46 protein-coding genes are annotated in these 57,671 nt (G+C 45.1%); 18 read left to right on the plus strand and 28 right to left on the minus strand.

The genetic code is table 11. The features are described from left to right. Positions 1-37: 37 nt before the first annotated feature. Positions 38-583 (plus strand): acyloxyacyl hydrolase, encoded by a 546-nt coding sequence (locus tag ACX6CI_RS20110; RefSeq protein WP_458775446.1) that lies wholly within the window; start codon positions 38-40, stop codon positions 581-583. 37 nt (positions 584-620) lie between these two features. Here ACX6CI_RS20110 and ACX6CI_RS20115 read toward each other — a convergent pair whose 3' ends face one another. From ACX6CI_RS20115 to ACX6CI_RS20140, 6 genes are all read right to left on the minus strand, one after another. Continuing rightward, positions 621-3,353, minus strand: a complete 2,733-nt coding sequence (locus tag ACX6CI_RS20115; RefSeq protein WP_458775447.1) for an ABC transporter substrate binding protein — start codon at positions 3,351-3,353, stop codon at positions 621-623. Positions 3,354-3,461: 108 nt separating this feature from the next. Beyond that, the gene (locus tag ACX6CI_RS20120; protein WP_458775448.1) at positions 3,462-4,634 is read right to left on the minus strand and encodes an iron-containing alcohol dehydrogenase; all 1,173 of its coding nucleotides are present in this window, start codon (positions 4,632-4,634) and stop codon (positions 3,462-3,464) included. Between the two features lie 198 nt (positions 4,635-4,832). Beyond that, entirely contained in the window at positions 4,833-5,927 is a 1,095-nt protein-coding gene (locus ACX6CI_RS20125) for a hypothetical protein (protein ID WP_458775449.1), read from the minus strand. After that, entirely contained in the window at positions 5,924-7,051 is a 1,128-nt protein-coding gene (locus tag ACX6CI_RS20130) for a tetratricopeptide repeat protein (RefSeq protein ID WP_458775450.1), read from the minus strand. Before ACX6CI_RS20130 ends, ACX6CI_RS20125 begins: the two co-directional genes overlap by 4 nt. A gap of 6 nt (positions 7,052-7,057) precedes the next feature. Further along, positions 7,058-7,600, minus strand: a complete 543-nt coding sequence (locus tag ACX6CI_RS20135; RefSeq protein WP_458775451.1) for an RNA polymerase sigma factor — start codon at positions 7,598-7,600, stop codon at positions 7,058-7,060. Positions 7,601-7,715: 115 nt separating this feature from the next. Beyond that, the gene (locus tag ACX6CI_RS20140) at positions 7,716-8,735 is read right to left on the minus strand and encodes a tetratricopeptide repeat protein (RefSeq protein WP_458775452.1); all 1,020 of its coding nucleotides are present in this window, start codon (positions 8,733-8,735) and stop codon (positions 7,716-7,718) included. Between the two features lie 572 nt (positions 8,736-9,307). On the opposite strand from ACX6CI_RS20140, the gene ilvB reads away from it, so the two are divergent. Both ilvB and ilvN read left to right on the plus strand, forming a co-directional pair. Continuing rightward, a complete protein-coding gene (gene ilvB / locus ACX6CI_RS20145) occupies positions 9,308-10,999 on the plus strand; it encodes an acetolactate synthase large subunit (RefSeq protein WP_458775453.1) in 1,692 nt (563 codons plus the stop codon). A gap of 10 nt (positions 11,000-11,009) precedes the next feature. Continuing rightward, complete coding sequence (gene ilvN / locus ACX6CI_RS20150; RefSeq protein ID WP_458775454.1) at positions 11,010-11,303, plus strand: acetolactate synthase small subunit; 294 nt, start codon at positions 11,010-11,012, stop codon at positions 11,301-11,303. 22 nt (positions 11,304-11,325) lie between these two features. Here ilvN and ACX6CI_RS20155 read toward each other — a convergent pair whose 3' ends face one another. Further along, positions 11,326-12,330 (minus strand): GNAT family N-acetyltransferase, encoded by a 1,005-nt coding sequence (locus ACX6CI_RS20155; protein ID WP_458775455.1) that lies wholly within the window; start codon positions 12,328-12,330, stop codon positions 11,326-11,328. Positions 12,331-12,392: 62 nt separating this feature from the next. Further along, positions 12,393-13,751, minus strand: coding sequence for a Na+/H+ antiporter NhaA (gene nhaA / locus ACX6CI_RS20160; RefSeq protein ID WP_458775456.1), 1,359 nt, complete (start codon positions 13,749-13,751; stop codon positions 12,393-12,395). A gap of 551 nt (positions 13,752-14,302) precedes the next feature. Between nhaA and ACX6CI_RS20165 the strand changes: the two genes are divergently transcribed. Genes ACX6CI_RS20165 through ACX6CI_RS20195 form a run of 7 tightly spaced genes read left to right on the plus strand, consistent with a single transcriptional unit; the run spans position 14,303 to position 22,584 of the window. Beyond that, positions 14,303-15,343, plus strand: a complete 1,041-nt coding sequence (locus tag ACX6CI_RS20165; RefSeq protein WP_458778495.1) for an AAA family ATPase — start codon at positions 14,303-14,305, stop codon at positions 15,341-15,343. Between the two features lie 14 nt (positions 15,344-15,357). Then, positions 15,358-16,269, plus strand: coding sequence for a DUF58 domain-containing protein (locus ACX6CI_RS20170; RefSeq protein ID WP_458775457.1), 912 nt, complete (start codon positions 15,358-15,360; stop codon positions 16,267-16,269). Then, the gene (locus tag ACX6CI_RS20175; protein WP_458775458.1) at positions 16,266-17,015 is read left to right on the plus strand and encodes a hypothetical protein; all 750 of its coding nucleotides are present in this window, start codon (positions 16,266-16,268) and stop codon (positions 17,013-17,015) included. Before ACX6CI_RS20170 ends, ACX6CI_RS20175 begins: the two co-directional genes overlap by 4 nt. Beyond that, positions 17,012-17,998, plus strand: a complete 987-nt coding sequence (locus ACX6CI_RS20180) for a vWA domain-containing protein (protein WP_458775459.1) — start codon at positions 17,012-17,014, stop codon at positions 17,996-17,998. Before ACX6CI_RS20175 ends, ACX6CI_RS20180 begins: the two co-directional genes overlap by 4 nt. 10 nt (positions 17,999-18,008) lie before the next feature. Further along, positions 18,009-19,985 carry a VWA domain-containing protein gene (locus tag ACX6CI_RS20185; protein ID WP_458775460.1) on the plus strand — a complete coding sequence of 659 codons (1,977 nt, stop codon included), beginning with the start codon at positions 18,009-18,011 and terminating at the stop codon, positions 19,983-19,985. Beyond that, positions 19,985-21,838, plus strand: a complete 1,854-nt coding sequence (locus tag ACX6CI_RS20190; protein ID WP_458775461.1) for a BatD family protein — start codon at positions 19,985-19,987, stop codon at positions 21,836-21,838. Before ACX6CI_RS20185 ends, ACX6CI_RS20190 begins: the two co-directional genes overlap by 1 nt. Continuing rightward, positions 21,835-22,584: a tetratricopeptide repeat protein gene (locus tag ACX6CI_RS20195; RefSeq protein WP_458775462.1), complete on the plus strand. Its 750-nt coding sequence runs from the start codon at positions 21,835-21,837 to the stop codon at positions 22,582-22,584. Before ACX6CI_RS20190 ends, ACX6CI_RS20195 begins: the two co-directional genes overlap by 4 nt. Positions 22,585-22,677: 93 nt before the next feature. Here ACX6CI_RS20195 and sqr read toward each other — a convergent pair whose 3' ends face one another. From sqr to ACX6CI_RS20210, 3 genes are all read right to left on the minus strand, one after another. Next, positions 22,678-23,904 (minus strand): type III sulfide quinone reductase, selenoprotein subtype, encoded by a 1,227-nt coding sequence (gene sqr / locus ACX6CI_RS20200; protein WP_458775463.1) that lies wholly within the window; start codon positions 23,902-23,904, stop codon positions 22,678-22,680. Between the two features lie 78 nt (positions 23,905-23,982). After that, a complete protein-coding gene (locus tag ACX6CI_RS20205) occupies positions 23,983-24,942 on the minus strand; it encodes a DUF1641 domain-containing protein (protein ID WP_458775464.1) in 960 nt (319 codons plus the stop codon). Positions 24,943-25,621: 679 nt separating this feature from the next. Next, positions 25,622-26,926, minus strand: coding sequence for an ATP-dependent 6-phosphofructokinase (locus ACX6CI_RS20210; protein WP_458775465.1), 1,305 nt, complete (start codon positions 26,924-26,926; stop codon positions 25,622-25,624). A 362-nt stretch (positions 26,927-27,288) separates the two neighbouring features. Here ACX6CI_RS20210 and glk point away from each other — a divergent pair, with 362 nt between their 5' ends. The 3 genes from glk (at position 27,289) to ACX6CI_RS20225 (ending at position 31,178) form a co-directional block, all read left to right on the plus strand. Beyond that, a complete protein-coding gene (gene glk, locus ACX6CI_RS20215) occupies positions 27,289-28,272 on the plus strand; it encodes a glucokinase (RefSeq protein WP_458775466.1) in 984 nt (327 codons plus the stop codon). A gap of 456 nt (positions 28,273-28,728) precedes the next feature. After that, positions 28,729-30,021 carry a B12-binding domain-containing radical SAM protein gene (locus ACX6CI_RS20220; RefSeq protein WP_458775467.1) on the plus strand — a complete coding sequence of 431 codons (1,293 nt, stop codon included), beginning with the start codon at positions 28,729-28,731 and terminating at the stop codon, positions 30,019-30,021. Positions 30,022-30,029: 8 nt separating this feature from the next. Then, a complete protein-coding gene (locus ACX6CI_RS20225) occupies positions 30,030-31,178 on the plus strand; it encodes a beta-ketoacyl-ACP synthase III (protein ID WP_458775468.1) in 1,149 nt (382 codons plus the stop codon). A gap of 86 nt (positions 31,179-31,264) precedes the next feature. Here ACX6CI_RS20225 and ACX6CI_RS20230 read toward each other — a convergent pair whose 3' ends face one another. From ACX6CI_RS20230 to ACX6CI_RS20270, 9 genes are all read right to left on the minus strand, one after another. Further along, entirely contained in the window at positions 31,265-31,804 is a 540-nt protein-coding gene (locus ACX6CI_RS20230; RefSeq protein WP_458775469.1) for a GNAT family N-acetyltransferase, read from the minus strand. Positions 31,805-31,904: 100 nt separating this feature from the next. Beyond that, a complete protein-coding gene (locus ACX6CI_RS20235; protein WP_458775470.1) occupies positions 31,905-32,342 on the minus strand; it encodes an Lcl C-terminal domain-containing protein in 438 nt (145 codons plus the stop codon). Positions 32,343-32,435: 93 nt separating this feature from the next. After that, the gene (locus ACX6CI_RS20240; RefSeq protein ID WP_458775471.1) at positions 32,436-33,719 is read right to left on the minus strand and encodes a glycosyltransferase; all 1,284 of its coding nucleotides are present in this window, start codon (positions 33,717-33,719) and stop codon (positions 32,436-32,438) included. Positions 33,720-34,010: 291 nt separating this feature from the next. Next, complete coding sequence (locus ACX6CI_RS20245; protein ID WP_458775472.1) at positions 34,011-37,265, minus strand: efflux RND transporter permease subunit; 3,255 nt, start codon at positions 37,263-37,265, stop codon at positions 34,011-34,013. Further along, entirely contained in the window at positions 37,262-38,401 is a 1,140-nt protein-coding gene (locus ACX6CI_RS20250) for an efflux RND transporter periplasmic adaptor subunit (protein ID WP_458775473.1), read from the minus strand. Before ACX6CI_RS20250 ends, ACX6CI_RS20245 begins: the two co-directional genes overlap by 4 nt. A gap of 17 nt (positions 38,402-38,418) precedes the next feature. Next, positions 38,419-38,598, minus strand: a complete 180-nt coding sequence (locus ACX6CI_RS20255; protein WP_458775474.1) for a hypothetical protein — start codon at positions 38,596-38,598, stop codon at positions 38,419-38,421. Continuing rightward, positions 38,595-38,858 carry a hypothetical protein gene (locus tag ACX6CI_RS20260; protein ID WP_458775475.1) on the minus strand — a complete coding sequence of 88 codons (264 nt, stop codon included), beginning with the start codon at positions 38,856-38,858 and terminating at the stop codon, positions 38,595-38,597. Before ACX6CI_RS20260 ends, ACX6CI_RS20255 begins: the two co-directional genes overlap by 4 nt. 280 nt (positions 38,859-39,138) lie before the next feature. Then, the gene (locus tag ACX6CI_RS20265; RefSeq protein ID WP_458775476.1) at positions 39,139-41,793 is read right to left on the minus strand and encodes a LuxR C-terminal-related transcriptional regulator; all 2,655 of its coding nucleotides are present in this window, start codon (positions 41,791-41,793) and stop codon (positions 39,139-39,141) included. 426 nt (positions 41,794-42,219) lie between these two features. Continuing rightward, a complete protein-coding gene (locus tag ACX6CI_RS20270; protein ID WP_458775477.1) occupies positions 42,220-43,059 on the minus strand; it encodes a class I SAM-dependent methyltransferase in 840 nt (279 codons plus the stop codon). 482 nt (positions 43,060-43,541) lie between these two features. Between ACX6CI_RS20270 and ACX6CI_RS20275 the strand changes: the two genes are divergently transcribed. Continuing rightward, a complete protein-coding gene (locus ACX6CI_RS20275) occupies positions 43,542-43,916 on the plus strand; it encodes a hypothetical protein (protein ID WP_458775478.1) in 375 nt (124 codons plus the stop codon). 121 nt (positions 43,917-44,037) lie between these two features. On the opposite strand, the gene ACX6CI_RS20280 is transcribed toward ACX6CI_RS20275, so the two are convergent. Together ACX6CI_RS20280 and ACX6CI_RS20285 are read right to left on the minus strand one after the other, a co-directional pair. Then, positions 44,038-46,191 carry an ATP-binding protein gene (locus ACX6CI_RS20280; protein ID WP_458775479.1) on the minus strand — a complete coding sequence of 718 codons (2,154 nt, stop codon included), beginning with the start codon at positions 46,189-46,191 and terminating at the stop codon, positions 44,038-44,040. Positions 46,192-46,193: 2 nt separating this feature from the next. After that, a complete protein-coding gene (locus ACX6CI_RS20285) occupies positions 46,194-46,904 on the minus strand; it encodes a response regulator (RefSeq protein ID WP_458778496.1) in 711 nt (236 codons plus the stop codon). 196 nt (positions 46,905-47,100) lie between these two features. On the opposite strand from ACX6CI_RS20285, the gene ACX6CI_RS20290 reads away from it, so the two are divergent. The 3 genes from ACX6CI_RS20290 to ACX6CI_RS20300 all read left to right on the plus strand — a co-directional run bounded on the left by ACX6CI_RS20290 (position 47,101) and on the right by ACX6CI_RS20300 (position 50,325). Then, positions 47,101-49,221 carry a marine proteobacterial sortase target protein gene (locus ACX6CI_RS20290; RefSeq protein ID WP_458775480.1) on the plus strand — a complete coding sequence of 707 codons (2,121 nt, stop codon included), beginning with the start codon at positions 47,101-47,103 and terminating at the stop codon, positions 49,219-49,221. Continuing rightward, positions 49,206-49,772, plus strand: a complete 567-nt coding sequence (locus tag ACX6CI_RS20295) for a class GN sortase (RefSeq protein WP_458775481.1) — start codon at positions 49,206-49,208, stop codon at positions 49,770-49,772. Before ACX6CI_RS20290 ends, ACX6CI_RS20295 begins: the two co-directional genes overlap by 16 nt. An 88-nt stretch (positions 49,773-49,860) precedes the next feature. Further along, entirely contained in the window at positions 49,861-50,325 is a 465-nt protein-coding gene (locus ACX6CI_RS20300) for a hotdog fold domain-containing protein (protein ID WP_458775482.1), read from the plus strand. Between the two features lie 110 nt (positions 50,326-50,435). On the opposite strand, the gene ACX6CI_RS20305 is transcribed toward ACX6CI_RS20300, so the two are convergent. Next, positions 50,436-51,752: an APC family permease gene (locus ACX6CI_RS20305; protein WP_458775483.1), complete on the minus strand. Its 1,317-nt coding sequence runs from the start codon at positions 51,750-51,752 to the stop codon at positions 50,436-50,438. Positions 51,753-52,004: 252 nt separating this feature from the next. Here ACX6CI_RS20305 and hpt point away from each other — a divergent pair, with 252 nt between their 5' ends. After that, entirely contained in the window at positions 52,005-52,538 is a 534-nt protein-coding gene (gene hpt / locus ACX6CI_RS20310; protein ID WP_458775484.1) for a hypoxanthine phosphoribosyltransferase, read from the plus strand. A 125-nt stretch (positions 52,539-52,663) separates the two neighbouring features. Here hpt and ACX6CI_RS20315 read toward each other — a convergent pair whose 3' ends face one another. From ACX6CI_RS20315 to ACX6CI_RS20335, 5 genes are all read right to left on the minus strand, one after another. Further along, on the minus strand, positions 52,664-53,929 hold the full coding sequence (locus ACX6CI_RS20315; protein WP_458775485.1) for a TRAP transporter large permease: 1,266 nt from the start codon (positions 53,927-53,929) through the stop codon (positions 52,664-52,666). Beyond that, a complete protein-coding gene (locus ACX6CI_RS20320) occupies positions 53,929-54,480 on the minus strand; it encodes a TRAP transporter small permease (RefSeq protein ID WP_458775486.1) in 552 nt (183 codons plus the stop codon). Before ACX6CI_RS20320 ends, ACX6CI_RS20315 begins: the two co-directional genes overlap by 1 nt. Beyond that, positions 54,467-55,477, minus strand: coding sequence for a TRAP transporter substrate-binding protein (locus ACX6CI_RS20325; protein WP_458775487.1), 1,011 nt, complete (start codon positions 55,475-55,477; stop codon positions 54,467-54,469). The genes ACX6CI_RS20320 and ACX6CI_RS20325 overlap by 14 nt, the downstream gene beginning before the upstream one ends. 106 nt (positions 55,478-55,583) lie before the next feature. Then, positions 55,584-56,480 (minus strand): TRAP transporter TatT component family protein, encoded by an 897-nt coding sequence (locus ACX6CI_RS20330; protein ID WP_458775488.1) that lies wholly within the window; start codon positions 56,478-56,480, stop codon positions 55,584-55,586. Between the two features lie 213 nt (positions 56,481-56,693). After that, complete coding sequence (locus tag ACX6CI_RS20335) at positions 56,694-57,659, minus strand: hypothetical protein (RefSeq protein WP_458775489.1); 966 nt, start codon at positions 57,657-57,659, stop codon at positions 56,694-56,696. Positions 57,660-57,671: the final 12 nt, after the last annotated feature.

Here is a 57,671-nt window from a genome sequence, read left to right on the forward strand (position 1 = left end):
CCTGCGCAGAATAATATTTTATAGAGATGGTGGGGCCGTGAATATCAATAAAATCCGACTAATTATCGTTTGTGGTACTTTTTTGCTGTTTCTTGGCTACTCTATTACCTATGCTGGGGTAGGACATCAGCTCGGGGTTGGTTATGGAAAAGAGTTCAGGGGAAATACGGATTTGTCCCAGATAGAGCTATACTATCGTATGCCCCTGTCATATCAAAAAGACCTTGGTGATGCCTGGAAGCTTTCAACTGATGTAGAGTTTGCCGGTGCAATCATAGATGATAATGATTCTGAGACCTCATCCACAGGTAGATTGTCTCTTATGCCGCAGATGGTTCTCTGTCCAAATGATTCAGTTCATTTTCTGTTTGGTGTAGGGCTCGGCTTTATGATGGGGGAGACTAACTTTGATGATCACAACCTCGGTGGTCCGTTTTTTTTGTCCTCCAAATTTGGGATTCAGTTTACTCTTTGGGACCATTTAGGCCTTGAGTATAATTTTTATCACCAGTCAAATGCCGGAATATATGACTATAACGCCAGCCTCAATATGAATTACGTTGGCCTCTCATATGCATTTTAATATTGTCGCCATAGAACGTGCATCAATGAACTACTTTTTATAGAAGGGGGAGGCGTATGGTAAATGTTGAGCCTTCCCCGTCACGGCTATCGACCTGAAGTGTGCCTCCATGCTTTTCTGTTACGATGGAGTGAGCAATAGCTAATCCTTGACCTGTACCTTTACCTGGCTCTTTTGTAGTGAAAAACGGATCAAATATCCGTTCTTTTAAAGATTCAGGAACACCTCCGCCATTATCTGAGATGGTGATCTCCACAACATCACTATTTTTCCTGGTTGAAATTGATATTGCCCCCGTGATTCCATCACTCTTGTGGAAGCCTGCAATCGCCTGGGCTGCATTGACAATGATATTGAGAAAAACCTGGTTGAGCTCGGAACGATGACAAGAAACCATTGGAAGCTGTTCATCTAGGTCAAATGACATTTCAGCACAGTATTTCCATTCATTTCGACAGACTGTTGCTGTATTTTTCAGAGCATCGTTGAGATCGGTATCTGTTTTTGTATCTTCACCTGGGTGGGCAAACTGTTTCATTGAACGTACGATGTTTGAGATCTGAGTGACACCTTCAGAAGACTGTTGGATGGCTAAAGGGAGTTCTTCTAGGAGGTATTCAACATCATACTTTTCATACATTTCCTCTGCCTGGGCCTTATCAACACCCTTATATACTTCAGTTATAAAGCTGGTGAGATCGGGCAGGGAATCGCTGATAAAATCGAGGTTTGTGCTGACAAACTGCACAGGAGTGTTGATTTCATGGGCAATTCCACCTGCGAGAGTTCCCATGGCTTCAAGTTTTTGGGCTTGGCGTAGATGTTTTTCAAGTTCGACTTCATGGGTGATGTCTCTTTGCACTCCAATGTAGTTGATCAGCTCTCCCTGCTGGTCCCGAATAGGAGAGATGGTTACTTCTGCAATGTAGTAGCTACCATCCTTTCTACGATTAACAAATTTACCCCGCCAAACGTTACCAGCTTTCAGCTCACTCCATAGGTGCTTATAGTAATCTGCATCCTGCTTTCCACTTTTGAGTATACGAGGATTGCATCCCTTGACCTCGCTGAGACTGTATCCGGTTACTGTTTCAAAAGCTGGATTGGCATATTGAATATTCCCACCTATATCGGTGATTATGATAAGGTCGTCGGTCTGCTCAACTGCTGTAGTGAGTCTGGTTTGCTCTTGTTCGATGATTTTTCGCTCTGTAATATCTGTTATTATCCCATCAAGGTAGAGACATTTTCCGTTATCATCGTACACCGCCATTCCCTGTTCCCAGACCCACTTGACTGTTTTGTCTTTAGATATAATTCTATATTCTATGGTGAAATGTTTTTTGGTTTCTATGGCCTTTGTCACAGTCGTTGCAACATAATCGCAATCTCTTGGGTCAATCAGGTTTGCATAGGCAGTAACCTTATTATTAAGCAGCTCCTCGGGTAAATATTCTGTCAATGGATAGCAACCATCACTAATGTATATCATGGTCCAATCAGGATCGTTTTTGCATCGGTATACCATTCCTGTGAGGTTAGATAACAAATGCTGCATCTGTTGTTGATTCCGTTTCATCTCCTCATTGGCAAGAAAGAGCTCATGGGTTCTTTCTTCCACGCGGTCACTTAAGTCAGTTGTAAGGGCACGCAGGCCCTCTTCAGCCTTTTTCTTTTTTACTATGTTTATGGATAACAGGAGCGTGAGTAGACCGAGGGAAATCATCACCCCAATCGTCATCCATACGGCGAGTTTATGTTGTTGATAAAAGTCAGGGGATCTATTGATGAATATGGTTTCTTGGGGAAAGCTCTGGTCGCTGATCCCAAATTTTTCCATGATGGAATAGTCAGCAAAATATTGGTTGGGACTCTTCATTATTACCGGAAGCTCATTTGCGGATTTTCCATCGAGAATATCAAAAACCAGTTTGGCGGCAATCTGCCCCTGAAGGGCGCCATTGATAAAATGGCCAGCCATTATACCGTGGTTGAGGTAAAAGTCGTACAAAGCATAGATGGGTACTGGAGAGTGCTCACTGATAAGTTTTGCTGATTCATAATACTCAAAATTTCGGTCGTTAATATCGTGGAAGAAGACTCCAAGAAGGACCAGGTCGTCAGACTGCAGTGACTGAAGCAGGGCAATGAGATCTTCAGTGGAATAGTTGTCTGTATAGAATCTTTTAACATCAGGGTAAAGCCCTCTTGTATCTGTTTTGAAGGCCTCCTTCAATATATTACCTGTCACAGACTCGTCATTTACGACAATAATTCTTTTTGTATCCGGGTGGATGGACATCATGAGATCAAAGGTCTTTCGAACACCGGCTACTTCGTTTATCCCGGTTATGTTCTGTTGTCCTTTCAGCATCTCGGGGGTAAAAGAATTGATACCGCAAAAAACTATGGGGATATTTGGGAAAAGATCTTGACGGAAATCGAGGGCAAAATTGAGTGCGTGATTGTCTGATACAAGGACCACATCAAATTGAGTGTTGTCATATTTGTTGGCTAAATAATCCTTCTGACTATTCAAATATTCGGGGGTAAAATATCGCTTCGTGTCGAGGTGCTCAATGCGCAAATCGATATTTTTACCGAAAAGTTCATTTTGAACAGACGATGTGATATCGTCAGTCCACTTATACCCTGCGTGGTAGGAGTGGAGGAGAAGAACTGTTTTTAGTTCAGTTGCCTGAGCTGAAGCGCACAGAGAAATAGCTACAAGAATGATTAGAAAAAAGTAGTAAAACGCTCGTTTTTTCATAAAGAAATAGTGGTTATTCAGGTTAGTATTTCTTTATGATATCTTTTTTTAAGGCTATAGCAAAATTATCTCTGTTTTTTTCCAACCATGATGATTTATTTTGAGGTGCTAGCATCTTGATCTAAAGATGAATTCAAGGTCCTTATTGTCAAATTGTACCGGGTTGTATTTGTTACCTGTTGCTGCGATGATGGCTTTAACATTTTCATCAGAAATTATCTGTTCACTGAAGTCAGGGATCTCAAGATCACTACTAAGTCTTGCCAGACTATCAATAAAATGATCCTGATACCAGCTGACGCTCTTTTTTTGCTCCTCGCTAAAAATCTTGCCGAGTTGACAGTATTTATGAAGAGCAATGTTATCTCCAGCTTGTTCTCTTAAGCGTTGAAGGGTTAACTGATTTGTGGGAGCCATGAGGCTGCCGCATACAACTCCATGGGGGATGGGAAGGATTCCTCCAATGGCAGAGGCAAAGCCGTGGACGGTTCCAAGTCCGGCATTAGCGAGAACTATGCCTGATAACATTGTGGCATAGGCTAGATCTGAGCGTGCCTGGATGTTGTCACCCTGATTATACGCCAGTTGGAGGGATCTGCTAATGGCTTCAATACCTTGGAGGGCAAACCCATCGGTGAGGGGAGAGCTGTTGGTGGATAAAAAAGCCTCTACCAACTGGGTAAAACAGTCCATTCCACAGCTTCCCGTAAGGGATGGGGGGCAGCTTATGGTCAGTTCTGGGTCAATGATTGCTACATCGGGTATATAGTTGTCATGTCGGAGTGATTTTTTATATCCTTTTTGGCCAACGATACTGAGTACAGCATTAGCTGTGGCTTCACTGCCGGTACCCGAGGTTGTTGGCACGGCCAAAAACGGTAATTTACTTCCACTTGGGGCTTTACTACCCACTCCCTCCAGGTAGTCTTCAACTGAGCCGTCTTCTGTAAGCATGGCCGATATAGCTTTTCCCGCATCAAGCACACTACCACCACCAATGGCCACGACTGAAGCGATCTCTCGTTGCCGGTTTTGCTCAACTATCTTGTTAACAACATCGGGCGAGGGCTCTCCAAAAATATGCGCAAGGGCAATCTCTATCTTTGATTCTTCTAATTGCGTGAGTAACTCATTATAATATTCAGATGCTTTAAATGAGTTGCCACCGGTGATCATGAGGCTTGTAGGTCCAAAACTTTTAATATTCTGAGAAATTTGAGTTCGTACACCGACACCGAAAATGATTTTTGGAAATTGCTTAAAGAGAAATGGATGTATCACAGTACGGCCTGCTGTTGAGGGTTAATAAAGGTAACAAGATACGTTGGTTACAGGAAGATACTAGGGTTATATAGGAAAATATTTCTAATGTAACGAAATATTGTAAAGGCAAGAGGGCGCGCCACCACTTAACAAACAATGGTGGCGCAGAGAAGGATAAATAGAAAGGCAGTCAGTACCTGTGAGTTTGGAAGGACGTTATTTCCCTTTACCGTTACCGCCTCCTTTGCCGTTATTGCCCCCCTTGCTGTTTCCACCCTTGTTACCATTGTTGCTTTTGTCGCTTTTATCTCCACCTTTACCATTGTTGCCATTGTCATTTGAAGGACCGCCTGAAGAACCTCTACCTCCTTTTGATCCTGAAGAATTACTGGAGTTTCCTTTTGCTCCACTGCTTTTTCCTCCGGATTTTCCTTTGGATGACCCGACGCTCGACGATTTTGAACTATTGGATTGGCCTGATTTTCCATTCGCTCCTTTACTGCCTGCACCGAGATCGCTTCCTGAAAGTCCCAGACCTTTAGAGCGACTGGAGTTACTACTTGTGGCAAGGCCATGGTTTTTTGACCAGCCCTGACTCAGGTCTCGTTGTGTTGCTTCAGCGATTTCAATATTCGTATCAATGGTGTCGTTGCGAAAAGATTTAGCTTTTTTATTGCCGTGCCCCAGCCCAAGAGTTCCAGGGTGAACACCAAGTTCATGGGCTATTTGTCCCCAACCGTAGCCCTCTTCTCTCATTGCACCAATGGCTTCAGGAGTGGCCCCCGCAAGATTACCGACAGCGGTATCAAGTTCTGCATTGGCACTGGCAAGTTGTTCTTTCGCTTCATCTCTTGAATCTCTTGCCGCCTCAAGATCCGCTTTTGCCTGGTTTCTGGTTGTTCTGGCTTGATCTAGACTCTCCTGAGCAATTGCCAGTTCTTCCTTAGCTTCAGCAATCTCTTCAGGTGCGGCTGCAGCCAGTTTCGCTTCGGCTTCTTCTTTTGCCTGTTTTGCAGCTTCAAGCTCGGTTCTGGCTTTTTCCAAATCGGTTTTGCTTGTTTGTACCTCAGTTCTTGCGGCCTCTAAATCTGATTGAGCCTGATCAACACCACCTTCAGCATCGGCTACTGCCTGATCCAGACCGATACTAGCCTGTGCTGAAACATTTTCAGCATGGGCTGCTTGGGCAGGATTACTGAATGCAGGGGCTTCATCACTGAAATCATCATCGACATCATCAGCGATGGAAAGGTGAGGAGCTGAGAGTACAAAACAGCCCATGAGTAGAATGTTGAAAAAAACCTTGTTCATATTTTTATCTCCTGTAAAGGTTGACTGTTACTCGCAAAAATGAGCACACTCTGTAAAAGTTGATTGGAACCGGTCTGTGCCTCTACACGTTCCGCTTCACCGAACCAGCTCAGCCGAATTTGTTGTTGCAGAGAGGGACCAAGTTGGGACACAAGATGTTTCTTAAGTTGCACTGCGTTTTCCTTAGATCCGACCACATTGTCTTTTCTATATGTAATTATATCCAGGGTAATTGATGGGTTCTGTCGCAGGTAACGTAGTAGCCGTTCTTTGTTGTATGTGAGTGTTACTTCGGGATCAAAATTGAGGAGCTCTTTTTGATTCAGGATGATTTTTAGTTTACCGATATAGTAAGTCCGGTATGTGTAATCGTTGAGATTGTTCAGGTGTTGAACTGCTCTAAAGGCTTTTACTCCATAACTGTAATGGGCCAGATACGTTTTCCATGCAGCTTGTTCAGCTTCTTTTTTTTCCTGAAGGTGAAAAATCAACGCCCTATTGTATAGCGCCGTCTGCTCGTTGCTATCAATTGAGAGCGTTTGATTGTAGTAGTTAAGTGCATCAGGGTAATTTCGCTCTTCTAAAAAACTATGGCCGATGTTGAGTAAAAAAGTGGTGTTATCTGGTGATATTTCAACAGCTTTACGGTAGCTGGAACGCTCTTTTTCGGGCATGTTGTTTGCGGCAAAACAGAGTCCAGCCCAAAAGGCATAATATGGATTGTCTGGAGCATTCAAAGAGGCTTTTTGTAGAAGTGGGATGGCTTCCTTTACAAGCCCTGCTGCCATGAGTCCTCGGCCGAGCAAGAAACTAGCCTCCGAATCTTCTGAGGATGTGGCTAACATTTCATTTGTGCCCAGTGTGGTTGAAGAAGTTGGTCCATTACTCAAGGGAAAGGGAACGAGGTGTCCTAATACGAGCAGAACACATATGGAGAGTGCATAGGTGACAGGACGAAATGAGACTGGGTGGGGAGTGGTGAGAAATAAGTATACATTACGCAGCCAGCCCGATTGACGTTTGGTTACCTTGTGCATAACAGCGTTGACGAGATGGGAGGGGGGCTCCAAATCTGGCAGCTGTTTTAGTTTCGAAATGATTTTTTCTGATTCATTTTTTTCCATAGCGTCTTACCTGTTGCAGAGCATTTCCTGCAGTTTTGCGAGGGCCCGGTGGATTCGCATTTTCACTCCACTATCGGATAATGAAAAAATCTCTCCAAGTTCTCGAATTGAAAGACCTTTATTGTATTTTAGAAGAATAATTTCCCGTTTTTCATATGGTAATTTTGTGATGGCGTGAAACATCTGATCTATTTCTTGCTGTAACTCGAGTTTGTCCAGCATCGATGGTGAACTGTTACTGGTGAAATGCTGGGTATAGTTCCGTAACCCGTCGGCTTTGTATTTATTTTGTCGACTCCAGTCACGCCCGTGATTCATGGCGAGTGTGTAGAGCCAAGGGAAAAATGGACTGTCTGTTTTAAAGCCGGCAATTTTTTCAAAAGCATTGCAAAAGACATCCTGCGTTAACTCTGCAGCCTCTTCTGTAGAGTAGCTGAAGCGAAACATGAGATTGTAGATAGGTTTTTGGTAACGAAGAACAAGTTCAGAATAGGCTTGGACCTCCCCTTTTTTTACCTGCTCGACAATACGGCTGTCCGAGATTTCCATAAATAAATTATCCTCATTTATTAAGGTATACGAACGAGACAGGAAAAGGTCACATGGAACAGGATAAATAGAGAACTTTTATACGTACTTCTGGTTGAACGAGAAAATAATGCAGTTATTTACTGGAAATAAAAAAGCTCACAGAGTCGTTTATTACTCTTTTTTTTGTCGAAATTTTAATGGTTTCAGGGGTGTCGAACCAGCTTATGCCGATATCGTTTTTATCTAAGGTCGGAATTGTTTTGAGCAAATACCGTTTTATATTGATTGCTTTTCTTTTGGCCAGGTCTTTGTTCTTGAGCTGATACACCACTACCTGGAGCCGGCCTCTTTTCATTTTGCCTGCGACGTTTCCTATAAATTCAAGGGACTTCTTTGACTCTGGCATAATTTCCGCGGTAAAGGGCTGAAAATATATTTTTTCACTGGTTATAGTTCTTGATAGAAGTTTGTAATTTCGAAAGGAATAGTCGCTTAGAAGGTTAAGGTGGTTCACCGCCTTTCTTGCCATGGCCCCAGATGGGTAATAAGAGAGATACTCCAGCCAACCTTCCAACGCTTCGGGCTTACGTCCCATTTTTTTATGTATCAGCGCTCGATTGTAGATTGCTGTAGGGCTAGAAGGCCAAATAGCCAGGGCTTTATTGTACGAAATTAATGATGCTTTGTACTGTTTGCTCTGCAGTTGGTTGTTTCCAAGGTAGATGAGAGACTGGAGGTGATTGCTGTCGATGAGAAGTGCTTTTTGGTAATTTGATCGTTCAGATATTTTCTGGCCGACACTACCGTAGGCCACACCGGCCCAAAAATAATAGTCTGCTTTTTTTGGGTTAAGTTCTCGGGCTTTAACCAAGTATTTCAATGCCGTTTTATATTGTTTCTCTCCAAGAAGAAACCGGCCGTAATAGAAATTTGCCAAATGATTTTCGGGGTTTTGTTCGACTTTCTCTTTAAAGCTGCTCACACCCCTGTCAAATTGTTGGGTCGTCAGGAAATGTTCTCCGGTAATACTGTAATTAACCGTTTTTCCCAGATCTTTTATAATACAACCTGAACAGCTGAGTGACAGAAACAATACGATAGCAAATAGAGAAAAAGGGAAACTGTAACCTTGTACCTTCAATGAACTGTGCATCAAAAACCTCACCAGTTTTGTATATTTTATATGTAGCCTCATCCTTTTCAATATAAAGCAAGACACACGGGAATAGTATGTAATATCTTGAGCTTGATCTAACATACATGCACTTGTCCCGGCTTATTTCCCGCTTACCGGGGGTAGCATATCTTTATCAGGATATTTATCCAATAGTTCTTTTGGCATGTACAATTGTAACTGATTCAGCTTAACCTTAAAACAATGGGTTGATTGTTACGAACGGTTCTTTGTTGGACCGAAAAGTTCTTGACTGAATTAAAAAAAATTGATATCAGCTAAGACAACAGCTACATTTAAGATAAATTTATACACAAAAGCCCTTATAACAAATGCGCTCAATTTCTTCTGTTCTTTCTAACCTACTTCTTAGCGTCGTACTCGTCGTCAGTGTGCTAGTCGTGGTCCGAAAGGTTGAAGGCGGAGTGCCGTAAGGGGATAAAGATTATATAAATCAAGATGTTAAACCCCTGTTGGCGCTCCGCCATCGGGGGTTTTTTTATGCCTCCGCGGTGAAGACGCCAGCCTCGAAAATCCTTAAGGAGAATGAAATGAACACGATGAATGGTGCCCAGCTGATTATAAAAATGCTGGAGAGGCAGTCCATAGATACCATCGCAGGTATTCCAGGTGGCGCAAATCTACCAATGTATGATGCACTTTGCCAGTCCACAGCAATTAAGCATATCCTCTGCCGCCATGAACAGGGAGCAGGTTTTGTAGCCCAGGGTATTGCCAGATCGACAGGTAAGGCTGCGGTTTGTTTTGCTACTTCAGGACCGGGAGCCACAAATATACTCACTGCCATAGCAGATGCCTATCTCGATTCTATTCCAATTGTTTGCATAACCGGTCAGGTTCCTGCCTCTCTCATCGGAACTGATGCATTCCAGGAGGTTGATACCTACGGAATGTCTATTCCTGTAACAAAACATAATTTTCTGGTCCGCACCATTGAAGAACTCCTTACAATCATACCCAAGGCCTTTGAGCTGGCTCTCTCAGGACGTCCTGGCCCAGTACTTATAGATGTTCCAAAAGATGTTCAGGTGGCTCAAATATCTTTTGAAGAGTGGCCGGAACCGGGGGGCCGAATTGAGGAGACTGCAACAGATATTGAAGCCTTTCGGGCGGCAGCAGATATGATTAACAGGGCAAAGCGGCCTATACTCTGTCTGGGTGGTGGGATTATTCACGCAGGTGCAGCAGAGGAAGCGAGGAACCTGGCAGAAAAGGCTGGATTGCCGTGCACAATGACTCTTATGGGGCTGGGAACAATCCCTTCGGATCATCCACTTTCTTTAGGAATGCTCGGAATGCATGCTGCCCGTTCGACAAACATGGCCCTGCAGGATTGTGATCTCTTTATTGCTGCCGGATCAAGGTTTGATGACCGTGCTACCGGTAAGATTGTAGAGTTTTGCCCGGATGCAAGCGTTATTCATATGGACATTGATCCCAGCGAGGTCTCCAAACTGAAAACTGCCCATATCGGCCTTGTTGGTGATGTTAAGGCCACCCTTAAAGCGCTTGCACCACTGCTCACAGAGAACAGTAGAACAATCTGGTGTAATCAGATCGAAGTATTAAGAGAAATGTACCCCATGACTTCTCCGGAGGCGACAGTCCCGGAAAAGCCCTATGGCTTGATTCTTAAAACATCAGAACTGTTGGATGAGGGAAGTTTTGTCTCAACAGATGTTGGTAAGCATCAGATGTGGGCGGCCCAGGTATTTCCCTTTGAGAGACCACGTCAGCTACTGACCTCCGGCGGGCTTGGTACCATGGGTTTTGGTTTACCCACAGCAATTGGTGCAGCCCTTGCCAATCCGGAAAAACAGGTTGTGCTTTTTACAGGGGATGGAAGCTTGCAAATGAATATCCAGGAGCTTTCAACTGCCATTGAACAGCAGGCTAATGTTAAAATCATTGTAATGAACAACAACTCCTTGGGTCTTGTTCGTCAGCAACAGAATCTTTTTTATAATAAACAGGTTTTTGCCTCGGATTTTCAAATTGATATTGATTTTGTGACCATCGCAAAGGGCTTTGGTATGAAGGCTGTAAATGCTGAGCCTGGCTGCGACCTGCCTGCACTGCTTGAAAAAATGATCAGTGAGCCTGGTCCATGTCTCATAAACGTAGCCATAGGAAAGGATGAGGAAGTGTATCCAATGGTACCTCCTGGAGCATCAAACAGTACTATGCTGGGTGGGTGTAATGCAGAAAAATGTGAGCAATAAGGAGATGACCATGGAAGCAATTAATAGCATACCAAGTATTAAAGTATTGGAACTGACGGTAAATAATCACCCGGGTGTTATGTCACACATCTGTGGGCTTTTCTCCAGGCGCGCCTACAACGTTGAGGGTATTGTCTGTATCCCCATGGAAGGTGGCGAAACGAGTAAGATGTGGCTCCAGGTCAATGAAGAACAGAAATTGGAGCAGATTATAAAACAGGTAAAGAAGTTACCTGACGTCTATGATGTGGACAGGCATGATGATGGGCACAGGGTGTTTGAGGGTGTTGCAGCTTTGGTGTAACAGAGAGGTGAATGCTGGGGTGTCACTGCCCCAGTATTTTGACAAACATTGAGACCTCAGGACTCTGGGCCTGCCGCTTGCTGTATTCCTCCATGGTTTTCTGGACAAAGCCAATCTGGCCAAATAGTGCCTGGAGTCGTGGGTTTAAGGTGAGTGAGATGAAGTGTGAGTACCCTAAGGCCGCCATGGTCTCCATGAAGGCGTTGACCGTGTAGACACCGATTCGCTGGTTGCGAAATCTGGTGGAGATGGCGAGTGCCCCAAGCTCGATGGTTCTTTCATCCACAATTTTCTGCTCAACACAGCCAACGATAATCCCATCGATCTCCGTTACATAAAAGTTATTACGGTGGGTACTAACGTAGTTTTTACTCCTGGGTTTCAAAAAACCCGCCTTCTTATACATTGATAGAATGCGGTTGACGACGGCCACATCTTCATCGGTTTCAACCCTGCGAAATGTTTCCGTGAAGTTGTCGGCAATCATGGTGCCGCTGCCTTCTACGGTGAATAGTTCCTGCTTGATACTGTTTTTTCCGGCAGGCAGTATGTGGATTCGTTCACATTTTCCGGCTTCTATGGTTTCGCAGATGAGGTTTATGGTGTCTTTGAAATTCACGTTTGCAATGCGGCTTGCAAAGTCATCCATGGAGCCACGAATACTGCTGGTATTAAGGGTATTAATTTTATAGCCCTTGTTGTCTATCAGATATCTTCGCTCGAGAAAAATCACCTTAAAGTGAGCGTCTGTCTGAGTTAAAACGGCAGCGTAAAAATCTTTGTCCGGTCCTATCCTGGTGATTCTGGTTCCGGGTAAGCGTTTTTCTAGCTGGGTAAGAAGCTTCTGGTTGGCAAAGCGGTTGGGCAGGTTATGAAACAGTGTGGTTTTCACCCCATTTCTTGTTAGGAATTTTATGTCTGCAATAATTTCTGTGAAATTATCCCGTAATATTCCTTCTCTGCATGCTATGCAGACTCGTTTACCAACAAGGTGTTTGGCGTATTCGTTGAGGTAGAGCTGTCCCATGATTCATATATGTAACGATTTGCCGGGACGGATCTCAACAGAATAGGTTCTGAAAGATACGATTATTTACCCCAGCGAAGTAGTGCATACCCTAGGGCAGCGCTGAAAAATGAACCTAACATTATGCCAACTTTAGAGTATTCCAGCAAGAGGCCAGGACTAAAAGAGAGGTTGGAGATGAAAAGAGACATGGTAAACCCCATTCCTCCCAGTAGTCCTACCCCAAGTATCTGGCTCCATGTTGTCCCTTGTATCAATTCGGTATTGAGAAGTTTTGCCACCACGTAGGTAAAGATAAATATTCCGATGGGTTTCCCGAGGACAAGGCCAAAGCCAATGCCTTGAGTAACGGGGTGAGTCAGTGCCGTCATCGGTTCCATACCCACCAGAGATACACCACCGTTTGAAAGAGCAAAGATCGGTAGAATCAGATATCCAACCCAGGATGAAAGGGAGTGCTCAAGGCGTTGGAGTGGGGTTTCCACCTCCTTGCAGGCAAGATTAATATCCTGTACGGCGTCTAGGTGGTTACGGTTTACAAGAATGGACTGACCACAGGAGCCCCCCTTACAGCTTATTTCTTCAAGCCGCTTACTCACCATTTCAAGAAACAGATCAGTGTTATATTTTCCCTTAGAAGGAATGAACATGGCAGTGACAACTCCAGCGATGGTTGCATGCAGGCCAGCTTCGGATACCGCAAACCAGAGGAGAATTCCCAGGATTGCGTAGGGGAATGAATGTCTGACCCCGAAGCGGTTTATCAGAAACAAGGCGCCAGTCACAAGAAATGCAGCCCCGAGCGCATACATATCGATGGATGGAGTGTAAAAAAATGCGATAACCAGAATAGCCCCAAGGTCATCAACTATGGCAAAGGCGGTGAGGAAAAGGCGAAGGCCAAAAGGGACCTTTGAGCCGAGGGTACTGAGGACAGCAAGGGAGAAGGCAATGTCAGTTGCCATGGGGATTCCCCAACCAGAAATACTGTTTAAGCCTGTGTTAAAGTAGAAATAGATAAGTGCTGGGACTACCATTCCTCCAACGGCCGCAGCTACTGGGAGAGCGGCACGTTTTGGGTCTGAAAGTCCTCCCACCAGCATCTCTCTTTTGATTTCAAGACCCACGGTGAAGAAAAATATGGTCATCAGACCGTCGTTTACCCAATGTACCAATGAGTGGCTGAGCGTCATGCCGGCAAAACTTATGGCCAGCTCCTGATGCCAGAAATGGTTATACCCCGCTCCGTCCAGATTAGACCAGATCAGAGCAATAACAGCTGCCCCGAGCAGGAGAAAACCGGCCTGGGATATTTTATTGAAAAAGTATTGAAAAGCCGAGGTTTGCATGATTGTAGAAACCACTTGAACCGGGCTTTTTAAATCGTAACTAGGAGAGCTATTCGGTTTTTCAGATTGCATAGTATACCTGACTTCTAACTGATATTATGTGTGAAATTTCCCGTTGAGCGGGTCAGTTTATATTATGGGGATTTTCTAGGCGTTGTTTCCACAAGAGCCTGAAGGAAGATAACAGGCAAAGTTGAGCAATACCATAGTTAAGACACAGTTGAGCTACAATTGATCAATACTATGGTGCTGATTTTGAAAAATTGCAAAGATCACTCTTGAAACCAGGTTTTCTACAGGGAATATGATAGCTGCTGATACGTGTTTTTCTGAAGAAATACAAACATTACAGCTTTGTAATGTTTGTGAAAGAATGGGGTAATGATACGGCTTTATAGTAGAACCTGTAGTGATTTTAAAACAGTGGAGTTCACTCCTAACACCAGTACATAAGAAATAAAAATGAGAAATAAGCTAGGATAAGTACCAGGATGCCTCTTTGAGTTCATTGTCTGGTGGTAAGACTAAACTTACGATTTCAAATTCAATTCCTGAGTTTCTTGTTTTTTTATGACAGGCTTTCAGGAGTAAGGTACTAATCAACTGACCAAGGAATTAATATGATGGATAATTCTTCACAGACCACCCCGCCGGTCCCCATGGAAACATCGGATGTCTATAGTTCAATACAAAAGATTAATGAGGAAGTAAAAAACAGTTCAGCCTGGATCGCACCTCTAAAGTATGAACTCTCCAAGGTGATTGTTGGGCAAGACCACCTTGTCGAACAGCTCATCATCGGCCTGCTTTCAGGTGGCCATATCCTCCTTGAGGGTTTGCCGGGCCTTGCAAAAACCCTTGCTGTGAAGACCCTTGCAAGAGCAATTCAGACCGATTTTAAACGAATACAGTTTACCCCTGATATGTTACCCGCAGATATCGTGGGAACCCAGATTTACAACCCCCAGCAGACGACCTTTGAGGTAAAGAAGGGACCTATCTTTTCCTCATTGATCCTCGCCGATGAAATAAACCGTGCTCCGGCAAAGGTGCAGTCGGCTCTTCTTGAAGCCATGCAGGAAAAACAGGTCACCATTGGGGATAATAGTTTTCAGCTACCAGATTTGTTTCTGGTACTCGCGACGCAAAACCCAATTGAGCAGGAAGGAACCTACCCTCTGCCAGAAGCGCAAATTGATCGTTTTATGTTGAAGGTGGTGGTGGGCTACCCAACCCGTGAGGAAGAGCGAAAGATCCTTGATGGCTTTGATCAGACTGATACCGAGATTTTGGTCACCCCTGTGGCCTCCCCTGAGGATATTCTAGGTGCCCGGGCAGTTATTAACCGGATCTATATGGATGACAAGATTAAGGACTATATTGTCTCTCTTGTCTATGCCACACGAGATCCTCAAAGTTACAATCTGGATTTACGCGACTACATTGAGACAGGTGCATCACCAAGGGCTACAATCAGTCTGAAAACTGTATCCAGGTCTCTTGCCTATATTGCGGGAAGAGGCTATGTGACCCCTGATGATGTGAAGGCTGCTGTGGTTGATGTGATGCGTCATAGATTGAGAATAAGTTATGAGGCGGAGGCGGAAGGGATCAGCAGCGAAGATATCATCCGCAAAATTCTCGACACCGTTCCTGTTCCATAAAGAGTGTGTAATAAATGGATACACAACTTACCAGGGATATTCTAAAAAAGGTTCGCCAGATTGAAGTGCGCACCAACAGGCTGGTTAATGACAGTCTGGCGGGGAGCTATCAGTCTGTGTTTAAGGGCCGGGGAATGAATTTTGATGAGGTTCGCGAATACGTTCCCGGCGATGATATCAGGACTATTGATTGGAATGTTACCGCGAGAACCGGCGTCCCCCATATCAAGAAATTCACTGAAGAGCGGGAATTGACCATCATGCTGATGATTGATATCAGCGGCTCCGGGGAATTTGGTTCGTCGGCCTCTTCCAAACGGGAATTGATGGCTGAAATTGGATCTGTTTTGGCGTTCTCAGCGGTTCGAAATAACGACAAGGTGGGTTTGGTTCTTTTTACAGACTCCCCTGAACTCTATATTCCTCCTAAAAAAGGACGAGGACATATCCTTCGGATTATACGGGAAATTCTCTACTTCAAACCCAAAGGGGTGAAGACTGATGTCAAGGGCGTCTTAGATTTTGTTAACCGGGTCATGAAGAGAAAGTGTGTTTCCTTTCTTATCTCAGATTTTGCACTACCCGGAGTGTTTGAAGAAGAAGTAAAACTCCTTCAACCAAAACTACAAATCACAAATAGACGCCACGATCTCATCAGTCTTATTGTAACGGACCCAAGAGAATATGAACTCCCTGATGTTGGTTGGATTACCTTAGAAGATGCTGAGAGCGGTGCACAGGTTGAAGTGAACACCTCTGATCCTGAGGTACGAGAGGAGTATCGTGCTATCGCTGCTGCAAGAGAGAAAATAGTTCACAAAAGTATGCGCCTTGCAGGAATAGATCTCCTCGACCTTCGTACTGACAGGTCATATCTGCCGCCTCTTTTGAGCTTTTTCAGAGATAGAAAGAAGAGGGCGCTATGAAAAGACTATTTCTTGCTCTTACACTTGTGGTGACGCTTGTTGCGCAGTTGTCCCTTATTGCGATCGCGGCTGACCAGCCGTTGACCCTACTTGAGAAACCCAACAGTAGTAGTCAAAGCAGTGCAAGTCCGCCACAGATGTCACAAATTCCTCAGCCCGGTCAAATGGGTCAAATGGGTCAAATGGGTCAGTCGGCGCAGGGGGCTCAGACGCCTCAGAGTGCGAGTGAGCAGATGACCATGTATGATGTTTATGGTGTTGTGCCAACGAGGGCACCTGTTCCCTATCTCTATATTGGTCTTGGAATTCTGCTCGCACTACTCGTCAGTGCTCTCATCTACTGGTTATATAAGCGTAAAAAACGACCCAGAGCTGTGCCGGTTATACTTCCATGGGAAAGGGCCTTGACGGATCTTACCGAGGCGAGGAGCCTCTTTGGAATGGGACAGGGGCGGGCTTATATGGATAGGGTAAGCCAGATTCTTCGCTGCTACGTCGAAGATCGGTTTGCCATAAAGAGCACACGCCAGACCACAAGGGAGTTTCTCAGGAGTCTTAAAAATACAAATGATTCTGAGATAAGTAATTATAAAATGGAGCTGCAAAACTGCCTTGAACAGGCCGATATGGCGAAATTTGCCCATAAGGTACAGGATGAGCAGAATCTTAATATAATGGAAACAGCAGTCGCAACATTTGTGCATGCCACCAGTCCGTCCGGGCAAGTCATGGAGGATGGAAAATGAGATTTCTTCATCCCGAACTCCTCTGGCTTCTACTTCTTATCCCGGTCGTGGCATATTTCTTTGGTAAAAGAGGTGCCGCCCCGGCCCTGCTCTTTTCCTCGACCTCCATTGTGGGCAAGCTGGCAACAGCCAGGAAAACCAGGCCGGGTAGATTGTCGATGTTACTTCGACTTGCAAGTCTTACTCTTTTAATCTTTGCTGTGGCCAGGCCCCAGGTTGGTAGCAGCAATATTGAGATTGAGGCTTCGGGTATAGATATACTACTGGCGGTGGATGTCTCGGGTTCCATGGAAGCCATGGATTTTACCCTGGGCGGTAAGCCCACCAATAGGCTTGAGGTGGTTAAAAAGGTTGTGGATGAGTTTATTGAGCAGCGTCCCAATGATCGTATTGGCTTGCTTGCCTTTGGTGGCCGGCCCTATCTTGTGAGCCCCCTGACGCTTGATCACAGTTGGCTCAGGAAGCGGCTTGAGTCCATACGAATCGGTATGGTTGAGGACGGCACGGCCATAGGATCTGCCATCGGCAGTGGAACTAATCGGCTGCGTGATCGTAAGGCAAAATCGAGAATCCTGATCCTTCTCACCGACGGTATGAATAATAGTGGCAGGATTCCTCCCCTTGTTGCAGCAGAGGCTGCCGAGACCCTGGATATTAAGGTGTATACAATTGGTGCAGGAACCAGAGGAGAGGCTCCAATGCCAGTGACAGATGCCTTTGGCAGGAAAAAACTTGTTCGTGTACAGGTTGATATAGACGAAAAAACCCTGAAAGAAGTGGCGGATATGACAGGTGCAACCTATTTTCGTGCTACAGATACCGCCTCGCTTGCCCAGATTTATGAGGCGATAAACAGCATGGAAACCACCACCAGAACCATCAAGAAATTTGAGAATTATCGGGAGCTTTTTCCTTATCTGGTTCTCTGTGTTTTTATTCTTTTAGGGCTTGAAATGTACCAGGCCCGAAAGCGCGTACCCTAGGGGAATGATCATGACTTTTGCACAACCAGCATGGCTTCTTGCCGGGCTACTGATCTGTATTATACTTGCAGTGGTTTTTAAAACCCTGGAAAAAAGGCGGCGTGTTGCACTGGGGCGATTTGCCTCTGAGCAGCTCATTGGTCAATTGACCAGGAATCTTTCGAGGACCAGGCGTGGATATAAAAAAATTCTGATTCTCTTGTCGGTATTTTTCCTGTTTGGAGCCCTTGCGAGACCTCAATACGGTTATGAGTGGGTGGATGTAAAGCGCAAGGGCATTGATCTGCTCTTTGCCCTTGATACATCTAAGAGTATGCTCGCTGAAGATATCAAACCAAACCGTCTGAAACGGGCTCATTTTGCAATCCTTGACTTTGTCCAGCGCCTGGAAGGAGATAGGGTTGGACTCTTGCCATTTGCAGGCAGTTCTTTTCTTATGTGCCCACTGACCATGGATTATGAGGCCTTTGAGCAGTCTCTGGCGGCGGTTACAACGGACATCATTCCCCGGGGTGGGACCAATCTTGCTGGCGTTATAGAAGCGGCTTCAAAAATTCTTACAAATGGGGCTAATCATAAGATTCTCATAATCCTCACCGATGGCGAAAACCTTGAAGGTGACGCTCTTGCAATGGCTGAAAAATACGCTCAGGAGGGACTGACCATTTACACAGTTGGTGTAGGAACCAGCGGTGGAGAATTAATCCCGGTTCCAGGTGGTAAAGGATTTGTTAAAGATAGTGCTGGGAAGTATGTCACCTCCAGACTCGATGAGTCAACTCTAACAAAACTAGCAGAGCTCACCGGGGGAGTGTATGCCCCCCTTGGTAATTCAGGCCAGGGGCTTGAAACAATCTACCAGCAAAAACTCTCTCTGATTCCAAAGGAAGAGCTCTCAGAAAGGCGGCATAAGTTACCCATCGACAGGTTTGAGTGGCCCCTTGCCGCGGCACTATTGTTTCTGGTTATCGAACTACTACTTGGTGAGAGACGGGCAAATGGTAAACAACCGCTGCTGCGAACACTTAAAAATAGTCTCAAGAGAAAAAAAGAGATGAGTGTTCTGCTGGTTTTGTTACTGACAGCCGCTCATGCGGGTGTTGCCGACGCCTCACCAGGTGAAGATGCCTTTGCTGCAGAAGATTACCTTGGTGCCGCCGAGTACTATCGTCAGCAGTTGGAAAGCACGCCCGACTCCCCTGAGCTTTTGTATAATTATGGGGTGAGTTCGTATAAAAACAATATGTACGATGACGCTATTCAGGCGTTTAATAGTGCTCTTTCAAGTGAAGATCTTGAGTTGCAGAAAAAGACCTACTTTAATCTTGGTAACAGTCATTTTCAAAAGGGTGTAGAAAGTCGCCAGGGGAATCCTCAGGCAACGGTTGAGGAGTGGAAACAGGCAATATCCCAAATGGACTCGGTGATCCAGCTGAGCCCTGATGATGAAAGGGCGAAGAATAATCGTGAGGTAATTCAGAAACAGTTGGACCAGCTGGAACAGCAGATGAAAGACCAGCAGAACCAGGAAGATCAGGACCAGCAGGACAACCAGGAAGGTGAAGAAGGTCAGGATAAGAAACCCGGTGATGGGGACTCCCAGCAGGGAGATGGTAAAGGTGAGCAGCAGGACAACTCCCCGCAGGATGAGAAGGGCGGTGAGCAGCAACAGCAAGATACAGGTGATCAACAGCAACAAGATGCTGCCGGGCAGGACGCGCAAAAGAGTGGAGAGGAAGAAAAACAAGATGTTGCGAGTCAGTCTTCTGAAACCCCTGAGCCGATAAACGAGATGGCTGAAAATAGTGGTGCTGAAGAAAATAGTGATCAGGAACAGGCTAAGCAGGACGCAATACGTCAGCAGCAGGGGAAAATGACAAAGGAAGAAGCGGAGCGGTTGTTGAACGCATTAAAAAATCAGGAAGGGGAACTGAACTTTATACCTTCCGGTGGTGCAGATGATAACGAAATTGAAAAGGATTGGTAATGGGTAAGCGCAGCATCTTCATATTCGCACTGGTTATATTTCTTGCCTGGTTCACTGTAGATACGGTGGTTGCAAAGGATGTCACCGTTGAAGCCAGTCTCAACCCGAGTTCATTTAGTGTAAACGAGGGGGCGTGGCTCAGCATTGCGGTGAGTGGGGTACGGGAAATTGCTGAATTTGAGATTCCGGAGATCGAGAATATCAAGTTACACCGTAAAGTTCCGTTGCAGCAGTCTTTCAATATAAATGGAAAAAAAAGTGTTGCAGTCATCCATAATTTTATTGTTCAGGCCCTAGCCGCAGGTAAATACACCATTCCACCGATACAGGTACGGGCCGGTGGCGAGACGGTGATGACTCAAAGTATCCCCTTTGAAGTGACTGAAACGGGTACTGTTGATGGGGCTGGTGGAAGTCAGGTCAAGAGTGTGAAGGATATTGCTTTTTTAGAGGTATCTGAAATTGGAGATCATTTCCCCGGTGAGATTGTCCCCATAACGATTAAGGCCTATTTTAGCAGCAACTACCGAGTGGAACTCGGTTCATTACCAACTCTATCCGGTGACGGTGTTGTGATGTCACAACTAGGTGGTGAACCGAAACAGACCCAGGAAAATGTTGGTGGCTCGGTGTTTTATGTACTAACCTGGAAAACCAATCTTTCAGGCGTGAAAGAGGGAACACATCCATTACATTTCAGTCTTGATGCTACGGTACTGATTCAACAACAGCGACGCAGCAGGTCACCAATGTCGGGCTTTGGTGGTAGTATGTTTGGCGATAGTCTTTTTAACAGTCTTTTGGGGAACGTGCAGCGCAAACCTATTACGGCATTCAGTCCTGAGCTGGAATTCCGTGTACTGCCGCTCCCGGAAGAGGGGAAACCACAAAACTTTACCGGAGCAATAGGCAGGTTTACAATGGATGTGGGAGCAACTCCCAGGAGAGTGGAAATTGGTGAGCCGATTACCCTCAATATGATCATTTCGGGAGAGGGAAATTTTAACAGGGTGGAGGCACCAGTTTTTCCGGAATCCTCCTCCTGGAAGACCTATTCTCCAACTTCAGATTTTGTGGCAGATGCTGATAACTTTAAGAGCAGTAAATCATTTGAGCAGGCAATTGTCATCAAAGAGCCTGGAGTAACTGAAATCCCATCCCTCTCTTTTAGTTATTTTGATCCTTTTGCGGGCAAATATATAACACTTAACAGTGAGTCCATTCCTGTTGAATTACTTGCGGGGCGAGGACAGCAACAGGACAAGGTTTCTTCTGCAAAACCCGGAACTGGAGTAGTAGCCGAACCGGTGACTGAAACCAATACGTCGGTCAGTTCTGAACAGATAGTGGTTGACTCGGAGGCAATGTTTGCCAATCTTTCCCCTGTTCACCTTGAGATGGGGCCCTTGAATCAAAAGCTTATCCCACTGTTTCAACGAACATGGTTTATTGCCCTCTGTATAGTCGTCCTGCTTATGATACTTGTTTTTCTCTATCTCAATTGGCGTCAGTATAAGCATGAGCGACAACCAGGACTTTCCCTACAGAAAAACAGGATGCATCAGCTCGGGGAGGATCTTATGGAGATTGAGCGGGCAAAAGCCGCTGGAGATTCAACTCTGTTTCTTGCAAAATGCAGGACTGCAATACAGAATCATACAGGCGTCTCCAGGCTGAAAACAGCATCAGCCATAAGTCTTACCGATCTTAGAACATATGTGGAAGCAAGTTCCCCTCTTATTACTATCTTTGCACGGGCCGAAGAGGCCGCCTATGGTGGAGCGTCACTCACGGCTTCTGAAATGTCTGATTATTATGAAGAATTAAAGCGTGAGCTGGAGAAACTGTCATGAAATCCACGAAAACAGTATACGCCCTGATATTGCTGCTCCTTGCACTTGTACCAATGGAGTTGCTGGCCGGAGACATAGATGAGCGTTTTGAGGCTGGTAATGCTGCCTACAGTGTTGGAGACTATGATAAGGCAATCACCATATATGAAGGGCTTTTGAAACAGGAGGGAAATAGTTCCGGACTGTTATATAACCTTGGAAATAGTTATGCTCAAAGAGGCGAGGTCGGTTTAGCCATACTTCAGTATGAGCGGGCTCTGAGGATTGATCCGTCTGATTCTGATATTATAGGAAATCTTGCGAAAGTGAGAAAGGATAGTGGGCTATTTACAGAGGAGCCGGGGAAGATAACACGATTATTTGCCATACTATCCATTGATAGCTGGACCGTTCTTGCCTTTGCTATCCTTGTCTTTATGGCGACTCTTCTAGCTGTACGACTTAAATACAAACCTTCACCACGATCGTATGTTGGCTCCTGGGTGTGTGCAATGGTCCTGCTTCTTATATCGATCACAGGTGTGGTTCAGGGGTATCAGAGTTATAATCCACTCGTTGTAGTAGGTTCAGATGCCAAACTCCAGGTCTCTCCCTTTGAGGGGGCGAGTTCTTCAGGAGCGGTGGAGCAGGGGCGCTTATTCTATTCTGTTAAGACCCATGGAGACTATACCTATGTTACTGATAGGGCGGGACGTAAGGGGTGGCTGAAGAGTGAGGCCGTTGCAGCTGTTAGCCAGTCTTCATAAATTTTTTCAATTTAAAAAATAGTAGAAACGAAATAGTAAAAAAAATCTCCATTGATGTGAGTCAATGGAGATCTTTTTTATACAACCTGTACCTTATGCAATCTTCTGTTTTCCTTCCATCATAAGATCCGGTGGTCCAAGCCACACTCCTTTCAGAAGCAGGTTGAAATATGCCCACTTAAACATAAGCTTGGAGATGTGATTTATTTCGGTATCTTTGAGTAAGTTTAACGGACCAACAGCAGGGAATGGATATTTCCCGCCCATAGGTTCAACGTCGTAATTAAAGTCAATAATGTAGGCTTTCCCGAAGCCTGATTCTATGAATCAAACGGCGTGCCCATCTGATCTGGCATGTTGCTCTCCTCCATTAATATAGGCCAGGATGTTTTCATGCAATACATCGCCCTGGAAGTGGGCAACTGCTCCCGCCTTTGAGGTCGGGACATCGGTTCCATCGCCGAGAACCCAGACATTGTCATGTCCCTGGGGTTGCAAGGTGTGTTTATCCACTGGAATATATCCCATTGGATCGGCAACCCCTGAGTCAATCATTACCTGGGAACCAAAGTTCGGTGGAATGGAGACCAGCATATCATAGTCGACCTCAGAACCATCATAGGACGCTATCACCTTTTTATTATGATCAACGGAGCCAAGGGCGAAGTCAGGGATAATTTTAATATTCTTATCTTTACATGCCTCTGTGAGCACCTTGGTGGCCATTGGCTTGGTGAAGGCCCCGGAGAGCGGAGTAACGAACTCAATCTCTACCTTGTCGCGAATACCACGCTTATGGAAGTACCAGTCGGCAAGAAAGACGAATTCAAGTGGAGCAACAGGACATTTAATCGGCATTTCTGCTATGTTGACAACTATCTTGCCGCCATTAAATTTTTTGAGTGCCTTCCCTAAGACCTGGCAATCATCAAAACGATAATAACCGTGAATATCACTGCCCCAGCCTTCCCCTAAACCTTCAATTTCATCGGGTCGAATATCACAGCCGGTTGACATAATCAGAATATCATATTTGAAGATACCTTCTGTTGCCGTTGTCACTTCCTGTTTATCCCATTCAACATTGGTGAGTTCAGAAATGACAAAGTCTATCCCCGGTTTAATAAATTCACGTCTGCTTCTTCGAATTTCATTTGGTTTGTTGATGTCGAATGGCACAAATAGAAATCCCGGTTGGTAATAATGGACATTATCCCGGTCGATCAGGGTGATTGTCCAGTCATTATCAAGGTCCTTTCTCATTTTGTTCGCCATCATTGTGCCGCCACTACCGGCACCTAATATGACTAGCTTTTTCATAATATTGATAATCTCCTTTTTTCTGTCTCGGCCATCTGTTGCTTATGTAAAAAAGTGCTAAATCTGTTTGTACGTCTTTTATGCACTGGCTTTATTTTTTCCTCCATTTCCATTCTCGAAAGCTTGTAAGCAGCTGCCTATGACCTGCAGTGTCATAAACATAAACCCCAAGGCTTCCTGGACTTTAGGATCGTTTAATTGTTTGATCATCCCCAGTGGGCCTATGGGTTGTATTTGAGTAAGCTCTGTGTTGTTGATAACCTGACAGATCTCGTCGATCTGGGCCTCGTTAAAATCGATTCGTTTGAGGGCGGTGATGATGAGTCCGGCAAGCTTCATCATGCCGTTTCCCTGTTGCAATCCATCCAGCCAGATATTGATACCGCTGATAACATCGGTCTCTTTCATAACCACACCAACTTCCTTGACCAGTTCAGTCATCGGTTGAATCATATTAAGTAGATCACTCAGGGTGTGGATATTAATGAGCACCGTATGGAGGAGATCACCAAGTTCTTCGGCCTGAAATTCACCTTCATAAAGGGAGTTGAGAAAACGGAGAACACGGGGATACATGAGTTGAAGTATTGGGACCATGTCGTCCCGAAGTTCAACCCCTGCTTTTAACATATCAAGTCCCTCACCCATGGTGTCCAGATTCGTAAGGGCTTTTCTCAGTAGGACGACGAGTTCATCGATATGAAAATCAGCGTCAAGCTCGGTGAAAAATTGTACAGAGTCAGGGTAAGCCCTGGCGAGCAGGGCCCCCTTATTGTCTTCTAGGGCTGTACCGCTTTTGGTCTTATTGATGACGTCGTTTAATTGTTCCAGGCTGGTTAGCAGGGTCTGCGTCATCTGGAGGACTTTCTCGTTGGAGCTATCGTTACCACTGCCTTGGGACGGCTCAGGATTATCAGGTGTCTGCTGACCGGGAAGTGAAGCGATCTCCTGTTTTACTTCTAAGAGTATCTCCGATTTTAACGATCTGACTTCATCTGAGAGTTTGTCCAGCCTCTCAAGAATCAATGCTTCATTCATATTTTTCTCTCACTCGTAAGGTTCTCTCAGGCCACATTAGGATTCTCATGCAGGTGCCGGATCCAGATTTATCAGCATCAAGGACTCTGAGTCGTCAGATGGGTATGGCTGCACCATCAAAGTATTACCAACCTTGCATAACAGCAGTCGCTGTTATAGCTCATCTGTCATATTGTGTAGTGACCGCCGGTATGAGCTAACCCCGATGAACGGGATAAGTGCCTTGGTAGTAAAACGTAACTTACGATTTCAAATTCAATTCCTGAGTTTCTTGTTTTTTATGACAGGCTTTCAGGAGTAAGGCACTAAAGTAACAACATACATAGTAATGCGGCCTACTACAATGTGGTACTATAGTAGCACAGTACGATTGTTTAACAAAACAAATTGTAGTGTGAGGATTGTTTTTTTATCCCACGGGTTATCACGGGAAAACAGCAGAACGGTTCTTCTTTTGAATGGATTGGCCAGAAGTTTTGTAGGTAGATGGGTGGTATCCGTTTGGAATTAATCGAAAAATATTTGAGGCTTCTATGCGAATGGTATTGAGGTAAGGGGGTGTTTAGAGTGAAACTATTTTTCAATGTCTCTATGGGGGCAGCGTCCATAGATAGGTGTATCATATGGACGCAAAGAAAAGAGTTCAACAGTGTTTGTTTGCACAACTAGTGTCAAATCGTCAAACAAGGTTTGCCGGTTGGCCTGTTGAAGCAAGCACAGTAGACCACAACTTACCACCAGGATCGACTTTACGCCGTGAATGTACAACCATTGGAATTGGCACATGGGTAAACTGGTTATTCCAGTGTCCCACCAGCATGTTTGTTCTTCCCGTCATCCCGGCATGTACAGCATGCATGCCGAGCTGGAGACAGAATGCTGAATCAGCAGCAGAGGCAGGAGTAGAACGAATCATATAGCTTGGGTCGATGTATTTTAGCGTTATGTCCATGGAGCGAGAATGAAAATACTTTTTAATCTCAGCTTTCAAGAGTTGTCCTATGTCTCCAAGTTTGCTGTTACCAGAAGCATCTTTCCCGAGATTATCTGTGAATAGATTTTGTCCAGCACCTTCTCCAACCACTATTACGGCATGGCCTCGCTGACGGATTCTTTTTTCAAGTTGTGTTAGTAATTTTTCAAGGGAAAACTCAACCTCAGGGATCAAACAGAAGTTAACGTCATTGTTGGCAAGCGTTGCCGCTGCGGCGATAAACCCGGACTCCCGTCCCATAAGCTTGACGAGGCCCACACCATTGCGGGCACCAACAGCCTCGACATGGGCAGTGGTTGTGGAGCGACGTGACTCAGCTACGGCAGTCTCATAACCAAAACTCATATCCACATTGCTAATATCGTTATCTATGGTTTTGGGTATGGAAATAACACTGATATTGAGGTTTCTTTTTTCGATCTCCTGGGTGATTGTCTCAGACCCTCGCAGGGTACCATCACCACCTATGGTAAAAAGAATCCGTATTCCAAGATGAACAAGAGTATCAACCATTATTTTTGGATCTTGAGGCCCTCGGGAGCTGCCGAGCAGGCTTCCTCCTTTCTGGTGTATGTCGTCAACTTTAGAAGGGTTGAGTTCTATGGGAGTATGATAATAGGAAGGGTTCAGGCCTTCATAACCATAGCGAAAACCAAGTATGGTCTTGACCTTGTAGTGATGGTGGAGTGAGAGGACGATGGCACGGATGACATCATTCAGACCAGGGCAGAGGCCGCCACAGGTTACAATGCCGCATTTCATAACCTCAGGGTCAAAAAAAATCTTTTCCCTTGGTCCAGCAATTTCAAAGGCAGGAGGGGCCATCTGTTGTTCAATGTAGGGTTGGATATCGCTGAACCGGGTATGATAGAGAACTGAATCATCATCGCCGGTAAAGCTCACTCCATGCAACGGGGATGCGTGGGTGGCTTCTCCAAGTCGTTTAATCTCGAAATCTGACGGATCTATCATTTTGTTATCACTGTTCATAGTATTTGTCCCTGTTTGCTTAGCAATTATAACTTTAATATATTGTATTGATGGATTGGCACTGGTCAACCTGGAGATGACAACCAATCATTGCAAACTTCATTGAAACGATGAAAAGCCGGTTCTGCAAAGGTCTCGGACAGTTTGCTTGTTTTTTTTCTAACATATTATAAGAACTATATCATGCTTCAGTTATGGCTGTTTTATTAATGTCCCATTATTTATTGTTCCTGTTACGGATTTAAATTTCGATTTTATGGCGGGTAGTATTCTGCGAGCAGTTAGTTTAGAATCTTTTGGTATAATAGTAATTATTTCAGATAAAATGAGTAACTCTAGAGTTGCCAAGAGGAGCAATTGCAATGATACTTGCCGGAGACATTGGTGGAACCAATACCCGCCTTGGTCTTTTTACACCGGAAAGGGGGCCGGATGCCCCTGTTGCTGAGCAAAAGTACCGAAGTAAGGAATATGCAGGGCTGGAGGAGATTATCATATCCTTCTTGAGCGATCAGCAGGTTATGGTGGATAAGGCAAGCATAGGTGTAGCTGGGCCACTTAAGAAAAACCGGGCGTCAATTACTAATCTATCCTGGGTAATTGACGGGGATAAGCTGTGCCACGAAACTGGAATCGCAAATGTTTCACTTCTAAACGATCTTGAGGCAATGGCCTACGCCATTCCGCATCTTGATACTTCCATGATTGAAACAATTAATTCAGGTGTCGCTGTTTCAGAGTCTAATAAGGCACTTATTGCACCGGGAACCGGGCTCGGTGAGGTGTTTTTGACCTGGAATGGAACTGGCTATCAGCCCCACAGTTCCGAGGGTGGGCATACAGAATTTGGCCCGAGAAACGATCTGCAAATGGATTTGTTGTCCTATATGCTGAAGCGCTATGACCATGTCAGCTATGAATGGGTCTGTTCCGGAATAGGTATTCCAAACCTCTACTCTTTTTTTAAGGATACGGGACGCTATCCAGAGCCGCCGGCCCTTGGTAGGGCACTAGCTGAGGAAGAAGACAGGACTCCTTTGATCGTTAACGCAGCCTTAGATGCTCCGGATAAACATCCCATCTGCGTAGCAGTTCTCGAGTTGTTTACATCAATTCTCGGTGCCCAGGCGGGAAATCTTGCCATGACAGTCTCTTCCTTTGGTGGCATGTACGTAGGCGGGGGCCTTCCTCCGCGTATTGGAGACTACATCCGAAGCCCATTGTTTCTTGATGCCTTTAAGAATAAGGGGCGGCTGTCACCCATGGTTGAAGATATGCCAATCTACCTCATCACCCATCCCAATACTGCTCTGCTGGGGGCTGCAAGCCATGCCCTCGGTATGTAGAGTGTGTTTAAAACTTTGGTTATATTTGGTTATGTTTAGAGAGTAGAATGTTTCATGTTCAACATTTTAGCATTATGAATGTAAGGGATTGGATTTGTTTTAGATTAAAATACTATTTTGTGTCATGGGGATTTTGCAGAGGTCGTAATGACGATGCGGGCCCGGGTTTTGTGGTGAAAAAGTAATTTACAACAATAGTGCAACCCGCTATAACTCTCAGGCTTGCAACTGAACTGTTCTCGTAAACCGGATATTTTATTTCTCTGCTTTATTTGGAATTACCTCTGAAATATTCGGTTTAGTACCTTACTCAGGAAAAGCTGTCAGAAAAACAAGATATTGACTGTTGGAAAACTTGCTGATATCGCACCATTTCCATGGTACTTATCCAGCGATACTGAAAATTTTTCCGCTTGTCGGGTTAGATTAACTCCCTGCTTATGTGTTCCTGCTACAATGAAGATTCTCCTCGTTAACCCCCCTAACTGCGGTCGTTCCATTCCAGAAGAGAGATATGGGATAACCTCCATGAAGCAGATATTTCGTGGAGAGCCGCTGGCTTTGGAGGTTTTGGCTGGAAATTTGGCCGGTCATGATCTGCGTATTGTAGATCTCAAGGTGGAGCCGAGTGCTCTGGAGACAGAACTTGCCACCTTTACGCCTGATCTTGTACTCTTAACGGCAATGACATGTGAAGCACAGACTGTGCTACAATTAACGGGAATTATCAAAAATTGCCTGGAGACCACTATCGTTGTGGGTGGGGTGCATGCTTCTTCTGATCCTGAGTTCTTTAATGTTCAGACCATAGACTATATTAGTATTGGTCTTGGTAAGCAGAGTGTACGGGATCTGGTCGATGCCCTGGAGGGAAAAAGATCCACAGATACAATCCCAGGTATTGCAGTGACCCGCCCGGATAGATCCTTGAAGTATCAACCGCGCAGCTTTGATAAGAGCGACCTGCCGGGGGAGCATGTTCCACGCTATGATCTTGTGGAGCGCTACCGGCCAGAGTACAGGCTGGAGAGTTTGGGTATTGAACTTGGCTGTGTGGTCTCAGCTGCTGGTTGTCCCTACGACTGTTCCTTTTGTTCCATCGCGCCACTCACCGGGGGTAAGTACCTGACCGGATCCATTGAAACTGTGCTCCGCGATATACGTTCTCTTTCAACTCCTGTGATTCGGCTGGTAGATGCTAATACTTTTGGCAACCCAAAATATGCCCTGCAGCTTGCAGATGCCATTGATGGAGCGGGTGTTAACCGACAATTCCTGGCCGATGTACGCTCTGATACCGTTGTGCGCCATCCGGAGTTATTTAAGCGCTGGAAACAGGTGGGTCTGCGGGCGGTGGTGATCGGCTTTGAAGAAATTGATGACACTGCCCTTGGCGCTATGGATAAAGAAAATAGCGCCGCCACCAATATCCGTGCAATTGAGATACTCCATGATATCGGTATCACCATTGTTGGCGATTTTATACTCTCACCCGATTACACCGAAGAGCAGTTTGATAGACTGGCTGAGTTTGTTGTAGATCATAAGATCGACCTGCCGATGCACACTGTTTTGACGCCGCTTCCAGGGACACGACTCTATGCCCAGTTGAAGGACAGCATCATAAATCACGACCTCGATTATTATACTCTCACCAATGCAGTGCTACCAACCAGACTTCCGGAAGAACTGTTTTACCAGCGTTATGCGGCTTTGCTCTTGGATGGGCACAGATCTGCCAAGCTTTAAGGGAAATTATGACCGTTTATATCAACGACATGGCAGCATTTTTGCCAAATGAGCCGATCAAAAATGAGCAGATGGAAGAAATACTGGGAATGGTGAACCAGCTTCCATCGAGAACGCGTAGGGTTATATTACGAAATAATAAGATAGAAAGTCGTCACTACGCCATTGATCCTAAAACCGGCAAAACAACCCATTCTAATGCCCAGCTCACAGCAGAAGCGGTAAAGAAGCTGGCGCCATATCCTGGTTTTTCGGTTGATGATATAGAATGCCTTGCCTGTGGAACGTCGACTCCCGATCAGTTGATGCCTGGTCATGCATCCATGGTACATGGGGAGCTGCAAGGTGGTCCGTGCGAGATTATGAGTGGGGGAGGAATCTGCAATGCTGGTATGAGTGCACTAAAGTATGCCTGGATGAGTGTTGAGTCAGGCCAGACGGCTAATGCTGTTGCCACCGGTTCTGAATTGGCATCAACCTTTATGCGGGCAAGGCTATGTGCTCCCCCAACTGCAGCAAAGGTGGAGGAGCTGGAAAAGCAGCCCATGGTTGCCTTTGATGCAGATTTCCTTCGTTGGATGCTTTCTGATGGCGCAGGAGCCGCCTATTTAAGTAATAAAGCAAATCAGGACCGCTTGTCCCTTCGTATTGACTGGGTGGATCTATTATCTTTTGCAGGTAGTATGGAAACCTGCATGTATGCAGGTGCTGAGAAGCGAGAAGATGGATCTTTAAAGGGATGGCGGGAACAGTTTGCCCCGGGAGAAACGTTGAGTGATAGTAGCCTGTTGGTTAAACAGGATGTGAAGCTACTCAATCAGGAGATTATTAAAACAGCAGTGGATCGTACTCTTTCACGCCTCATTAAAAAATATAATCTCAGTAGTGATCAATTTGACTGGTTTTTGCCCCACTATTCCTCCAACTACTTTCGTAACGACTTACACGATCATATGGAAGGCATCGGTTTTTCCATACCGTTTGAGCGCTGGTTTACAAACCTTTCAACTAAAGGGAATACCGGAGCTGCGTCTATTTATATTATTCTTGAAGAACTTCTCTCCTCAGGTCGCCTTGAAAAGGGTCAGCAGCTCCTCTGCTTCATTCCTGAAAGTGGCAGGTTTTCCATGTGTTATATGGCCCTTACTGTTGTGTAACGCAGTGCTATGCAACCACGACCTGGGTTGCATTTATCGCCTGCTAAGGGGTATGGCTTTGGGCAGACAATATAGGTTGTTCAAAATCACATAATAGTGCATTCACCACGATTGTACTGTTTTTCAAAGTCAGTTTTTGAAAGAGATAGATAGATAAGATCCGGAACGCCATAAATATCAATATTTGCTTCTTCGGTCATTCCAAGTGTCTGTAGGACTCTTAGGGATGCATGGTTTTCTAACACAGATGCCCCATATATCTTTTGGTGTCCCCCCAGGTCAAAGGTAAATTTTAAGCATGCAATGGCCGCATTTACTGCATAACCATTTCTTCTGCTTGATATCTCAAGACCATAACGAATATCCGAAAATAGTGGGTTTGGAGATCTTTCAACTCCCATATATCCAATCTTGTTTGACGTTGATTTTTCAAAAATAGTAAAAGTTCCAAAACCTGAAGCCCAATGAGCAATCCGTTGTCCAATAAGCTCGTTGATTTGTTCATCGCTATATGGTTTTCCATTGGGTAGATACTGTGTGGTTTCAGGACATTTGTACATTCTGCGGTACAAATCTATATCATCCTCTACAATTTTCTTAAGAGTCAGGTGAGTTGTTTCGAGCATTGATATCCTTATATATCAAATAGGTAGTTGATGGTGCGCTGTCGCCTTTTATTTTCCCGATCACTGCCGCACGGCTCGAACGCCATAGCTGCCGCTAAAATCATCGATGATGCTTGCTGACATAGCCATAGTCGAAGGTTATGGCGCGCGCACAACAAGAACCTTCAGTATCCGATGACCAGTAACTATATGGGCCTCTTTCAGCAAAAATTGGATCCAGTTTAACCCTACCTCCAAAAATGTCCTTATTAGACTTTGAAGGCTCAAAGATTGTTTTCAATTCTACAATGGTTGGTAAACGCCAGTCTCTGTAGCCCCCGGAGGATAGTTCCTTGACATAATCAATGGATTCATACCAATTCAGTGAATGCCCCAGATCTACGTAGCTATCTTTTTGCGTCCACATCATACCGGTTTTGGTGTCTTTAATCACACCGTTACCTAAATCTATATAGCGACCATCTGCTGAATGTTTTTCAGCATGGACATGACCGGAGAAGAGAAAAACAATTGATACAATTAGTGATAGTTTCTTCATTTGCCCCTCAATAGTTTTGGACTTGGGTGAATGGAGCCAATTTGACAAAAGAATATGATTCTTTACAGAGAAAAATTCCTGTGCAAGTGCCTGTCATGATACAGGGTTTTTCATTATTTTTTCAATAACAGCCACAGCATTGCCAACGCCATCTTCATGTCTGATTTTTTGGCCAATTTCTTCTGCGTTAGTCAATAAATCGAGATTTGATATGGCATGTTTTATGGCTGCAGCCAGTAGGTCTGCCGTAAGTTTTTTCCGAGGAATTGGTTTGGTACCCGCACCAATTGAGTGCACAAGTTCTCCCCAAAAGGGCTGATCTCCAAAAAATGGCACGATAATAGATGGCTTGCCAGAACATAGACCTGCAGCTGTTGTACCCGCCCCGCCATGATGTACAACTGCTGATACTCTTGGGAACAGCCAGTCATGGGGGGCGCTCTCAATTTCCAAAATGGAATCAGGAAGGTTTTTGCATTTCATACCTCCCCAGCCAGTCGAAATAATACCTCGGACCCCGGCCAGTTGCAAAGCCTCGACGACTGTGTGTGCTAATTGCTGCGGGTCACGCCCCGCCATGGAACCAAAGCCGACGTACACTGGAGGAGGTCCAGCATCAAGAAATCCTTGCAGGGTTGCAGGAGGCGTCCAGGCTTTTCCTCTATCCAGAAAACAGTAGCCGGTCATGTAGGCACTCGTCGGCCAGTCGCTGGGACGAGGTAAGACAGCTTCACTGACAATATGAAGGACAGGAATATCCTCTCCTTTGCCATTTTTTAATACCTCAAATTTCGTCATTGGTTTCAGGCCAATATCATGGCGAATGTTCCTGATATACTTCCCCAAAAAAAATCCGCTGAGTACATGAATGACCCTATAACTCAGTCTATTATACCAGCCGCCAAGCTTTACCCTCGGTAACACAGGAAATGGCCACTCAGATGTGGGCACAAGCATTGGTATCGGGCTTACAAGAGCACAACCGATTCCAAGTTTTTCTGCGATATGCGGCGCTGCGCCAGTTTTGGGATGATAGATGAGAAAATCCGGCATAACACTTTTGGCAAGCTCAGATGTTTCACGCAGCTGGGCTATCTGCAGCGGTTTAATTTGCTTTCCCAGTTTAATGTTCTGCCTGAACACATCGAAAATGTTCGTGGTGTTTTCAAGCATCGTCTTTCCCTGGTCGGTATCAATAATTGAGAGCAATCCATCATCCATATGTCCGTATGTCAGGCCATGACTTTCAACGAAATCTCTGAAGCGTTCACTTGTCCCTAAAATAACGTGGTGACCAGCTTCTTTTAGTCCCATTCCAAGAGCCACATAGGGTTGAACATCCCCTAAGGTTCCATAGGTTGTAATGAGTATCTTCATAGTATTTTTAGTACCTTACTCCTGAAAGCCTGTCATAAATAACGAGAAATCCGGAGACTCTTTTGAAATTAAGAACTTAAAGCAACCACCAAGGGACTTATCCTGGCTTGTTTCCCGTTTACCGGGGTTTGTTCTTTTATTCCATGTCTTTATTGACCCTTCCATTCAACCAATACCCAGCAACAAAGAGGTCTGCAGCAAAAACATTTTCAAATTGTCTACCCCCCTTGTGAGGGAGTCCCCGCAACAGCATGATCGAGCAAAGACAGAAATTGTCATGAGGTATCTCACTCAATGCTCCTGCGGGGAGACAACTGTGTATCGACCTAAAAAGGCATATAAAGATGGCACGACCACCAAGGTTAGAAACGTCGCCATCATAAGTCCGAATATGACAACCACCGCCATAGATTGCCACCACTGGCTGGATTCACTCACCCAGGAGATGGTAAGATTATGAAAGTCAAAGGAAACACCGGTCACCATAGGCAACAAACCGAGAATCGTTGTGACAGCCGTTAACATAACCGGTCGAAGCCTTGTAACGCCTGCACTCACAACAGCCGCTGAAATGTCCATACCCTGTTCTCTCAGTGTGTTTATGTAATCCACGAGTACGATACCATTATTCACGACAACTCCGGCAAGGGAGATTACACCGACACTGGTCATTATTATACCGAAGGGCTGTTTAAATATTGCCAGGCCAAGAAAAGCGCCTCCGAGTGACAAAATAACAGATGTCATAATGATAAAAGGGACACTCAGTGAGTTAAATTGACTAACCAGGAGGAAGAAAATGAGAAAGAGGGCTACAACAAATGCCTTCATGAGAAAACTTTCCGATTCCTTCTGCATTTCCAGCTCACCGGTAAATTGTATCCTATAGCCGGATGGAAAAGGAAATTCTGCAAGCAGTTCTTCTGCCTGGGCTCGGGCCACGGGGCCAGGTATCCTGGTCTCATCGACGTTGGCTTTAACCGTTACAACCCGGCGATTATCAACCCTGACAATATCACCTATAGTACCGGTATACTCAATAGTCGCCAAGGTTGACAGGGGGACCATATATCCTGTGGGGAGAGGAATCATTAATTCCCTTAGCACATTGGTGATCCGCCTGTCTTTCTCCGGAAGTTGTACTGTGATGTCGTAATCCTTATTAGACTCACGGTAGGTTGAGACATCCAAGCCATTGTAAGCGGTTTTCAGGGCAAAGCCGATCATGTCAGTCGTCAGCCCAAAGAGTGCAGCCTTCTGCCTGTCAATCTTCACCTGTAATGTTGGACTACCTTCACTGTAATTATCGCGTACATCAGTCACATGAGGGATCTTGGCGATGACTTCCCTGATCTGTTTTGACAGCTTGCCAAGGATGACAAAATCATCCCCGGATATTTCTATATTGATTGGTGAGCCTGTCGCAGGCCCTTCCTCATCTGCCGCAATAGTAATCTTGGCACCGGCAATGTTTTGCAGTCGTTTTCTGATCTCCTCAATGGTTTCTGTGACGGGCTGTTTCTGGTCAGCGAGATCAAGAAATCTGATCCCTATATTGTTTGGTGCATTCGAGTTGAACATGGAAGCACCGCCCGTCTTATTCACTGCCTTGGTATAGATATTTCTTATATTGCCAAGATCACTGGGCCCAGTAAAGGTGCTGCCATCCGCTTTTTGGTGTATCTTTGGACTATAGGCGTTGTCATAGGTAGAGAGTAACTCATCAGACCCGCTTGATTCACCTGGTTTAACGCCGACAATGGCTAGTTCTATCTGTTTAATCAACCCATCAACATAGTGTAGATCAGCTCCTTCAGGTGGCTCCACATTGACATACACTGAGCTAGGCTCAATTGAAGGAAAAAACTCGATGGGCTTTTCCAGGCCAATTAAGAGCATCCAGCCCTGAAACAACAATATCAAAAACGCAAAAGCCGATAGAACAATGACGATCGGTCGCCTGATTGCAAATTCGAGTACCTTTGTATACCCAAGGGGAACAAGTCCTTTTGGCGTAACCGGGCTCTCACTTGGTGTACCTCTTTTCGTTGTATTGAGCTCCTGCCGCCGGTTGTTTTTGGTTTTCATGAATTTTGAGGCAAGGGCAGGATTTATCACCAGAGCTACAAAAAGACTTGATGTCAGCGTCACAATCAGAGTGAGGGGAAGATACCGCATGTATTCTCCCATTATACCAGGCCAAAACAGCATGGGTGAAAATGCTGCAAGGGTAGTCAGGGTTGAGCCGATTATTGGATATGCCACCTCGGATGTGGCTTTTTTAGCTGCTATATATCGTGGTATGCCCTGTTCCATATATCGATAGATATTTTCAACAATTACAATTGCATTATCCACCAGCATTCCAAGCGCCAGAGTGAGCCCAAAGAGCACAACCACATTCAGGGTAATCCCCATGAGATAAAGAACAGTAAAAGACAGCAGCATGGAAAAGGGGATTGACATGCTCACAAGAATTGCGTTTCTCAACCCCATGGCAAAAAATATTACAAGCACCACAAGAACAAGACCGCTCAGGATATTGTTCTCCAGATCCGCAACCATATCCCGGGTGTCCGATGCCTTGTCCATCACCTTGACGATACCGGTGTTCTGTGGCCATGCGCTTTCAGCCTCGGTAATCAAGGTATCAACCGCATCGCTTACACCTATAATATTCTCTCCTGATCGTTTCTTTACGGCAATACTGATAGCATCCCTGCCATCGAGCCTGGCGCGGCTGGTTTCCTCCTTAAAACCGTCTACCACGGTTGCCACGTCTCTTAAGTAGACGGGCTGCTCGTTATGGGTACCAAGGACAAGCCCGTAAATTTCGGACGGATCCTGGAACTCGCCTGGTATCTGCAGTTGAAACCGACCATCTCCCATGCGGATGGCACCGCCTGAAATATTCCGGTTTTCCCGTGCGATCTTGTCCTGAAAATCGGTGATTGAAAGACCAAAATAGCTGAGTTTATCCGGCATCACCTCTATGCGGATTTCGCGTTCAAGGCCACCGGTAACAACAGCCTCAAGGACACCAGGCACACCCTCAATATCATCTTTTAAATCATCGGCAATATCTTTTAAGCGGGATAGGCCGCAGGTTCCATACAATGAATAGACAGCAATGGGCAGTTCAGAAAGGTTCACCTCAAAGACCGTGGGATCATCTTCGAGATCAGCCGGCATTTCTCCCCCCGCCTCATCCACCTTGTTTTTCACATCCTGCAGAGCCTGTTCGATGTCTGTGCCGGTGACAAACTCAATTTGTATCGATGAATTCCCTTCTGAACTTACAGACTGAATCTTTTTTACCCCCTCTATTCCCTTGAGCTTTTTTTCAATCTCAATGGTAATCCCTGTTTCGATATCAGCTGGTGAAACTCCACGGTGGCTTGTTGAAATAAAAACATAGGGTATCGTAATGTCAGGGTCATTTTCTCTCGGGATAACGATATAACTATAAGCCCCGCAGGCAATAATAATACAGGCCAATACTATCACGGTAACCGATTTCTTTACTGCAGTATCAGAAACTATCACAGTAATACCTCCATTGGGTCCTGTAATATCTTCACAACATTAAGTTTATGTCCCTGGTCGATACTCCGGTGGCCTTCAACCACAACTCTGCAACCGGGCGAGAGGCCCTTTCTGACCTGCACCTGCCAGTCTTCCATGATGCCCAGTTCCACAGGTGCTTGCCTCGCAACACCGTTTTCTTCCAGATAGACAAACTGTTTGTTATTCCTTTTGATAACACTAAACAGCGGTACTGAGATAGTGTCATGTATGACTCTTTTGACGATATGCGCCCTGAAAAACATTCCGGGTAGAATGAGGTTGTCACCATTGTCTATGGTAAGCTCCAATCGATAGAGCCGTGCTGAGGTTTCCGGTGAACTTGCCAGAAAGTGAAGTCGCCCGGTCACTTCTTTATCATCAAGTGCCTGTATTTTCAGCTGAACTACTTGGATATCGCGAATAAGAGAAACATCGGACTCCGGAATACCTATTACAGCTTTGACCCTGTTGATCTGAAGGATTTCAGCTATGGGATCAAATGCATTGAGAAACGCCCCTTCCCTGGCATCCAGCCGTTGCACTATTCCTGAAATGGGTGCTTTGATTTCACACCGGGAAAGGAGCAGGATAGCCTTATCAAGACGTGCCTTGCTGGTCTTAAGCCGGGCCTCAACCTCTTCCATTTCAGCCACTGAGATTACTTTTTCTGCATTTAGCCGCGCTGTTCTCTTCTGATGAGCAGCTGCCAGATCATAGTCAGCCCTGGCACTGTTGAGGGCTATTTTGTAATCCGACGGATCAAGGAGGGCGATGGGTTGGCCTTTCGTCACTTTATCCCCCTCCGATACCTTCACCTCAATTACTGTGCCTTCAACTTTTGAAAGCACCGACAATTTCTGCCAAGGCTCAATGGTGCCTGGTAAATTAATCAGGTCTTCCATTGTCACATGCGTAAGATCCATAACAACCACATTGGCAGGGGGACGTTCTGCAGCTGTTGCTGCCAATTTTTCCACTGCCATCTGCGCCTTTTCTTCTTTGATCGTTCCGGCTAATCCCCAGATTGCCCCGAACAGGACTACAGGTATCAGTATCGGAAAGTAACTTGACATCCTTTTCAGTGACCTGGAATTCAGTTTTGCTCTATTTTTCATCTTTGCCGCGTCCTGTATTATTTTTTACCCGATAAAAAAACCAGCGCCAGCCAATTGCGTTTAAGCATTTGTATGAACGATGGATACTCTTTGTACCTGTGAGAAATAGAGTCACGAAGCAATTGTTTTCGACGTAATTCTTCAACCACCTCTTTTTGTTCTAGCTTGTATAGAAGATTAAAGATTAGATCACTCATTGCCTCACCTCGTCATCGCAGAAATTTGTATTATTTAGTCCCATGCGCTTAAGAGAAATAAGCGGTAAGCCCAAGTCACGGATACGAATAAGCAATCCGTGTAAACCTTGCTGGTCAATCTCATTACTGATAAAGAGTGTTCGCCCATGCCCAGCAGAAACCTCAGCCCCTTCAAACCAGTCAGACCACTGCAGGCCAAGTTCTCCGACTACTTCTATCTGATATCTTGCAGGCCAATGGAAATTCTTGGTATCTTTCATCGCCATCCTCCTCTTGCTGATAACGGTCCCAGGGGGCTCAAGGGCAAATTACGATTTTCAGAAAACTGACCCCATATGACAGGCATCAATGTAGATCATTCGGGACGAAGGGAAATCGTTCAAAAGGATGATTGTAGAGGATGATTTAATAGATGAAGAGGGGAGAGTATTATTTTTTGATTTTATAACACAACACTCTTCTATTGATAAAGGTGGGAAAAATAATGATATAAACCTGTAAACAGTAAAGGCTTGGGTGTTGAACACCTCAATGTGCGTTCTATAAAAGAGCCTTTTTTTGGGCCTCGGCAAGAGCCTGTGTGCGACTGTTGACACCAAGCTTGCTGTAGATATTTCTAAGGTGGGTTTTCACTGTACTCATGGATATAAAAAGTTCCTCGGTGATTTTTTTGTTCGACAGCCCGGCGACTATGCACCTGAGGACTTCGATTTCACGTTCAGTTAACTGTTCAACCATGTTGCTGTCCACGGTAACGTGCTTACTGAGTTGGGATTCAATTAATAGCTTCTTCACAAACTGGCGCGGAATATCTTTATCTGGCAGGAGTTTCTCAAGTAAATTGAATACAGGTAGTCCTTCATCTACAAATACACGGATATAGCCACCTGGTTCTGCCAGAAAAATCGCCTTACGTGTCATTTGCAGTGCGTGTTGCAAATCACCTTGCTTATGCAGTGCTTGTGCTTTTATCAATAAGGTTTCGATCAGGAGGAGGATCCAATCATTCTGTTCCTGATCATCCAGAAGTCGATCCAGTAGAGAGTGTGCCTCGTCTAATTCGTTATTTACAATAAGGTATCGCGCTAGAATTATAAGAGCAGGTGCTTGGAAAGCTGATAGAGGCTTGTCCTGGGCAGTTATTTTTTTTCCGTCAAGCCAGTTGGCGACCTTGCTGTGCTCACCCTTACGCAACCAGATTCGAGCTTTCCATGAGTTGGTAAGATGATAGACCATCTGGTTCAGGTCAAATGATATCTTTAAATTTTCAATTTTCTCGATAAATTCTTCGGCACCCGAGATGTCATTTTGAGCGGTGAGGATTCGCATCATGCCGTAATAGCACCATCCTTTATGTGCTACATCCTCACATTTTTCAGATATTATGAGATCCTCACGCATTGAATGATAGGCCTCATCTATTTTATTCTGCTCATAGTACAGATCCCCCTGCATCATATTCACCGCACCGCCAGCGACGCTGTTCTCAATCCCGTTTTCTTTGACAAGATGGAAGAGTTCCTCACAAATAGCCAGTGCTTTGACCAGTTGACCAGCATATTTTAGACGGGAAATTAACCAGAAACTGGCCTTGAGATATAGATGGACAATCCCACCCTCCTGGCTCACCTTCCTCGCCTCTATAAATGAACGAATGGCGAAAGAGCCATCACCTTTAATTGTCTGGGCTATGCCAAGGGTGAAGTAAGCATTTGCTCTCCACATTTTGGCCTCATCCGGTAGAAACCTAAGAGCCTTTTCCGCAAGTTCAATGATCAGAGGAGCATCACCCCGACCGGTGGCCATGAGCGCTCGCATTGCTGCGACCTTACCCTGTAGTTCCCTTGTGGAAAATGTTTCATCCCCTGCGTCGATCAACTGCTCAACTCTCTTCAGCCTTTTTTCCGCCTTGATAAGATTGGCGTTCTCCGTGAGCACCCATGCAGAGAAAAAGCAGAGGTTTGGTCGCTCGTGGATGTACTCCTCAGGGAGTTCCTCAAACCATTGATCCAGTCTGCTTTTGCGTTCAAACTCCCACGCAGTATCAAAGAGGCTGCCGATAAGAACTGAGGCTCTGTCATAATCCCTGGCAGCAAAGGCATGGTCTATGGCATTGTCAATGAGGTTGTTTTGCTCGTACCATTTGCTCGCTCTGCTATGTAGTTGGGGGACAGATTCTGAATAGGTCTGCTGAAGTCGTTGATTGAGCAAGTCAGCAAACAGATGGTGATAGCGATACCAGGTTCTCGTATTATCGAGTGGGATTGTGAAGAGGTTGTCATTGTCTAAATCGATGAGAATCTGCCGGCTGTCATTTCTCAGAGTGACATAATCGCACAGCTCGCTCGACATTTGATCAAGAATGGCGGTTTGCACAAGAAAACCTTGAATATGGTCTGGTTGACGGTGAAGTACCTCTTCTGCCAAATAGTCGACGATATGCCTGTTGGTTCCAGCAAAAGCCCTGATAAACGAAGGAATATCTCCACAATTCTGCAAAGACAGTGCTGCCAACTGCAGTCCCGCAACCCAGCCCTCTGTACGGTTTTCAAGAACAGAGATCTCCTGATCAGCTAACTCCAAATCAGCAATATGGGACAAGAAAAGGGAAATTTCCAGGCGATTAAAAGAGAGATCGGAAATACGTACTTCATTCACTTCATTGCTTACACGCCATTTTGCCAGAGGAAATGGCGGGTCAACCCTGGTGGCCATAATGAGCTGAAATTGAGGAGGAGAATGCTCAATTAAAAAACGTGTGATTGCATGCGTGGTCTCGTTGTCGATGAGATGATAGTCATCCAGCACAAGCAGCAGAGTATCTGAAATCTCGGCAATTTCATTTATTAGACTGGTGCAGATAAGATCAACAGGCAGTGGGTCAGAGTATAAAGACCCCATAGCCTCTCTGCCAATATCCGGAACAACTGAGCGCAGGGCAGCAATAAGATATTGTACAAAAACAATGGGATCAGCTACAGTTTTATCGAGTGATATCCAGGATGTGCGATTTTTGTGCTGGGATACCCACTGGGTGAGAAGCGTCGTTTTGCCAAAACCAGCTGGTGCGGATAACAGTGTAAGTTTTGACTGAAAGCCGCTCTCCAGTCGTTTAACAAGGGGCGCCCGTTCAACCAGGTTCGAGCCTGGTTGAGGAACATACAGTTTAGTTGCCAGGAGGGGATTCTGTTTCATTGTTTACGATAAAAGCTGATTGAAACATAACTATTTCGTAACGTTGTATGTAACTGACTCTGTCTGTGTATACCATAATTGAACAGAACGTGCAGTTCCCATTTCTTTTAAAGAGGTTCGGATAGGCAATATTCGAGTTATTGAAATACTCGTAGAGCTCGGTGATCACGTTGGAGTTGTATGGCATATTCAAAATCTATTACATTGCAACTTCAACAGCTCTCCACTTATAGACATAAAAGGACTAACTCTTTTTGCCCTTTTCCTGAAGTGGAGTGACTTTGGGGCTGATATGATTCAAAAAGATACAGTAAAATATCTATATGTTGATCCATTTATATGGATGAAGTTGGCAAAGGAGATACATGGTATAAGAGTTAATGGCCACGACACGCCCATCTGAAGGTGTGTCGTGCCATTCGTTGCCTACTTTTTAGTAGCAATACAAAAGGTCACTGACTTGGAGCAGCACATCTCAGAATCAGGAATTACACTATCAAAGCATTCAACAGTGCCAAAACCCGCAGAGGTAACGATTTCATGTATATCAATATGAGAAAACGTATGTATCCAGAACCGATAAACCTCTGTTTCCCCATCCTCATCAGTAATAATATGCTGATTTAAAGTCACATTTTGTTTTTCATAGTAAAATGACTCGGTGAGTGCCAGGTAAGGACGGTTCCTCCAGAAACCTTTTTCGACAAGCTCCCAATCCTTTGATGTTGTTGCCATTACGTCAGACTTATCATTGAGCACGTCAAAAACAAAGGTTCCTCCAGGCTTTAACGCACGATAAACCTTTCTAAGGAGAATTTCCCTTTGGTTGGGAGTCAGAACACCGAAATCTGTGAATATCAACAAGATAAGATCATATTTGTTTTCCTCTTCAAGCTCCAAATAGTCTTGTTGCACATAATTTATATCCAGATTTTTGCTAACGGCAGATTCTTTGGCATAATTAATGGAATTGGAAGAAAAATCCATTCCTGTCACCAGATGTCCATATTCTGCTAGTTTTTCCGTATACAGTCCAGGACCACATCCCAGGTCTAAAATATTCATCCTATCCCCAGGAACATTACCTAAGATCCACTCGACTGTAGAGAAGATGGTGGTTTCATTTCTGCTCGCCAGTTCTATATTCTGACTCAGATGAACTTCAAGAAGCTGTGTAGAGATATACTCATCGATCCACATCAATGCGGTGCCTGGAGTATAAACGTGGGGTTTTTGCGCTGTTTCTATAATTTTTTTTATGTTCATGATAACCTATGCTTTCCTCATGATTACAGAAAAACGACGTAACAAAACATCATATTTCTCTGTATTGATGCGGATATGAAGATAAATTGCTTGAAAGTCAGCCAGACAGGTGATGTCCTCCTTGAGGACACACCTCACCTGTATGAGGTGTACGGTGTCTCGGCTTCCTTTTGTCGGATTTAAAAGGGTGATATGTGGTTATGCGGTTTTCATGATGGCGGCAGTTATAATGGAGATTACAAAGTTCGTCAAGTTTTAGAGTATCTCCTCATGTGTGAAAGGCCAGCCAGGCATTCTCTCAACCATACGCTTGTGGCTAATTCACCATACTTAGCGATGAATGTGTCAGGCAATCTACAAGATAATAACTTATGTGCTGCTCATGAGGAGTTAATTTTATGATCTCAATTTAAATCTGCTCGGGTAGTATGATATACTACCTTATACCTTTAAAAAAATTGAATACACACGGGGGAGAAAATATGAAAATTTCAGTCCAATTACATATTATTACGATGTTGTTGAGTTGTAGTCTTCTCTTCTTTTTTTCCACCCTAAGTCATGCCGAAGATGGTTATTGTTCCGGTGTTGTAGTTTTATCATCAGCCGCAGAAGTCGAAGGGACTAAAAATGTACCAGTCAATTCAGTAAAGCTGCAAAACTCTCGGTCAGATTGCGGCAACTGGCCACAAGGAGCTGTTACATGGTTTACACTCAACCAAGGCAACTCCAATGGAATGCTCGCAACTGCAATTTCAGCACAATTAATTGAATATACGGTCACAATAGTAACAGAATCAGGCAACTCCTATTCAGAAGGAGATGTACTTACTTCAATAAGCTTAGACACCCCTTAACACCCGTATCTCCCAAGGGAAGACGGGCGTTAAAGGGTCAGATTTTGGGGATCTGCACCGTTATATTGTTACTGGGTTGTATCATGGTATGTGTGGGGTTTCTTTAAACTGCATCTCACTATTACTCGCTCTGGTTGAGCAGGGTGATGATGAATCTGGTACCCCGTGGGTCTGTACTGGACAGAGCTTCTATTGTCCCCCCATATTGCCTGGTTATTTCTCGTGCTATATAGAGGCCAAGGCCGAGGTGGGGCTGGTTGTCGTTTTGGTTCCTGCTTGAGACCATGGAGTTAAAAATTTCGGGACGGAGTTCCTCTGGGATTGTTGGCCCCTCATTAGTTACGGACAGTTCTATTTGTGAGTCTGTCTGCTGTTTGAGGTTAAGGAGAATTGGAGTGTCTTTTGTGTGAAAGGTCACCGCATTTTCAACTAGCTTATCAAGCATCTGGTGTAACCTGCCTGGATCTCCTGTGAATGGGATTGTTTTACCTGGCCCTTCATAACTAAATGTGACATCCGGAAAGGCTGGTTGCCAGCTGTGTTCCAACCACATCTCTATAGCTCTATTGAGATCAAAGTCCTCCTTTTCATCATGGGTGAGTGCCTGTTGTAGATTGGTTGCATCCCTGATTGTACTCAGTAATGCCTCCAGCCGCGCCACATCTTCCACTGCCCAGTCGAGATATTCCTGTATATGTGGCTCCGGATTGTCGAGTTCCTTGCTCAGGTTTTTCAAAGAGGCGGATATTCCTGCAAGGGGCGTACGGATTTCATGTTCTAAATTATCCGCCATTTTCTCTCTGAACTCTGTTTGTATTTTAATCTGACCAAGCATGGAGGTGAGGGTCCGGGAGAGATCACCTATCTCATCGCTTGCAGCACTCTTTGGTATAGTTGAATGGAGCTGACCACTGCTGTCAATGGCCTCAGCCGCCTGTTTCCCAAGACGGCGAATTCTGGATGAGAGGCGGAAGGCAAAGAGGATGATACTGAACCCAGCCACAAAAAAGAGCAGGATTGTAAGCGTTATAAACTCCTCAATGATCTTATTTTGCAGGGCAAGGATGGAATTGGTCGTCTGTTCCACTACTACGGCGCCGACAACTACATCATCCTTATAAAGCGGGGCAATTGCGGCCATTACCTCAACGCCCTGCTCAAGGTCTTTTTCGATACGATAGTGTGTCACTGTGGGGGAGCCATTAAGAGCCTCATCTACTCCAGCAAGGTCCAGTGTCGCCAGCTGTTTGATAGTGGGCTCCACATCTGTTGCAAAGGGTGTCATGAAGAATTGATACACAGGAGAGAAAATCCTAAAACTGAGACTGCTGATCCTGCTGAGTAGTTCTGCATCTTTTGTTTCCACCTCTTCTGGTTGGCTGAGTGTTCCATGGCTTGCCCTCAGGCGTCTGTTTCTATCGACTATCTGGATTCTGGAATGGGGGCGGTTCAGGGATTTTATGATATTCTCAATTGTCCTGGACGGTGTAACCAGAGAGCCCAGGTCGTGTTGACTTTCCTTTGTGGTGGTGCTGATAATGTATTTTGTGCTGCGATGTTGAGGATCGTCAATATCGCCAATACTAAAGGCCAGCTTGGGGCCCACCAGCTCCATGGGTATTCTGAGTTCAAGCACGTAGCCGTCCGTTGTTTCCTCCCACATGCCCTGGATTCTTAGCTCTGGAGATACCTGGCCTGGTGTCTCTGCCAGGACGGTAAAGCCATTTACCCAGCCAGGTTTCGACGCAGTTAAGAGATAGTGATGTTCTTTTCCCTCCAGATCTTCAATGCCTATGTGTAGATAATCCGATTTGTCGAGGCTCAGGGAGTTGGGGCTTCGGTAGACGATGTTGTCATCTTTTACCAGAAAGAGGGTGTAGAGGTATTTGCCCCGGACTCCAGCTACATGTTTGAAACTGAGGGAGTTCGAATTGTAGTCTTCGCTGGCGTAGACAATATGGTCTGCACCAAAGGTTTGCGCTTCTCCTATCTGGGATGTCCAGTCATCAATTTTACCATTGAGACGTATATGGTTTGATAGCGGATGGAGGTAGAGATCGCTCTTTATAGTCTGGCTGTGAAACAGCTCCTTCTCAAAGAGGGTGGGGCGACCGGAAAGGGCAGATGATACTGCTTTTGCTGAAAAGAGCAGACTGTCTTCACGGCTTATCAGTTGTTCCTGTTTAATGAATTGGCTTACACGAATCCCGGCGAAGGGAATGGTAAGAAGCAGGAGAGAAATAAGTGCGAGTTTGACGCGGAGGGTAAGGCGCATGGTTACTCCACCATCCAGCGATAGCCCATACCGTATTCTGTGCGGATTCCGTTAAAATCGGGATCATTGGTTTGAAACTTTTCGCGAATCCTTCTGATGTGGGCACTGATGGCGTTACCTGTTACAACGATACTTGCGGCCTCCATGAGCTGATCATGGCTTTTGAGATGGCCCGGATGTTTGCATAGACTGTACAACAACCAAAACTCGGTGAGTGTTAAGTCTATGGCTTGCTCCCTCCAGAAAACACGTTTCTGATCAGGGTAGATCTGTAACATTCCAATAGTATGTGAAATGTCAGGGTTGTCACCCTTTGTTTTTCCTGTCTGCCCCAAGGTTTCTACTATTGTAAAGAGTGCAGAGATTCTCACCGGCAAAAAGTCCAGAGTTGTTGTCCCTTTTGTCATATAATCCCATGCACCAAGGCGCAGGCCGCTTACTCTATCGATATCAGAGTCTCTTGCGGTGAGAAAGATAATAGGAATGATGGGGGAGAGCTGTCTAAGCTCTGTACAGAGGTGAAAGCCGCCTTCGTGTTCATCACCTAACATGATGTCGAGTATTGCAAGATCGGGAAGATTTGTTTGAAACGCAAGGCTCGCGTCAGGCCTGCAGGAGTAAGCCTGCACCAGATAGCCTTCACGCTCAAGGGCTTTTTGGTAATTGGCCCTCAACAGGGCATCATCTTCAACTAGGGCAATGGTATATGGCATGTTTTCAGGTTTTTTTGGGTTATTGAGATTTTCTTTGAAAGATACCAACCCCACGCACTTTTGGCCAGAACCACCTGTCCTTGTCATGATTGATCATAATTCATCCTCCTTTGTCATATTCTCCGCAATGCTTTGTCATATTCCTCTGGTTGAATGGCGATAACTGAAAATATCCATTAATAACCGGAGAAAAAGTATGAAAAGAGAACTCAAGAACCCCGTAAAAGATCAGGCGTCCTGGGACCCTGGTAATGTCCTTTTGCTGGTTTACCCCATTGTGATAGTTTGCCTTATGCTTGCGGGATTACTCGTCGAAGCCAAGGGAGCTGAGATAACTGAGGCGGTCCGGGGAGATGAACCGGTGCGGGAGGGTAGCCTGCTTTTTCAGGGGGCAGGGGGACAGGCAATCGCTGCTCCTAAGCTATCACAGAATGTGCATATTGATATAAGTGGCATTATAGCACGGGTGACAGTTGCCCAGAAATTTGTCAATCCTGGTAAGGAATGGATGGAGGCCACCTATGTTTTTCCTCTTCCAGATGAGAGTATGGTGGACCATATGAGTCTTGTTGTTGGAGAGCGGCGCATTACAGGGAAGATTATGGAAAAAGAGGAGGCGGTAAAGACATATACAGCTGCTAAAAAAGAGGGGAAAAAAAGCAGCCTGTTGCTACAGGAACGAGCAAATGTCTTTACCACCAAAGTTGCTAACATTGGGCCGGGAGAAGAAATTCTGGTCGAGATTGAGTATCAGCAACGGGTTCTTTTAGATAGCGGATTATACTCTTTACGTTTTCCCATGGTAGTGGGGCCAAGGTACGTGCCTGGAACCACAAATATGGTGAACACAGTCCGGAATGAAGATGCACTTTCAGGTAAGCAGGGCAAAACTGTTTTAGGAAAAGTGAGTGAGTGGCTGGAAGTGAGTTCAAGCGTGTGTAGTGGTGGGGGCAGCGATATTGATGTGCAGCTCACAGTTGACCTTATCCCTGGATTTGCCACGGGAGAGATAGTTTCTCCATATCATGGAGTGGATCAACAAGTAATAGAGGATGGTCGTCATCTTATACGCTTTACCGGCGAAGTTCTGGCGGATCGTGATTTTGTTTTGCAGTGGAAACCAGCAGTTCAAACAGAACTGGTTACTTCTGTTTTTGCAGAAACAATAGGTGAAAATCAATATACTTCTCTTATGCTGATGCCACCCCAACGTAAGATAGATGCAAATCTTCCGAGAGAAGTGGTGTTTGTGCTCGATATTTCCGGGTCAATGGCGGGCACATCAATCTTGCAGGCAAAGGCTGCGATTTCACTTGCTCTAAAACGATTACAGAGTTCAGATCGATTCAATGTCATTGTTTTCAACAACAGCGCTACATCTCTTTTTACTACCAGTAGGCCTGCTGATGCGGTCAATATTCAACAGTCACTCTCCTTTGTAGACGGTCTTAAAGCAGATGGAGGAACAGAGATGAGAGATGCGCTGCTTCTGGCTCTCGATGGTTCGTTTCGTCATGAACTGTTACGACAGGTCATATTTTTAACAGATGGTTCTGTTGCAAATGAGTCGGAACTTTTTAATCTCATTAATACGCGGCTTGGAGATTCAAGACTCTTTACGGTAGGTATAGGTTCTGCTCCAAACTCCTATTTTATGAGTAGGGCAGCAACCATGGGCCGCGGAACCTTTACCTATGTTGGAAAGCAGGATGAGGTTAAACAAAAAATGGGAGAACTGTTTACTAAGATCGAAAACCCCGCCATCACAAATCTCAAAATCAGTATCGATAAGCCAGGTGTTGACGTAGAAGTGTATCCATCTCCTCTGCCCGATCTCTATTATGGCGAACCACTTGTTGTAGCGATGCGCAGCGGTTGGGAAAACCTTGAATTGAAGTTAACAGGAACATCAGCTGGAAAAACATGGGCAACCACAGTTGATACTACCGTCTTTGGTGAAAGGAATGGAGTGGCAACTTTCTGGGCCAGGAAAAAGATCAGATCTCTTATGGAGTGCCTGGCTCTTGGCGGCAGTAAGGAAGAGATACGAAAAGAAGTGGTTGAAACCGCTCTGCAACACCACTTGATGAGTAAGTATACAAGTCTTGTGGCAGTTGATGAACGTGTTGTCCGGCCTGATGCTGAACAGTTAAAGGAAAGGGCCGTTAAAAATCACCTTCCCAAGGGCTGGCAGGCATCGGCCATATATGGAGGTGGTTCACAAACGGCAACACCTTCAGCACTACTTCTCTTCATTGGTTCGGTGCTTCTTCTTCTCTCACTCTTGTTGTATGGGCGATCATGTCAGCACAAATAAAAAAAAGTTTCATGGGAAGCTGTCTGTTTCTAGGTTGCTTGTGCCTTGCTTGGGGTTGCTGGATACCTGCAAAAGCGATGCTTGCTCAGGTGCTACTTGAGCGGGCATGGAACACATCACTTCAAGACGGTGTTGTTGTAAAGCCATGGCCATGGGCGGACAGCTGGCCTGTGGGCAGGTTGCGTCAGGACCGGCTTGGAGTGGATCTTATTGTGCTTGAGAGTGTCAGCGGCGAAGCCCTGGCCTTTGGCCCTGGTCGACTTGAAGCAGGAGATATTCTAGGGGGAGAGCTGCATACTATACTGGCCGGACACCGTGATACGAGCTTTTCATTTTTGCAGCATTTACGGGTTGGAGATACGCTTGAGGTGGAGAGTTATGATGGAGAGAAGTCGTATAGGGTCTCTTCGACAAGGACAATACCTGCAAGCAGTCTCTACCTTGATTCAGAGATGCGGCAGACCCTCAGTCTTGTGACCTGTTATCCATTTGGTGCCATTGTTCCACACACGAAAATGCGATTTTTGGTAACAGCCTCAGTGGAGACGTAATCCTTTTAATTGACAACAACTAATATCTGATGTTATTTAACGTTAACGTGAAGATGTAGCTTTCCACAATTACTATGGGGGAATGTTCATGAGCTCTGTGTTACATATCTATCAGGAATGCCAAAAATTTCCATGTGGTCACTGGTTGTTTTCAAAGTTACTATGCCTAAAAGCACCATACTTTGGCAGTATAAAACCTCGGTTTGTTGAATTAAAACCGGGCTACAGTAAAATCCACCTTAAAAAACGACGCTCCATAACAAATCACTTAGGTACTGTTCATGCCATTGCTATGTGCAATGTAAGTGAGCTTGCTGCAGGGACAATGCTTGAGGCGAGTATACCAAAACATATGCGCTGGATACCAAAGGGGATGACGGTCTCCTACGAGAAATTGGCAAAGACAGATCTGGTAGCTGAATGTAATGCCTCGGTTGAAGCAATGAGTATTCCGGGTGAATTTCCCATGGATGTGGAAGTCCGGGATAAACATGGTGATGAGGTGTTTCACGCTCAGATTGTGATGCACTTATCTGAGAAAAAGAAGAAATAAAATGTCTCAGTTCAAAATATCGAGCGGCTCTTCAGGTCGTTGTTTGAATTAATTTCAAAGACCTGTTCAGCTGGTAGGTTGTCAGCTGAACAGATCTTTCTAAATCGCAATTACCTTCGCCTGATAAAAGGTAGACCGCAAAATACAATCAAAACAGTAATGATGAGAAAGGTAATAAACATATCCTTTTGAACGGCACCCCAGATGATATAGAGGGAACCGCAGCCAGCTAGAAAAGGTGCTATGAATCGGCTAAAAAAACCTAAATCATCAAATTGCCTCATAACAAATATGTAGAGTGATATGTATATAACGTAGAGAAAGGCGATGGGCAGTTCTGAGATGTCCATAAAGCTTCCCCACCAGCCGGCAAAATTTCCATACCAGACCATGAGCCAGAAGGCTGAAAGACAGAAGCCAAGTAGAGCCGAGTTGACTGTACTATTGGCCGAGTGGTGGATAGTTTTAAAGAAGCTAGAGCATGGGCCAAGGTCACGGGAGGCTATGGAGAACATTCCGCGACTGCACCCCATGATAAGACCGTTGAGGGTGCCCAGGCAGGAAATGATGACGAATACCGTGAGCAGGGTTCCACCGAGGCGTCCGAAGATAAGAGAAAAGACCTCAACAGGGGCATTGTCGCCTGCCTTGATGATTTCGTCGTTTGAGAGAACGCCTGAAATCCCTAAGTAGTAGAGCATATAAATAACCACCACAACAATGGAGCCGAGGAGAAGGGCCCTTGGAAGGGTTCGTTTTGCATCACGAAGTTCGGCATTGATACATGTGGCGATTATCCAACCTTCATAGGCAAATGCGGTGGCAAGGGTTGCAACGGCAAGGCCACCACCGCTGGGCACAGCCTGTGCCGCCTGTTTAAAACTCTGGATACTCTGGCCACTCATGAGGCCGCTTACGATGCCAACGCCTGCAACAAGGATAAGAGGAATAAGTTTGATGACAGTGGCTGAGACCTGCCATTTACCGGCAAGTACAGGAGATGCGCAGTTGAGGGCGAAAAAGCCAACTAAGTAGATAGAGGATAGAACCCAAACGCCACTCTCAAGGCCGAGAAGACCGATGGAGTAGTTCGCAGAAACCCAGGCAAGAACCGCAACAAGTGTAGGGTAGTAAATAAAGGTCATGAACCAGGCGACAAGGTACCCAGCCTTTTCCCCATAGGCCTCTTCAAAATAATCGACAACTCCGTTAACTTTTTCAACTCGTGTGGCGATCTGGGAAAATACATAGGCGGTGATAACCATAATAGAACCACCAATGAGCCAGGCCAGTAATGCGGTGCTGAGATTGCCCCCTGAAGCGATAAGGACATCGTCCGCCTTAAAAAAGACACCTGAGCCAATTACAATACCAATGACCATGGCACTGGCAGTCCAGAAACCATACTTTCTTTGCAGGTTTTCCATTTTAGATCCTGTATCAAAGTGAAACCTCAAAATCGAGGCGATAAATTAATGTAAACAAAAACTCGATACTCTATTTTGATTCTCATATCGATAGAAAAATTTGATATAGCCAAATAAAGTTTAGTGGAAAAGTATTTGGTGTCTGTTAGTTACAAATTGTCAAGATCATGGTAGGTATCTTGCAAAATAGGAAATGAAGAGTGTAAACTCCTCATTACCCCTTTTCAGTGATTTATTACTTGTGGAGACAAAGTGGAACGTCCAGAAATAACAAAAAAACTCGTAGATGAAGACGAGATTAAATCTATAGTTAAAAAATTAGGTGTTGAAATAACAGAACATTATGGCACTCTTGAAAAAGAACTCATTGTTATTGGTCTGTTGCGAGGATCATTTATCTTTATGGCTGATCTTATACGGGAGATTGATACACCTTTGGTTGTAGACTTTATGACCGTCTCTAGTTATGGCGATGGCACCGTGAGTAGTGGAGATGTGAAAATTGTTATGGATATTGACTCTTCCATTGAGGGAAGAGACGTGTTGCTTGTTGAGGATATTGTCGATACAGGGAGAACTTTCGCAAAAGTTGTTCACATGTTGCAGAATAGGAAGCCAAACTCAGTAAAAACATGCACCTTCCTCAACAAACCGTCGGCAAGACTATCAGACGTGCAGATTGATTTTTGTGGTAAGGATATTCCCGATGAATTCGTAATTGGTTACGGCCTTGACTATGGACAGCGCTTTCGGGATCTACCCTATGTTGGTGTGCTCAAACCATAGCAGGTACCTTTAAAAGAATGTTTTCTGGGGGATTGTTCTTTGATCCCCTAACCCACCCACATCCATCACCTTCAGTTCATCTTTCTCTTTGTTAGATCCCTAAATCGTCAGGTAGTGGTGCAGAATTATGAACCAAACAGACTAATCAGAAAAGAACTGAGTAGAGGAAAGTAGGTGATGATTACGAGCGTTATCAGTAGTAGTCCTAAAAATGGGAGCGTTGACCTGTAGAGTTCGGTAACCGGTTTTTCAAATCTGTATGAGGCGAGAAAGAGGTTAAGGCCAACGGGCGGAGTACAGTAACCAATCTGCAGATTTGTAAGAAAGATGATGCCAAGATGGATTGGATCAACTCCATAGCCCACAGCGATGGGCAGGATGAGCGGTACAATGAGCACGAGTGCGGAAAAAATATCCAACATCGCCCCCACAAGTAAAAGAAAAATGTTCAGCAACAGTAGAAATGAATATTTGGAATCTATGTAACGCTGGATAAACTCAAAGAGACGTGTTGGGACCTCTTGATCGATAAGAAAGTTGGTTGAAGCCATGGAGGCAGCAAGAATCACCAGTATTCCACCAAAGAGAACCATGGACTTACTCATAATTGGCAGGACTTTGCTCAAGGGTATGTCCCTGTGAACCAAAACCTCAACCAGTAGCACATAGAGTGCAGTTACAGCTGCTGCCTCACTGGGGATCAAAACACCCCCGTAAATACCGCCAATGAGTAAAAACGGCAGGGGAAGCTCCCAGCCGACCTCTTTCAATCCGAGTAATATCTCACCTCTTGTGTAGCTCCTTTTTTTCTTTACAGGCCCGCTCTTTACAATGGAATATCCCGCAAGAAGAATGAGCATGCACAGTCCGGGGAGAATTCCAGCCAGAAACAGGTGATCTATTCGCGATTCAGCGATGACGCCAAAAAGAATGAGAGGCAGACTTGGGGGAAAGAGTAGTCCAAGACTTCCCGAAGATGTGATGAGGCCCATTGAAAACTGTTCATCATACCCATCGTCCAAGAGAGCAGGGAGCAGAAGACCTCCAAGGGCAAAGATTGTAACCCCGGATGCCCCTGTAAAGGCGGTGAAAACAGCACATACCAGTAAAGAAACAACCGCAAGTCCACCCGGTAGCCAGCCGAGGAAGATCTGGGAAAAGTGGAGCATTCGTTTCGGAGCCTTACTTTCCGAGAGCAGGACACCAGCGAAGATAAAGAGTGGCAGGGATACAAGCAGTGGGGTGTCCGCAAGACGTGACATTTCAATAATCACAACTGAAATATCGATGTCTGCTGAGTAAAAAGATATAAGTGCCAGGGCTCCAATAATAAGGAAAAGCGGGGTGCGGAGTAGTGCCAGGCAGAAAATAATTATTTTAACTATACTCATTACAGTTCAGATCCTTTGACGTTTTTAGTCCGGAGGATCTGGTTGAACTGCAGATAACTTAAAAAGAGATATTTAAAAAAAATCAGGCCAAAGGATACCGGGAAAATACCGTTCCAGAACCAGAGGGGAACCGAGAGTGGACCCATTGTCGAGAATTCCAGCTCACCCTGAATAAAAATGACTCCTGCCCAGGTAAGGCCTGCAGATACAAGGCAGCAGAAAACATGGGTAATGAGCGCCAGCCAGGGGGCAATTGATTTTGGCATTTTTCTGCCAACTATATCAAGAGCTATGTGTTTTCCCTGGCCGGTGGCTGCAACTGCCCCTAAAAGTCCGCTCCATAGCACAAGATACCTGAGGAGCGGATCAGCCCACAGCAGACCGCTGGAGAGAAAGGTCCGCAAAAATATCTGGGTGCATGCCAACAGAATCATAGAGAGTAGGACGAGAGACAGAAGCAGGTCTTCAGTTTTGTCCATGACTTTAAGCAGGCCACCATCCGTCGGCAGTGAATAGATGAGAGGGGTGGTCTCTATTTTATTTTTGGCCACGGTATTCATCAATCAGATCTTTGGTTTTCTTGTAAATATCAGCGGAAACTGCATTTGGGATAAGTTTTTCCACGGATACATCCCGTTGTTTTTTTAGAATGGTGATGGTTTCATCATCCAGAGTAAGAAACTCATTCCCCCTCTCCTTAAGAACTCGTTTTGACTCTTCGTTGCTTTTACGAGTTTCCTTAAGAAGGATAGGGAAGTATTTATCCCCGGCCCGATGAATTACATCTTTATGGGTCTGGGGCAGTTTGTTGAATTTTTTAGAACTGACTGCAAAAACTCCGTAGGCGTAACCATAGGGAAAGTCCACAATATACTGGGCCTTGGTGAACCACTGCATGATAATTGAACCATAATATGAGTTGTACACCGTCTCGATAAGCCCACTCTGTAAAGAAGAGAGAACGTCAGGGATAGTCAGAGATGTTGGAGTAATACCAAGAGACTTCATGAACTCCTCGGAGATAGGGTCTCCGGTGGGACTCCAGTTTTTGGTAGATTTAAACATTGCGTAATTATTGACAGGCTTTGTGGACATGGCGTAGATGAAGCCAACCTCTGTCATGGAGATAAACTCAAGCCCATTCTCGCGGAACTGTTTAACAAATTCAGGCATCAGGCCCTTACGTACAAAGTCCACTTCCTCGTAGGACTCCAAAAGAAATGGAATCCCCATTACTCTGAAATCCGGAACTTGAAGAGAGACTCCGGTCATAGTAAAACCACCGCCATGGAGTTGGCCCACCCGCATCTTACGAAGCATGGCCTGGTCATCCCCCATGACACCTCCGGGGTAGATACGAAACTTTACTTCACCATCGGTATCTTGGAAGATTTGATCTGAAAACTTTTCAAACTCCTGAATCCAGACAGAGCCAGCAGGTGCAAGAGTAGCAACCTTGAAGAGGTACTTAGGGCCGGCTTGTGCCAGGGAACTGAGCAGGGTAAAGATAAGCGCCAGTAATGTTGTCAGAGCAATACGTTGCTTCATACTATTCTCCACGTGGTGTTTCGCAGCAAAACTATTAACTATGTTTTGTATTTAGAAAAATGAGTTGTAACGATATTTGTATGGTCCAGATTAAAGCCAGCCTATCTTAATCACCAAAATAGTTTTCTTCTAGCAACTTTTTGGCTCTTTTTTTAGCAATTTGATTTGTAAGGGCAAATTCGGGCGCATCACTTATTGTGAATGCGAGAACTTCATTAAGTAATTGATCGTGTAGTTCCTGATTGAAGGTACTGCGTGCATAGGTCTGTGCATAGGTGGTCTGGGTGATGAGGAACTGACGCTTAGAAAGAACCAGGGCCTTTTCAAAATGGTCGCGACTCAGCTCAGGTTTGCCTCCAAACATTGCTGGCTTAAGGGCATGGTAGGCACCAAAAAAGAGGTGAATGCTTCCCCCCTGATAGCTTTCATCAATGGCGAGCAAGCGTGTCATGATTTTTTCAATAACTGCCATGTCGGCAATGGAGGCGGGAGAGCCTTTCTGGCTCTGGACCCAGGCAAGCCAGCCAAAGGCACCCCAGAAAACATCTTCCATATCTGAATCATCCAGCTCACCTAACTCGAGATCAAACCCCTTTTCTCCAGCAGTGCGTGTGTACAGACCTGACGCATTAAGTGGAAGATAGTGGCTGAGCAGGCGTATCCCATACAGACGGGATTTAGCAGTGGCCGCAGCAATTCGACTGTCGCTTGCATCACATTCCAGAAGTGCTGTACCAAACCCGTTATATGCCTTGGTTGCTGTGAGTAGCAGAGATGTATCTTCAGGGTTCGAGACAAGCATTGAATCAAGGAGTAAAAGATAGGATGGAGCACCTTCGCATACGAGGTTTATGTCAGTCTGTTGCTGTAAATTCCCTGTTATAGGACCAAGGAAGTGGCTTGTGATGGAGCCTGAGCATGAGCTGAGTAAAATGATAAGACTGAGGAGTACTAAGCCCTTTGAAAGAAACGGTAAAATTTGAGTATTCTTTGGTATTTGCATAACCGAATTGGCAGGTCTGAGTTTAAAGTATAATTTTTCGTTCGGATGTTTGGCAGATAATAATTGGCGATAACAGCTTTGGCAACGATAACTTGCCTGACAACTTTACGGAAGTGAAAATGACAAGGAGGTGGTGAGTGAAGGAGTGGGGCGGAGAACTGCCATCAGATAGTAAAAAGTGATACTATCTGATGGCGTATCGAACGAGACAGATTATTGCTTGGGTGCTGCTTCTACAGCTGGAGCAGCTTCTTTTGCTTCAAGTGCGTTGGAAAGTGCTTCAGAGGTCGCTTCGTAAGCCTCTTTGGTGGCGGCAACAACTTCTTTCACGGTCTCAATTATTTCCTGCTCATTTACAGCATTTTGAACGGCAGGTTTGGAGGCTTCCAATGCATCCTTTCCTGAATCGATGACTTCAACGGCAACCTCTTTTGAGGCAGAGAGCATCTGTTGGGTGGCAATGACGAGCTGTCTTGTGATTGCAACCATATCGTTGGTAGCATTGACCAGATTCATCATTGGTTCACTGAGCTCTGGTTCTTCAACAGGAGCTGCAGATCCTTTTGCCACAGGTTCACGCTTCATGCAAGGAGGCTGTCCTTTAGCATCCTGTGGGATGTTCTTACCACAGGGAGCAACTGTGCCAGCCTTAGGACAAGGTTCTCCTGCCTTTACACAGGGAGTTGCCGAATCTTTTTTGGGACAAGGAGTTCCTGGTGTTGCGCATGGTGGCTGGGCAGCACTATTCTTGGCAACTGTCTTATCTGCTTCTACAGTTTCCACAACGGCTTCAACTTTTGCAGGCTCATCCTGGGCAGTATCATCGTTCATGAGAGCAAGTACTGTGGTTGCCGCGTTGTGGGCAATAACCTGCCATTGGTTATCAGCGTTCTCTTCGACTTTTTCTGCAACTACTGGTTTAGCCTCAGTCGCAGTTTCAACGTGAGCTTCTGGTTCAGCCTGGGCGACTTCAGTAGCTGCCGCAGCTTTTTCAGTTTCAGTGGTAGAAACTTCGGTTTTAACATGAACATTGGTAGGTGGAGCTGGAGTTGCTGGTGCTGACTCAACACTTGCATGTTCCACTTTTTTCTCAGGGGCTGAATGTTCTTCTTCGGATTTGGGATTACAGCCGAAGGTTACAAGATAGACTGCAAGCATTGCGATAAAAGCGTACTTCATTGTTTCAATCTC

It is taken from the genome of Desulforhopalus glucosivorans (genome assembly GCF_054397165.1).

Bases quoted from the DNA above. Each gene is read 5' to 3' on its own strand.
- ACX6CI_RS20115 (WP_458775447.1), bottom strand. From the start codon at position 3,353: ATGAAAAAACGAGCGTTTTACTACTTTTTTCTAATCATTCTTGTAGCT.
- ACX6CI_RS20125 (WP_458775449.1), bottom strand. From the start codon at position 5,927: ATGAACAAGGTTTTTTTCAACATTCTACTCATGGGCTGTTTTGTACTC.
- ACX6CI_RS20130 (WP_458775450.1), bottom strand. From the start codon at position 7,051: ATGGAAAAAAATGAATCAGAAAAAATCATTTCGAAACTAAAACAGCTG.
- ACX6CI_RS20135 (WP_458775451.1), bottom strand. From the start codon at position 7,600: ATGGAAATCTCGGACAGCCGTATTGTCGAGCAGGTAAAAAAAGGGGAG.
- ACX6CI_RS20140 (WP_458775452.1), bottom strand. From the start codon at position 8,735: ATGCACAGTTCATTGAAGGTACAAGGTTACAGTTTCCCTTTTTCTCTA.
- ilvB (WP_458775453.1), top strand. From the start codon at position 9,308: ATGAACACGATGAATGGTGCCCAGCTGATTATAAAAATGCTGGAGAGG.
- ilvN (WP_458775454.1), top strand. From the start codon at position 11,010: ATGGAAGCAATTAATAGCATACCAAGTATTAAAGTATTGGAACTGACG.
- ACX6CI_RS20155 (WP_458775455.1), bottom strand. From the start codon at position 12,330: ATGGGACAGCTCTACCTCAACGAATACGCCAAACACCTTGTTGGTAAA.
- nhaA (WP_458775456.1), bottom strand. From the start codon at position 13,751: ATGCAATCTGAAAAACCGAATAGCTCTCCTAGTTACGATTTAAAAAGC.
- ACX6CI_RS20165 (WP_458778495.1), top strand. From the start codon at position 14,303: ATGGATAATTCTTCACAGACCACCCCGCCGGTCCCCATGGAAACATCG.
- ACX6CI_RS20170 (WP_458775457.1), top strand. From the start codon at position 15,358: ATGGATACACAACTTACCAGGGATATTCTAAAAAAGGTTCGCCAGATT.
- ACX6CI_RS20175 (WP_458775458.1), top strand. From the start codon at position 16,266: ATGAAAAGACTATTTCTTGCTCTTACACTTGTGGTGACGCTTGTTGCG.
- ACX6CI_RS20180 (WP_458775459.1), top strand. From the start codon at position 17,012: ATGAGATTTCTTCATCCCGAACTCCTCTGGCTTCTACTTCTTATCCCG.
- ACX6CI_RS20185 (WP_458775460.1), top strand. From the start codon at position 18,009: ATGACTTTTGCACAACCAGCATGGCTTCTTGCCGGGCTACTGATCTGT.
- ACX6CI_RS20190 (WP_458775461.1), top strand. From the start codon at position 19,985: ATGGGTAAGCGCAGCATCTTCATATTCGCACTGGTTATATTTCTTGCC.
- ACX6CI_RS20195 (WP_458775462.1), top strand. From the start codon at position 21,835: ATGAAATCCACGAAAACAGTATACGCCCTGATATTGCTGCTCCTTGCA.
- ACX6CI_RS20205 (WP_458775464.1), bottom strand. From the start codon at position 24,942: ATGAATGAAGCATTGATTCTTGAGAGGCTGGACAAACTCTCAGATGAA.
- ACX6CI_RS20210 (WP_458775465.1), bottom strand. From the start codon at position 26,926: ATGAACAGTGATAACAAAATGATAGATCCGTCAGATTTCGAGATTAAA.
- glk (WP_458775466.1), top strand. From the start codon at position 27,289: ATGATACTTGCCGGAGACATTGGTGGAACCAATACCCGCCTTGGTCTT.
- ACX6CI_RS20220 (WP_458775467.1), top strand. From the start codon at position 28,729: ATGAAGATTCTCCTCGTTAACCCCCCTAACTGCGGTCGTTCCATTCCA.
- ACX6CI_RS20225 (WP_458775468.1), top strand. From the start codon at position 30,030: ATGACCGTTTATATCAACGACATGGCAGCATTTTTGCCAAATGAGCCG.
- ACX6CI_RS20230 (WP_458775469.1), bottom strand. From the start codon at position 31,804: ATGCTCGAAACAACTCACCTGACTCTTAAGAAAATTGTAGAGGATGAT.
- ACX6CI_RS20235 (WP_458775470.1), bottom strand. From the start codon at position 32,342: ATGAAGAAACTATCACTAATTGTATCAATTGTTTTTCTCTTCTCCGGT.
- ACX6CI_RS20240 (WP_458775471.1), bottom strand. From the start codon at position 33,719: ATGAAGATACTCATTACAACCTATGGAACCTTAGGGGATGTTCAACCC.
- ACX6CI_RS20250 (WP_458775473.1), bottom strand. From the start codon at position 38,401: ATGAAAAATAGAGCAAAACTGAATTCCAGGTCACTGAAAAGGATGTCA.
- ACX6CI_RS20255 (WP_458775474.1), bottom strand. From the start codon at position 38,598: ATGAGTGATCTAATCTTTAATCTTCTATACAAGCTAGAACAAAAAGAG.
- ACX6CI_RS20260 (WP_458775475.1), bottom strand. From the start codon at position 38,858: ATGAAAGATACCAAGAATTTCCATTGGCCTGCAAGATATCAGATAGAA.
- ACX6CI_RS20265 (WP_458775476.1), bottom strand. From the start codon at position 41,793: ATGAAACAGAATCCCCTCCTGGCAACTAAACTGTATGTTCCTCAACCA.
- ACX6CI_RS20270 (WP_458775477.1), bottom strand. From the start codon at position 43,059: ATGAACATAAAAAAAATTATAGAAACAGCGCAAAAACCCCACGTTTAT.
- ACX6CI_RS20275 (WP_458775478.1), top strand. From the start codon at position 43,542: ATGAAAATTTCAGTCCAATTACATATTATTACGATGTTGTTGAGTTGT.
- ACX6CI_RS20280 (WP_458775479.1), bottom strand. From the start codon at position 46,191: ATGCGCCTTACCCTCCGCGTCAAACTCGCACTTATTTCTCTCCTGCTT.
- ACX6CI_RS20285 (WP_458778496.1), bottom strand. From the start codon at position 46,904: ATGCCATATACCATTGCCCTAGTTGAAGATGATGCCCTGTTGAGGGCC.
- ACX6CI_RS20290 (WP_458775480.1), top strand. From the start codon at position 47,101: ATGAAAAGAGAACTCAAGAACCCCGTAAAAGATCAGGCGTCCTGGGAC.
- ACX6CI_RS20295 (WP_458775481.1), top strand. From the start codon at position 49,206: ATGTCAGCACAAATAAAAAAAAGTTTCATGGGAAGCTGTCTGTTTCTA.
- ACX6CI_RS20300 (WP_458775482.1), top strand. From the start codon at position 49,861: ATGAGCTCTGTGTTACATATCTATCAGGAATGCCAAAAATTTCCATGT.
- ACX6CI_RS20305 (WP_458775483.1), bottom strand. From the start codon at position 51,752: ATGGAAAACCTGCAAAGAAAGTATGGTTTCTGGACTGCCAGTGCCATG.
- ACX6CI_RS20315 (WP_458775485.1), bottom strand. From the start codon at position 53,929: ATGAGTATAGTTAAAATAATTATTTTCTGCCTGGCACTACTCCGCACC.
- ACX6CI_RS20325 (WP_458775487.1), bottom strand. From the start codon at position 55,477: ATGAAGCAACGTATTGCTCTGACAACATTACTGGCGCTTATCTTTACC.
- ACX6CI_RS20330 (WP_458775488.1), bottom strand. From the start codon at position 56,480: ATGCAAATACCAAAGAATACTCAAATTTTACCGTTTCTTTCAAAGGGC.
- ACX6CI_RS20335 (WP_458775489.1), bottom strand. From the start codon at position 57,659: ATGAAGTACGCTTTTATCGCAATGCTTGCAGTCTATCTTGTAACCTTC.